This is a genomic window from Acinetobacter sp. 1294243, from assembly GCF_000588015.1.
Lineage (GTDB): Bacteria > Pseudomonadota > Gammaproteobacteria > Pseudomonadales > Moraxellaceae > Acinetobacter > Acinetobacter pittii.
This window is the reverse complement of record NZ_JFXG01000005.1, coordinates 57,672-115,342: the sequence shown is the minus strand read 5'-3', so window position 1 is coordinate 115,342 and position 57,671 is coordinate 57,672. Positions and strand designations below refer to the sequence as shown.

General features: G+C 39.9%; 55 protein-coding genes and 1 pseudogene (2 of these 56 cut by a window edge). 25 read left to right on the top strand and 31 right to left on the bottom strand.

Annotated features, from left to right (window positions below; all coding sequences use genetic code 11):
• The 7 genes from J655_RS12350 to J655_RS12320 all read left to right on the top strand — a co-directional run.
• Positions 1 to 288, top strand: partial view of a hypothetical protein gene (locus tag J655_RS12350; RefSeq protein WP_005079175.1) — the final stretch only. 471 nt of this gene lie to the left of the window's left edge; 288 of the gene's 759 nt are visible here — the last part of the coding sequence; its start codon lies beyond the left edge, outside the window; its stop codon occupies positions 286 to 288.
• 126 nt (positions 289 to 414) lie between these two features.
• Positions 415 to 996 carry an HdeD family acid-resistance protein gene (locus tag J655_RS12345; RefSeq protein ID WP_081403791.1) on the top strand — a complete coding sequence of 194 codons (582 nt, stop codon included), beginning with the start codon at positions 415 to 417 and terminating at the stop codon, positions 994 to 996.
• Positions 997 to 1,110: 114 nt separating this feature from the next.
• The gene (locus tag J655_RS12340; RefSeq protein ID WP_025465505.1) at positions 1,111 to 3,090 is read left to right on the top strand and encodes an ATP-dependent helicase; all 1,980 of its coding nucleotides are present in this window, start codon (positions 1,111 to 1,113) and stop codon (positions 3,088 to 3,090) included.
• A gap of 73 nt (positions 3,091 to 3,163) precedes the next feature.
• Positions 3,164 to 3,403 carry an RNA recognition motif domain-containing protein gene (locus tag J655_RS12335; RefSeq protein WP_002115113.1) on the top strand — a complete coding sequence of 80 codons (240 nt, stop codon included), beginning with the start codon at positions 3,164 to 3,166 and terminating at the stop codon, positions 3,401 to 3,403.
• Positions 3,404 to 3,412: 9 nt separating this feature from the next.
• Positions 3,413 to 3,775, top strand: coding sequence for an ASCH domain-containing protein (locus J655_RS12330; RefSeq protein WP_005079172.1), 363 nt, complete (start codon positions 3,413 to 3,415; stop codon positions 3,773 to 3,775).
• A gap of 80 nt (positions 3,776 to 3,855) precedes the next feature.
• Positions 3,856 to 4,359 (top strand): DUF6586 family protein, encoded by a 504-nt coding sequence (locus tag J655_RS12325; protein ID WP_005066079.1) that lies wholly within the window; start codon positions 3,856 to 3,858, stop codon positions 4,357 to 4,359.
• A 112-nt stretch (positions 4,360 to 4,471) separates the two neighbouring features.
• On the top strand, positions 4,472 to 4,750 hold the full coding sequence (locus J655_RS12320) for a hypothetical protein (protein ID WP_002114792.1): 279 nt from the start codon (positions 4,472 to 4,474) through the stop codon (positions 4,748 to 4,750).
• Between the two features lie 36 nt (positions 4,751 to 4,786).
• On the opposite strand, the gene J655_RS12315 is transcribed toward J655_RS12320, so the two are convergent.
• The 4 genes from J655_RS12315 to J655_RS12300 all read right to left on the bottom strand — a co-directional run bounded on the left by J655_RS12315 (position 4,787) and on the right by J655_RS12300 (position 8,664).
• Positions 4,787 to 6,496: a cation:proton antiporter gene (locus J655_RS12315; RefSeq protein WP_032052423.1), complete on the bottom strand. Its 1,710-nt coding sequence runs from the start codon at positions 6,494 to 6,496 to the stop codon at positions 4,787 to 4,789.
• 147 nt (positions 6,497 to 6,643) lie between these two features.
• Entirely contained in the window at positions 6,644 to 6,799 is a 156-nt protein-coding gene (rpmG, locus tag J655_RS12310; protein WP_001205031.1) for a 50S ribosomal protein L33, read from the bottom strand.
• Positions 6,800 to 6,811: 12 nt separating this feature from the next.
• Positions 6,812 to 7,048: a 50S ribosomal protein L28 gene (gene rpmB, locus J655_RS12305; protein ID WP_000048256.1), complete on the bottom strand. Its 237-nt coding sequence runs from the start codon at positions 7,046 to 7,048 to the stop codon at positions 6,812 to 6,814.
• Between the two features lie 167 nt (positions 7,049 to 7,215).
• Positions 7,216 to 8,664 carry a coniferyl aldehyde dehydrogenase gene (locus J655_RS12300; protein WP_005079169.1) on the bottom strand — a complete coding sequence of 483 codons (1,449 nt, stop codon included), beginning with the start codon at positions 8,662 to 8,664 and terminating at the stop codon, positions 7,216 to 7,218.
• Between the two features lie 112 nt (positions 8,665 to 8,776).
• Between J655_RS12300 and J655_RS12295 the strand changes: the two genes are divergently transcribed.
• From J655_RS12295 to J655_RS12275, 5 genes are all read left to right on the top strand, one after another.
• Positions 8,777 to 9,469, top strand: coding sequence for a TetR/AcrR family transcriptional regulator (locus J655_RS12295; RefSeq protein ID WP_005066087.1), 693 nt, complete (start codon positions 8,777 to 8,779; stop codon positions 9,467 to 9,469).
• Positions 9,470 to 9,543: 74 nt separating this feature from the next.
• Positions 9,544 to 10,407: a formyltetrahydrofolate deformylase gene (purU, locus tag J655_RS12290; RefSeq protein WP_005066088.1), complete on the top strand. Its 864-nt coding sequence runs from the start codon at positions 9,544 to 9,546 to the stop codon at positions 10,405 to 10,407.
• A gap of 380 nt (positions 10,408 to 10,787) precedes the next feature.
• Positions 10,788 to 11,537 carry an energy transducer TonB gene (locus J655_RS12285; protein WP_005079167.1) on the top strand — a complete coding sequence of 250 codons (750 nt, stop codon included), beginning with the start codon at positions 10,788 to 10,790 and terminating at the stop codon, positions 11,535 to 11,537.
• Positions 11,538 to 11,580: 43 nt separating this feature from the next.
• Positions 11,581 to 12,201, top strand: coding sequence for a MotA/TolQ/ExbB proton channel family protein (locus tag J655_RS12280; protein ID WP_001011664.1), 621 nt, complete (start codon positions 11,581 to 11,583; stop codon positions 12,199 to 12,201).
• Complete coding sequence (locus tag J655_RS12275) at positions 12,201 to 12,605, top strand: ExbD/TolR family protein (RefSeq protein ID WP_000885432.1); 405 nt, start codon at positions 12,201 to 12,203, stop codon at positions 12,603 to 12,605. The genes J655_RS12280 and J655_RS12275 overlap by 1 nt, the downstream gene beginning before the upstream one ends.
• 57 nt (positions 12,606 to 12,662) lie before the next feature.
• Here J655_RS12275 and msrA read toward each other — a convergent pair whose 3' ends face one another.
• The 7 genes and pseudogenes from msrA to lgt form a co-directional block, all read right to left on the bottom strand.
• A complete protein-coding gene (gene msrA / locus J655_RS12270; protein WP_004794799.1) occupies positions 12,663 to 13,187 on the bottom strand; it encodes a peptide-methionine (S)-S-oxide reductase MsrA in 525 nt (174 codons plus the stop codon).
• A 100-nt stretch (positions 13,188 to 13,287) separates the two neighbouring features.
• Positions 13,288 to 14,343: a DUF4105 domain-containing protein gene (locus tag J655_RS12265; protein ID WP_005079166.1), complete on the bottom strand. Its 1,056-nt coding sequence runs from the start codon at positions 14,341 to 14,343 to the stop codon at positions 13,288 to 13,290.
• Positions 14,344 to 14,357: 14 nt separating this feature from the next.
• Complete coding sequence (locus tag J655_RS12260) at positions 14,358 to 14,867, bottom strand: dihydrofolate reductase (protein ID WP_002114723.1); 510 nt, start codon at positions 14,865 to 14,867, stop codon at positions 14,358 to 14,360.
• Between the two features lie 44 nt (positions 14,868 to 14,911).
• Positions 14,912 to 15,754, bottom strand: a complete 843-nt coding sequence (thyA, locus tag J655_RS12255; protein ID WP_017482022.1) for a thymidylate synthase — start codon at positions 15,752 to 15,754, stop codon at positions 14,912 to 14,914.
• A gap of 146 nt (positions 15,755 to 15,900) precedes the next feature.
• Positions 15,901 to 16,288, bottom strand: a pseudogene (locus J655_RS12250) (hypothetical protein); the annotation flags it as partial.
• 9 nt (positions 16,289 to 16,297) lie between these two features.
• Positions 16,298 to 16,657, bottom strand: coding sequence for a hypothetical protein (locus J655_RS12245; RefSeq protein ID WP_002115133.1), 360 nt, complete (start codon positions 16,655 to 16,657; stop codon positions 16,298 to 16,300).
• An 80-nt stretch (positions 16,658 to 16,737) separates the two neighbouring features.
• On the bottom strand, positions 16,738 to 17,556 hold the full coding sequence (gene lgt, locus J655_RS12240) for a prolipoprotein diacylglyceryl transferase (RefSeq protein WP_005066098.1): 819 nt from the start codon (positions 17,554 to 17,556) through the stop codon (positions 16,738 to 16,740).
• A gap of 93 nt (positions 17,557 to 17,649) precedes the next feature.
• On the opposite strand from lgt, the gene J655_RS12235 reads away from it, so the two are divergent.
• Complete coding sequence (locus J655_RS12235; protein ID WP_005066100.1) at positions 17,650 to 18,429, top strand: NRDE family protein; 780 nt, start codon at positions 17,650 to 17,652, stop codon at positions 18,427 to 18,429.
• A gap of 47 nt (positions 18,430 to 18,476) precedes the next feature.
• On the opposite strand, the gene J655_RS12230 is transcribed toward J655_RS12235, so the two are convergent.
• From J655_RS12230 to J655_RS12210, 5 genes are all read right to left on the bottom strand, one after another.
• Positions 18,477 to 20,810, bottom strand: a complete 2,334-nt coding sequence (locus J655_RS12230) for a PhoX family protein (protein ID WP_032052422.1) — start codon at positions 20,808 to 20,810, stop codon at positions 18,477 to 18,479.
• Positions 20,811 to 21,015: 205 nt separating this feature from the next.
• Positions 21,016 to 22,968 (bottom strand): PhoX family protein, encoded by a 1,953-nt coding sequence (locus J655_RS12225; RefSeq protein ID WP_017398797.1) that lies wholly within the window; start codon positions 22,966 to 22,968, stop codon positions 21,016 to 21,018.
• Positions 22,969 to 23,143: 175 nt separating this feature from the next.
• Positions 23,144 to 23,914 (bottom strand): twin-arginine translocase subunit TatC, encoded by a 771-nt coding sequence (gene tatC / locus J655_RS12220; protein WP_032005632.1) that lies wholly within the window; start codon positions 23,912 to 23,914, stop codon positions 23,144 to 23,146.
• Positions 23,911 to 24,348, bottom strand: a complete 438-nt coding sequence (gene tatB / locus J655_RS12215) for a Sec-independent protein translocase protein TatB (RefSeq protein WP_032005629.1) — start codon at positions 24,346 to 24,348, stop codon at positions 23,911 to 23,913. Before tatB ends, tatC begins: the two co-directional genes overlap by 4 nt.
• 12 nt (positions 24,349 to 24,360) lie before the next feature.
• Entirely contained in the window at positions 24,361 to 24,579 is a 219-nt protein-coding gene (locus J655_RS12210; RefSeq protein WP_002114991.1) for a Sec-independent protein translocase subunit TatA, read from the bottom strand.
• Positions 24,580 to 24,831: 252 nt separating this feature from the next.
• Between J655_RS12210 and J655_RS12205 the strand changes: the two genes are divergently transcribed.
• Complete coding sequence (locus tag J655_RS12205; RefSeq protein ID WP_032005627.1) at positions 24,832 to 25,707, top strand: AEC family transporter; 876 nt, start codon at positions 24,832 to 24,834, stop codon at positions 25,705 to 25,707.
• Between the two features lie 194 nt (positions 25,708 to 25,901).
• On the opposite strand, the gene rdgB is transcribed toward J655_RS12205, so the two are convergent.
• The 7 genes from rdgB to J655_RS12170 all read right to left on the bottom strand — a co-directional run bounded on the left by rdgB (position 25,902) and on the right by J655_RS12170 (position 34,361).
• Positions 25,902 to 26,528 carry an RdgB/HAM1 family non-canonical purine NTP pyrophosphatase gene (rdgB, locus tag J655_RS12200; protein WP_032005626.1) on the bottom strand — a complete coding sequence of 209 codons (627 nt, stop codon included), beginning with the start codon at positions 26,526 to 26,528 and terminating at the stop codon, positions 25,902 to 25,904.
• 174 nt (positions 26,529 to 26,702) lie between these two features.
• Positions 26,703 to 27,290: a tetratricopeptide repeat protein gene (locus tag J655_RS12195; RefSeq protein WP_005804213.1), complete on the bottom strand. Its 588-nt coding sequence runs from the start codon at positions 27,288 to 27,290 to the stop codon at positions 26,703 to 26,705.
• Positions 27,287 to 27,880 carry a methionine biosynthesis protein MetW gene (gene metW / locus J655_RS12190; protein WP_001217230.1) on the bottom strand — a complete coding sequence of 198 codons (594 nt, stop codon included), beginning with the start codon at positions 27,878 to 27,880 and terminating at the stop codon, positions 27,287 to 27,289. The genes J655_RS12195 and metW overlap by 4 nt, the downstream gene beginning before the upstream one ends.
• Positions 27,880 to 29,040: a homoserine O-succinyltransferase MetX gene (gene metX / locus J655_RS12185; RefSeq protein WP_032005624.1), complete on the bottom strand. Its 1,161-nt coding sequence runs from the start codon at positions 29,038 to 29,040 to the stop codon at positions 27,880 to 27,882. The genes metW and metX overlap by 1 nt, the downstream gene beginning before the upstream one ends.
• An 83-nt stretch (positions 29,041 to 29,123) precedes the next feature.
• Entirely contained in the window at positions 29,124 to 30,821 is a 1,698-nt protein-coding gene (gene leuA / locus J655_RS12180; protein WP_032005622.1) for a 2-isopropylmalate synthase, read from the bottom strand.
• A gap of 460 nt (positions 30,822 to 31,281) precedes the next feature.
• Entirely contained in the window at positions 31,282 to 31,965 is a 684-nt protein-coding gene (locus J655_RS12175) for a Fe2+-dependent dioxygenase (protein WP_017398803.1), read from the bottom strand.
• Between the two features lie 107 nt (positions 31,966 to 32,072).
• On the bottom strand, positions 32,073 to 34,361 hold the full coding sequence (locus J655_RS12170) for a TonB-dependent receptor (protein ID WP_032005620.1): 2,289 nt from the start codon (positions 34,359 to 34,361) through the stop codon (positions 32,073 to 32,075).
• A gap of 414 nt (positions 34,362 to 34,775) precedes the next feature.
• On the opposite strand from J655_RS12170, the gene tig reads away from it, so the two are divergent.
• From tig to J655_RS12150, 4 genes are all read left to right on the top strand, one after another.
• Positions 34,776 to 36,110: a trigger factor gene (gene tig / locus J655_RS12165; RefSeq protein WP_002114878.1), complete on the top strand. Its 1,335-nt coding sequence runs from the start codon at positions 34,776 to 34,778 to the stop codon at positions 36,108 to 36,110.
• 193 nt (positions 36,111 to 36,303) lie between these two features.
• Complete coding sequence (gene clpP / locus J655_RS12160; protein ID WP_002114870.1) at positions 36,304 to 36,909, top strand: ATP-dependent Clp endopeptidase proteolytic subunit ClpP; 606 nt, start codon at positions 36,304 to 36,306, stop codon at positions 36,907 to 36,909.
• A gap of 105 nt (positions 36,910 to 37,014) precedes the next feature.
• Positions 37,015 to 38,328 (top strand): ATP-dependent Clp protease ATP-binding subunit ClpX, encoded by a 1,314-nt coding sequence (gene clpX, locus J655_RS12155; protein WP_002114726.1) that lies wholly within the window; start codon positions 37,015 to 37,017, stop codon positions 38,326 to 38,328.
• Between the two features lie 152 nt (positions 38,329 to 38,480).
• Positions 38,481 to 39,197: a DUF2846 domain-containing protein gene (locus J655_RS12150; protein ID WP_002115030.1), complete on the top strand. Its 717-nt coding sequence runs from the start codon at positions 38,481 to 38,483 to the stop codon at positions 39,195 to 39,197.
• Between the two features lie 24 nt (positions 39,198 to 39,221).
• Here the strand turns inward: J655_RS12150 and J655_RS12145 are convergent, their stop codons facing one another.
• The 5 genes from J655_RS12145 to J655_RS24530 form a co-directional block, all read right to left on the bottom strand.
• Positions 39,222 to 39,776 (bottom strand): DUF2059 domain-containing protein, encoded by a 555-nt coding sequence (locus J655_RS12145; RefSeq protein WP_032005613.1) that lies wholly within the window; start codon positions 39,774 to 39,776, stop codon positions 39,222 to 39,224.
• 142 nt (positions 39,777 to 39,918) lie between these two features.
• A complete protein-coding gene (locus J655_RS12140; RefSeq protein WP_002115045.1) occupies positions 39,919 to 41,445 on the bottom strand; it encodes a fumarate hydratase in 1,527 nt (508 codons plus the stop codon).
• 227 nt (positions 41,446 to 41,672) lie between these two features.
• On the bottom strand, positions 41,673 to 43,817 hold the full coding sequence (gene pta / locus J655_RS12135) for a phosphate acetyltransferase (RefSeq protein WP_032005611.1): 2,145 nt from the start codon (positions 43,815 to 43,817) through the stop codon (positions 41,673 to 41,675).
• A gap of 45 nt (positions 43,818 to 43,862) precedes the next feature.
• On the bottom strand, positions 43,863 to 45,065 hold the full coding sequence (locus tag J655_RS12130) for an acetate/propionate family kinase (protein ID WP_032005610.1): 1,203 nt from the start codon (positions 45,063 to 45,065) through the stop codon (positions 43,863 to 43,865).
• Entirely contained in the window at positions 45,047 to 45,166 is a 120-nt protein-coding gene (locus J655_RS24530; protein ID WP_014208326.1) for a hypothetical protein, read from the bottom strand. Before J655_RS24530 ends, J655_RS12130 begins: the two co-directional genes overlap by 19 nt.
• Positions 45,167 to 45,825: 659 nt before the next feature.
• Between J655_RS24530 and edd the strand changes: the two genes are divergently transcribed.
• From edd to J655_RS12105, 5 genes are all read left to right on the top strand, one after another.
• Complete coding sequence (edd, locus tag J655_RS12125; protein ID WP_017398805.1) at positions 45,826 to 47,679, top strand: phosphogluconate dehydratase; 1,854 nt, start codon at positions 45,826 to 45,828, stop codon at positions 47,677 to 47,679.
• A gap of 20 nt (positions 47,680 to 47,699) precedes the next feature.
• Positions 47,700 to 48,329: a bifunctional 4-hydroxy-2-oxoglutarate aldolase/2-dehydro-3-deoxy-phosphogluconate aldolase gene (gene eda, locus J655_RS12120; RefSeq protein WP_032005608.1), complete on the top strand. Its 630-nt coding sequence runs from the start codon at positions 47,700 to 47,702 to the stop codon at positions 48,327 to 48,329.
• 185 nt (positions 48,330 to 48,514) lie between these two features.
• Positions 48,515 to 49,873, top strand: coding sequence for a gluconate:H+ symporter (locus J655_RS12115; protein WP_002115035.1), 1,359 nt, complete (start codon positions 48,515 to 48,517; stop codon positions 49,871 to 49,873).
• 17 nt (positions 49,874 to 49,890) lie between these two features.
• Positions 49,891 to 50,403 carry a gluconokinase gene (locus tag J655_RS12110; RefSeq protein ID WP_032005606.1) on the top strand — a complete coding sequence of 171 codons (513 nt, stop codon included), beginning with the start codon at positions 49,891 to 49,893 and terminating at the stop codon, positions 50,401 to 50,403.
• A gap of 167 nt (positions 50,404 to 50,570) precedes the next feature.
• Entirely contained in the window at positions 50,571 to 52,199 is a 1,629-nt protein-coding gene (locus tag J655_RS12105; protein ID WP_032052421.1) for an NADP-dependent glyceraldehyde-3-phosphate dehydrogenase, read from the top strand.
• A gap of 68 nt (positions 52,200 to 52,267) precedes the next feature.
• Here J655_RS12105 and J655_RS12100 read toward each other — a convergent pair whose 3' ends face one another.
• Positions 52,268 to 53,533, bottom strand: a complete 1,266-nt coding sequence (locus tag J655_RS12100) for a glutamate-5-semialdehyde dehydrogenase (protein WP_032005603.1) — start codon at positions 53,531 to 53,533, stop codon at positions 52,268 to 52,270.
• Positions 53,534 to 53,832: 299 nt separating this feature from the next.
• Between J655_RS12100 and J655_RS12095 the strand changes: the two genes are divergently transcribed.
• Complete coding sequence (locus J655_RS12095) at positions 53,833 to 55,146, top strand: alpha/beta fold hydrolase (RefSeq protein ID WP_032005602.1); 1,314 nt, start codon at positions 53,833 to 53,835, stop codon at positions 55,144 to 55,146.
• A 56-nt stretch (positions 55,147 to 55,202) separates the two neighbouring features.
• Here J655_RS12095 and J655_RS12090 read toward each other — a convergent pair whose 3' ends face one another.
• Positions 55,203 to 56,045 carry a class I SAM-dependent methyltransferase gene (locus J655_RS12090; protein WP_032005601.1) on the bottom strand — a complete coding sequence of 281 codons (843 nt, stop codon included), beginning with the start codon at positions 56,043 to 56,045 and terminating at the stop codon, positions 55,203 to 55,205.
• A 373-nt stretch (positions 56,046 to 56,418) separates the two neighbouring features.
• Positions 56,419 to 57,438 carry a beta-N-acetylhexosaminidase gene (nagZ, locus tag J655_RS12085; protein ID WP_032005600.1) on the bottom strand — a complete coding sequence of 340 codons (1,020 nt, stop codon included), beginning with the start codon at positions 57,436 to 57,438 and terminating at the stop codon, positions 56,419 to 56,421.
• A 192-nt stretch (positions 57,439 to 57,630) separates the two neighbouring features.
• On the opposite strand from nagZ, the gene J655_RS12080 reads away from it, so the two are divergent.
• Positions 57,631 to 57,671, top strand: the 5' end (the start) of a protein-coding gene (locus J655_RS12080; RefSeq protein WP_032005599.1) for a carboxy terminal-processing peptidase. It continues 2,143 nt past the right edge of the window; 41 of the gene's 2,184 nt are visible here — the first part of the coding sequence; it begins with the start codon at positions 57,631 to 57,633; the stop codon falls past the right edge of the window.

Genomic DNA, 57,671 nt, shown 5'->3' with positions numbered 1-57,671 from the left:
GTGAATTTATTTGCGACCAACACACAAGCTTCCCAAAATCAGGTCGTGATTGTTCATGAGCTATTACATGGCTTTGGGGCACAAGACAAATATGATTTAAAAACTGGTCAACCGCTTTATCCTCTAGGTTATGCGTACCCTGAAAAAGAGCCTTTATATCCGCAGACTGACGCTGAAATCATGGGTGGTCGAACACCATTATCCGAGCAGAGCAGTAAAATGCCGAATGGTTTACATGAAACAATAATAGGTTTACCTACAGCTCAAGAAATTGGTTGGGTGAAATAAAATTGTGGATAAATACTGCTTTATCCACATTAATTGATAAGAAACGATGCAGATTTTATACAGACAAAAAATGTGAAGTACATCACTATTATTGGGTAGGTGAAATTCTAATACCTGATAATAAGAGTGGCCATGATGAAAACTGTCGGTAATGATTTGGTACGTAATCAGTTACATGCTGATCGTAAGTGGTATTTGATATTAGGCTTTGTGCTTATTGGCTTTGGTCTGATTTTGTTTAGTTCATTACCATTTGCGACCTTTTCTGTCGTTTTTTTATTTGGAATACTCATGATGGTCGGAGGTGTTTTACATCTTGTTGCGGCTATTAGTGTTTTAAAAGGCGCAAGCCGATGGTTATGGGCACTGTTTGGTGTACTTTATTTAATAGCTGGTTATTACGCTTTTTCTACTCCTGTAAAAACAGCGGTAGTTTTAACAAGCTTACTATCGATTGCACTTATCATCGCTGGGACTATACGTACAATAAACGCAATTTTACTTAAGCCAATTACGGGCTGGGGTTGGACTTTATTCTCCGGATTATTAACACTCGCTACAGGTATTTTAATTTTGGTTTCTAAAGACTCACCTTTTTGGGTGTTAGGAATGTTCCTTGCTATTGATATCCTATTTCAAGGAATTAATTTTCTAGGTTTGGCTTCTGCGATTAAGCACCTACCATCTAGTTCAAAAACAATATCTTAAATAAGAAAATTGAATCAAAGAGCACTTTAGGTGCTCTTTTTGTTTTTAGGGCGAGCAGACGCATCTATGGTTGGGTCTGTTAAACTATGTCTTGGTGTTTTAGCGATATGTGTTATGAGTCTTGCAAAATTAATTAATGAACTAAATGCTCAGCAAAAAAAAGCAGCCACGACATCTGCGCAGAACTGTTTAGTTTTGGCGGGTGCTGGTTGTGGCAAGACAAAGACAATTGTTGCACGTGCCGCCTATTTAATTGATCAAGGCTTACCAGCGAATCAAATCCAGATTTTAACTTTTACTCGACGTGCTGCGAGTGAGATTGTTGCAAGGGTAGAGCAGCATGTAGGAGCACAGGCAAAGGGCCTAAGAGCTTCGACTTTTCATACTTTTTGTATGTATTTACTGCGCCGTAATCCACAAGCTTTTGGCTTAAATCAATTTAGTATTATTGATCGCGATGATCAGTTACTGATGTTCCGTTTATTAAGAGGTAAAGACAAAGATAATGTTTTACCTAAAGCGGCAGAGCTGTGTGATTTATATTCCTATGCAAGAAATACTCAAACCAAGCTTTCTGAAGCACTGCTTAAGCAACTTCCAGAAGCCTATGAGCACAAGGCACAAATTGCTGAGTTGATGAAAACTTATGAGCAACGTAAAAGAGAGCGTAATTTTTTAGATTACGACGATATCTTGTCGATTGTGGCTGTTCATTTACAAAACTCAGAAGCGTTGATCAATTGGGTAGCGGGCTTTTGTCAGGCATTGCTAGTTGATGAAATGCAAGATACAAACCCTTTGCAATGGGCTTTGTTACAGCCCTTAATTGGTAAAGTGAAGTTATTTTGTGTGGGTGATGATGCGCAGTCCATTTATGGCTTTCGTGGTGCAGACTTTGAAAATATTCATTCTTTTAAAGAACGAATACCCGATGCAGAAGTACTTACACTGGCTTTAAATTATCGCTCGACCCAAGAAATTCTAGATTTATCAAATTGGTTGTTGGCACATAGCCCAATCGATTATCAAAAACAGCTACAAGCGCATCGTGGCCAAGGGCAAAAGCCACAGCTACATTTGTTTGGTAATGAGTTTGAAGAAGCAAACTGGATCGCACAAGATTTAATAACACGCCATCAGCAAGGTGCAAACTGGCATGACCACATGGTGTTAGTCCGTTCTGGCTATAGTGCCCGATATCTAGAAGGGGCTTTTATTGCTGCTGAAATACCTTATCGTTTTATTGGCGGGGTAAAGCTTCTTGAGTCGGCCCATGTAAAGGATGTGCTCAGTCTCTTACGTATTGTGAGTAACCCTCACGATGATTTGGCTTGGATGCGCTTTTTAACCTTATGGGATGGGATTGGCGATGTTGGAGCGAGTAAGTTAGCCCAAGAACTGATGGGAATTGTTGATGTCGAGGAGCGCTGTCAGCGACTTGAACGCCATGGCAAGGTACCACTACAAGCGATTTTAATTTTAAAACAGCTAGATGTATTACAGCAGCATGTTGAGGTAAGTATTGGCTTGGCTCTTGATGCTTTAGGTGAACAGCTAGAGCAAAATTATAAAACTAAAGATTGGTCGCGTCGTTTAAAAGACTTTGATTTGGTTAAGCAACTTGCACGAAAGCATGCGTCGTTAGGTGAATTCCTTGAGGAATATGTACTTGAGCCGATTTCAGTTTCTGAAATTGAAAAAGCTGCTGATCAAGATTTAGTAACTTTAATTACGATTCATTCAGCTAAGGGTGCCGAACAGAAAGTTTGTTATGTACCTCACGTATCGCCAAATCAATATCCTTATGCAAGGGCTCAGGGTGATTTTGATGATGTTGAGGAAGAACGCCGTGTGCTATATGTTGCCTTAACGCGTGCTGAAAATGAATTAATTTTGACGAAGCAAAACCTTAATACGTGGTCGCAAGACACTTATGATGAGCAAGGTCGTAAAGTTGAGAGTTATTTCTTAAATGATCTGCCTGCACACTTGGTTCAAGCAAAAATTCATAGGCAAGTACCTCAGCAATTTACTAAAAAACAATGGAACAGATCTCCTGCAGTAAATTTAGGTTTTGGTATCGATCTGGACTAAACTACTGTATAAGACGCTGTGATTACTTAAATGTATATTGGCCCTCCCTTTTATTGCCAATTAAGGTTAGAAAATGAAAATATTAGTTCGTAATTTAGATCGTGCTGTAAGTGAAGCTGAAGTTTTAGAGTTGTTTAAGGCATATGGTAAAGTTGATACATGTGTTCTGGTGACTGATAAAGACACAGGTAAATCGAAAGGCTTTGGTTTTGTTGAAATGCCGAATCCACGTGAAGCGATTAAGGCAATTAAAGGCTTAAATACGCTTAAAGTTAAAGGCTATGGAATTCGAGTTAAAGCAGCCGAAGAATAAGTTTTTCTGATGAAAAGACAATTTTTAGCTCTCTCGATTGTAACGCCCAATGGTATTCGTATTGCTGAAGGTATCAAAACACTTGAAGTGCGTTCATGGGTGCCTACGCAGTTACCAGTGAAAGATCTATTAATTGTCGAAAACCAGAACTTTCTGATTAAAGATACTGATGAAGAGGAAGGAGTTGCTGTCGCTTTAGTTGATGTCGACTCTATTCACCCTTGGCGAAATGACGAGGTCAATTTAGCCTGTGCATCTGCTTGGAGTGAAGGCTATTTTGCTTGGGTCTTAAGTAATGTTCGTCCTATAAAACAGCCAGTGAAAATTTTAGCTAAACGTAAAATTTATCAAGTTGAGCTGGATTTACCATAAATAACGTTGATTTTATCAATGGAGTCGTTAAGCTAAGAATAGCTATTGCAATGGCGATTTTAGAACAGGAAAGTTTAGTTATGTCACGTGTTGCTCGTTATCATGCCGATCGTACCAATCAGAAGCTCTATTTTGCACGTCTAGCGTGTCAACAGGCAGAGCAGACCGATCATGTGCAGCAGGTACAAGCTTACCGTGAAGCAGCTGTATTTCATTTACATGGCGCAATGTTAGCGTTCTTACAAGAATTGGTACGTTATTACCGTTTAAATGATTTGCAACCCACCTTAAAATCTATAGAGGAACATATGGCGGCAAAAGGGCAGGTTTCTCCTGAAGTGTCCGTTTTGCAGCAATTGGCAAAAGATGGTTTTGTTGCAGAGTTAAAACGAGCTTATCGTATGTGCCAATACGCCCCAGAACCAAAAGAACCGACTCCGGAAGAAGAGACTTCTTCTAACCTCATTATTAAAGTGACACAAGGGCCTCAGTCTTGGTTGCCAGATGTTAAAATCTTGCGTGAATGGCATCGAGAATTAAGTCATTTAATTGATGGTTTTCGTAACGAAATGGTCGAGTTCTAAAATTAAACTGCCTAGATGCTTGAAATTTAGACTAGGTGTGCCTATATAAATAAGACAAGAGATGCAAAGTGCAAGGGTGCTTTGCCACCATGTTGAAACATGGAGGAAGTATATGTCTATACAGCAATTGAAAGAGTTATTTGGAAATCAAGAAGCAGTGTTGGAATTAGTTCAACTCGAAGGTGGTGAACTCGCCTTGCGTAATGCAGGTTCTGAGAATGAACCCTTGGTTAAAATTCAATTTAGCGATGAAGTCAAAGCAATCTTGGGTGAGCAGACTCCAGTTGTTGCTCAGCATATGATTCAGGCTGCATTGTTTGGACTGTTGGAAAAGCAGGTAAACGAGTGGCAGGCTGAGGTATTAGACGAACAGCCTAAATTCTTGAGTTAAAAAAAGCGTACTCTTGAGTACGCTTTTTATATGGAGTTAATGAACCGTTGACTGATGAGCAAGCTCGATCTGATTTAAGATGTGGTGGCTCATATTCTTTGCCATTTCTTCTTTTGCATAGAACACCTCTCCAATATTTTCGTCACGGATAACCGCTGCTTCTTCTTTGCTTTCCGCGCAAATTAATACCTGAATTTGTGGGTTTAATTGCTTGGCAATCGCCACAATACGGTGAATATCTAAAATATCCATAGGTGAGATTACTAAGAGTCGTGCATGCATGATATGTGCTTGAATTAAAACACTCGGTTCAGTAGCAACACCACTCACAGCAGCAATATTTGCATTACGTAGTTTTTCTACGATTTCACGATTCTCTTCTGCAATAACGACTTTAATATTCTCATTAATTAAATTTTCAGTAATACGTCTTCCCACACCGCCATATCCCACAATCACAACCTGATCACGTAAGTAAGCTTGATCAACTTCATCGGGTAACATTGCTAATGGGTCACCACTACGTTCAAGCAGTAGAGCTAAGTGAGAGCGTTCACGAATCCAGCGTTGTACAGGCTCAATGGCTGAGAAGATGAAAGAGTTAAGCGTAATTGAAAATAAAGCGCCAGCTAGAATTAAATTCTGAGCTTCTAAGCTTAATAGGCCTAAAGAAACACCGAGTGTCGCCAAAATAAATGAAAACTCACCAATCTGTGCAAGGCTTGCCCCGACTGTTAAAGCTGTATTGATTGGATAGCGGAAGAATAAAACCAGTGCCATTGCAGCAAGAGTCTTACCCACCATAATAATCGCGATAACAGCTAAAATATGGAGCGGACTCTCCACAAGAATATGTGGATCAAACAGCATACCCACAGAAACGAAAAATAAAATCGAGAAAATTTCACGTAGAGGAAGAGTTTCTTCTTCTGCACGATGGCTAAAGTCTGATTCTTTAACGACCATACCCGCAAAGAATGCGCCTAAAGCCATTGAAACCCCAAAGATGGCATAAGAGCCGTAAGCAATCGAAACAGCAGCAGCGACGACAGTCAGCGTAAATAGCTCTCTTGACCCTAACCGAGCAACGAATTGAATAATAATAGGTACAACACGCTTGCCTACAATAAGCATAAAGGCAATAAAGCCAATCACTTTTAATAAAGTTATTCCAAGGGTTAACCAGATATTTCCGTCTGCACCTGCTGGTGCTTTTCCACCGAGTAAAACAGCTGTAGCCGGAAGAAGTACTAAAACCAGTACCATCACTAAGTCTTCGACTAACAGCCAACCCACAGCAATTTTGCCGTTAACTGAGTCTAAAAGACCTCGGTCTCCTAATGCTTTTAATAATACAACCGTGCTCGCACACGATAGACTTAAGCCAAAAACGAGTGCAGACCCGAAACTCCATCCCCATAGCATTGAAACGCCAATACCAAGTAAGGTTGCAACAGCGATCTGTAAAATTGCGCCAGGCAAGGCAATACGACGAACTAGTAATAAGTCTTTTAATGAAAAGTGCATCCCTACACCAAACATCAGGAACATGACCCCGAGTTCTGCAAGCTGGTTGGCAAGGTGGATATCTGCTTCTATACCCGGTGTATTTGGGCTAATAATAATTCCGGCAATTAAATAGCCGATAAGAGGGGGGAGTCGTAATCGGGCTGCAATATAGCCAAAAATGAGGGCAACGCCGAAACCAACAGCAAGTAAAATAATTAAATCTACGTCATGCGGCACTAAAAACTCCTTTTACGTGAGTTAGGCTAAAAACAAGCATAAAAAATGCCAAGGCGGAATGTAGAGAAAGTTTAACAAAAAGGTGGGTATAAAAAAAATGCAAAAAAAAACGACTTCATAAAGAAGTCGTTTTTTTCGAGGCTAAAATTATTTGATTTTAGCTTCTTTGAAAATCACGTGTTGACGGATTTTTGGATCAAATTTTTTGATTTCCATTTTTTCCGGCATAGTACGTTTGTTTTTAGTCGTGGTATAGAAGTAACCTGTACCAGCTGAAGAAACGAGGCGAATCTTATCACGCATTGCTCAGACTCCTTAGATCTTTTGACCTTGAGCACGAAGGTCTGCAACAACCTTTTCGATACCCAATTTGTCAATAATACGCATACCTTTAGTGGTTAAACGAAGACGTACAAAACGTTTTTCGCTTTCTAACCAGAAACGGTGGTGGTGCAGGTTCGGCTCGAACCGGCGCTTGGTTTTGTTGTTGGCGTGTGAGACGTTGTTACCAACGACTGGACGCTTGCCGGTAACTTGGCAAACCTTAGACATGGTGTAACTCCATTGATTCAGCCAACAGCAAATCTGTGGCCAGTCATACTAAATGTAAACGGATGAATTCATTCAAGGGGCGTTTTATACCAAAAATACGATTAAAAGACAAGCGAAATTGGTAAAAACGAGGCATGATTTAGTATAACAGATCATGCCTTGATCAGTTAGCGCAACAAGGTTTTCGAAATGAAACGATGAATCGGCTTATTGAACGGTGGAAGAATGTATTTAAGGCTATAAAGTTTTGGATTTGACATCACCGAACGCTCATGAGAAAGGCTAAAAAAGCCCTCTGGTCCGTGATATTTACCCATACCTGATGCGCCAATTCCGCCAAACGGTAAATCATCTTGTGCAACATGGGTAATCACCATGTTAATTCCGAAATGCCCTGAATGGGTGTGTTGTGCAATATAGTCAGCACGCGCTTGATCATAGTCAAAATAATACATCGCTAGAGGACGTGGACGACTATTAATGAATTCGATGACTTCTTCTATTTGGTCATATTCTAAAATCGGTAGAATAGGCCCGAAGATTTCATTTTGCATAATATCCATTGCGGTCGTCACACCAGTGACTAAAGTTGGCGCAATTTTACGGACATCATCTAAAATTTCATTTTGCGGATTAATTTCAACAATACGTGCACCTTGATCACGGGCATTTTCAAGATAACCCTGAATGCGGTTGTACTGTTTATCATTAATAATAGAAGTGTAGTCTTGGTTGTTTCGGAAATGAGGGTACATTCCAGCTACAATCAATTTAAAGTTTTCGATGAACTCGGCAGTTTTGCCTCGTGGTAAGAAAATATGATCCGGCGCAACACAAGTTTGTCCTGCATTCCATAATTTACCTACAGCAATACGCTGGGCAACATCTTTCATGTCCATAGATGCATGCACAAGAGCAGGAGATTTTCCGCCTAACTCGAGAATTACTGGAACTAGGTTTTGAGCTGCGGCTGCCATCACTGTTTTACCAACAGAAGTTGAGCCTGTGAAAATCATTTTGTCAAAAGGCAAATGACTAAACGCATCTGAAATAATGCCACCACCATTTACCACAGCAACTAATTCTTGTGGAAATGCTTCTGCCAATGCACTTTCAAGGACACGTCCAAAGTTTGGTGAGGCGCTAGAAATTTTGATCATGGCATGGTTGCCTGCAGCTAGTGCACAGATCAGAGGTCCAACTGAAAGTAATAATGGGTAATTCCATGGTGTAATAATACCAATCACACCCATAGGCTGATATTGTACCCAACCTTTTGCTGGCTGATGTAATACACTGATGTGGCGTTTTGATGGTTTCATCCATGCAGTCAGATGTTTACTGTAATACTTGATTTGTTCCAAACTCGTGAGTAGTTCACCAATTTTTGTTTCCATAACTGCACGATTGCCATAATCAAGGTTAATTGCTTCGGCAATCTGATCTTGATATTTTACCAAGACTCTTTTAAGACGAGCTAAACGATCAATACGCTCTTTAGCAGTGGGTACCGGATGACGTAAATAAGCGAGCTTTTGTTGTTCAAGCAAATCATGTAAATGCTTAACATCATAAGGAAGCTGAGTCTCTGGATTTGTTTTTGTTTGACTGTTCATCGGTACTTACCAAATATACTGATATACTTATTTTTTAGAGTAAATACTCTAAATAGTCAAGTCGGTTTATGTGTTTAAGTCTTAACCATGTGAATTATTAAAGGTTATTAAAATGTCTCTACCTAAAGCTCTGAAGACAAAAGACCGGATTTTACAAATCAGTTTGCAGCTTTTTAACGAGCGAGGTGAACGGTCGGTTACAACCAATCATATTGCTGCGGAGTTAGGTATTAGTCCTGGAAACTTGTATTACCATTTCCGGAATAAGCATGAAATTATTAAAGAATTAATGTACCAATATCAGGTTGAGACTTTGGACATGCTTTCTTTACCTGAAGACAGACCACTAACGACCAATGATAAAATTAACTATTTTCAAGTATTAAGTGGTCAACTCTGGAGTTACCGTTTTATACATCGTGATGTCTATCATTTAGTTGAAAGTAACGAAGACTTTAAAAAGATTTATCCGCGTTTTGCGGGGCAGGTCATGCAGCAAGGGCAAAAAATTTATCAAGCCTTTGTCGATGCTGGTCTTATGAAAATGACGCCATCTGAAATTGAAGCGCTCATTATTAACTTATGGATTGTATTAACAAACTGGACAAACTTTTTATATATGTCTGGTCACATTAGTGACAATAACCACTTAGAAGAAAAATGGGTTTGGCAGGCATTACGTCAAATGGTTTTCCTTGAAGGTCCTTATCTTATGGGGGAAAGCCGAGCAACTTACGAGCAGTTGCTTGATTCACTGGGGCCTTCTGATCTATTCGCCAGCTTGTCGTCGTTAAAAGATGAATAGTTGTACTTGCCTATTTAGAGCGCTAGAATACTCGGCTTATTAAAAATTTGACTCAATTAAGTGATATTAACCAAATGAATATGACCACTGCCAATACAGCCCGTTTACTGATTACTTGTGAAGACAAGCCTGGGATCGTACAGGCTGTATCGAGCTTTTTGTACCACCAAGGTGCAAACATTACCGCGCTTGACCAATATGCGACGGAAGCTCAGGGTGGACGTTATTTCATGCGTGTTGAGTTTGAACTTGATCATTTACAGTCACGTAAAGATGCATTAATTCAAACATTTGCTGCCAACGTTGCTGAGCGTTATGGCATGCAATGGCGTCTTGCTTTCGTAAATGAAATTAAAAAGGTTGGTATTTTAGTTTCTAAAGTCGACCATGCTTTACTTGAGTTATTGTGGCGTCATGCACGTGGGTCGTTACCTTGTGAAATTACACACGTGATTTCTAACCACGAAGATTTACGTGAATCTGTTGAGAACTTCGGTATTCCATTTACTGTAATTAAAGTAACTAAAGACAATAAAGCTGAAGCTTATGCACAAATTGATGAAATGATGCAGGGCAATGACTTATTAGTTCTTGCACGCTACATGCAGATTTTAAGCGAAGATTTTGTTGCGAAATGGGAAATGAAAATCATTAATATCCACCATTCTTTCTTGCCAGCTTTCGTGGGTGCCAACCCATATAAACAAGCTTATGAAAAAGGTGTAAAGTTGATCGGTGCGACAGCTCACTATGTGACGGCTGATCTAGACCAAGGTCCAATTATTGAGCAAGACGTTGAGCGTGTAAGCCATGACTATAATGTTGAGCAACTTCGTGAGCTAGGTGAAGATGTTGAGCGTAATGTATTGGCTCGAGCAGTAAAATGGCATTTAGAAGACCGTATTATTGTTGATGGTAATAAGACGGTTGTTTTTTAAATAACGTTTATTTTAAAAAAGCACGCTTCATGCGTGTTTTTTTATATCAAAAAAAATATTGAAATGATATAACATAACAAAATTGAATGAATTTATGGTAGGATTCGATCTCTTCATAGTGAAATTAGCCTAACTATATAAGTTAGATTAAACATTTTGTGAACAAGAGATATGCGTTCATGTAACTATGAGAAAACAAAAGCAAAGACACTCAACTGATACAAATTAGTGATATTGAGCAAATGTTTTTCTCAAAAAATAGTTGCAAATGAAAACACTTCTCATTTATTATTGTGGCACTTTATTGTTCTATCCGATGTTTGAAATCGTTTCTACAAATAGAAATCTGAAATCATCATCCATTAGGTAATTAGATTCTTATGAGTCAATCTTCCGCAGCCTTAAACTCTCCCAATCCGATGAAAAAGAAAGTCATCACGGCACTAATTGCGGTTGCAATTGGTCATATCGGGGTCTTATGGGCGGTCAGCCATATTAAGCCTGCTGAATTAAAGCCAATCGAGAAGAAGCCTTTACAGGTACGTTTCGTAAAAATTCAAGAGCAACCAAAACCACTACCTCCTAAGCCAAAGGAACAGCCTAAAAAGCCGGAACCTAAGAAAGAGGTAAAAGAAGTTAAAGTTGTTGAAAAACCTGTGACACCACCTAAAAAAGTGGAAAAAATTCAACAGGTGAAAAAAGCTGAAACACCAAAAGAAACAGTAAAGACAGAACCTAAAGTTGAAACCAAAGTGGTAACGACAACTGTTACTGAAAAAGTTATCGAAAAACCAAAACCAGTGGTACAAGAAGCGCCTAAAGCTCAACCTGCCCCAGATCCATCACCGAAACGCGTTTCAATTGGTGGTTCGGGTGTACAGTGGAGCCGCTCGCCACGTTTAACTGTTTCTTCAAAGGATTTACAAGGCGAAGCACGCTCTGTCATGGTACTCATTGAAGCCGATGAAAAAGGCAAAATTATTAATGTACGAGTGACTAGAAGTAGTGGTATTTCAAGTCTAGATGACAAAGTAGTCCGTGCTGTTCGCGGTGCGAAATTTAAACCTTATATGGAAAATGGTGTTGCTTATCCAATTAAAGCAGAGCAACCCTTTGATTTAACCCCTTAAATGAATTTGAGTCCCAACGGCTAACCTTAATCAGGAGTTCAATATGAACTTTTCAATCTATTGGCAACATGCAGATGCAGTGAGTAAAACCCTGTATTTCATCTTATTGGCAATGTCGATTGCTACCTGGACAGTTTTCATCTTACGTTTGATGGGGACTCGCCAGCTAAAACAACAAGCTTATGCTCAACTTTCTCAGGCTATCACTTCGCTAAAAGCAAAGTTACAACCGTTGAGTTTTGAACAGCGTAAAGCGGTTGCAGAGCAGGCATTACTTCGTCAGATTTCTGCTGAAAAAGCCAATGCTGATAAAGGTATTTCTGTTTTAGGAACAATTGCTTCAATTGCACCATTCGTAGGTTTGTTTGGTACTGTTTGGGGTATTTTCCATGCACTTGTTGCGGTAGGTAAAAGCGGACAAGCAGGTTTGGCTCAAGTGGCTACACCAGTAGGTGAAGCACTTATTATGACTGGTCTTGGTCTTGCAGTTGCGATTCCAGCGGTATTGGCTTATAACATTTGTGTACGTGCAAACCGTGGTCTTGCTCACGACTTACAAGACCAAGCGCACAGCTTGTTAATTGACACGATGTTGCAGCAAGACTCAACTGTAAAGTCTGATGTTAAAACTGCACAGCAAAGTTACGTTGGAGGTCAAGCTTAATGGCTTTTCAATTGGGTGAAGACCACGATAGTGGCATGAATGAGATGAATCTCATTCCGCTAATCGACATTATGTTGGTGTTAATGATCATCTTTTTGGTCACAGCAACAGTTGCCAACCCATCGATTCCATTAACGCTTCCTAAAACAACTGCTGAAATTATTGATCCACCACCAAAAGCAATTACGATTAGTATCAATGCAAATGGTGAAGTGGCTTGGGATACTCAAGTAATTAGCCTAGATGAGCTTCAAAAACGTTTTCAAGAAGCAGGTCAAGGCGATGTTAAACCAACAGTTCAACTTCGTGCTGATAAAGAGTCGAAGTACGATACTGTTGCTCAGGTAATGTCTCGCGCCAGTGAAGCCGGACTGAGCGATATTGCCTTTGTAAGTGAAAACTAAAATTTAGTTTACTCAGTAAAAAAGCAACCAAACTGGTTGCTTTTTTATTGCTCTGATTTATTGATCTTTCATCAGATGCTGGAATTTACTATATAGCTTGAGCAGCTTTGGTGGAATCGCAAAGTTGCAATAACCTTGTGAAGGATTCTTTGCATAGTAATTCTGATGATATTCTTCTGCTGGATAGAATGTCGGAACAGGGGACAGCTCAGTCACAATATCAAGATCGTCATTTTTTAGAGTCTGAATCGTGTGTTCCGCTGCCTGCTTTTGCTCTTCATTATAATAGTAAATAACAGAGCGGTATTGTGTGCCGATATCATTACCTTGGCGATTTAAAGTCGTTGGATCATGAGTCGCAAAGAACACGTCGAGTAACTGGGAGTAAGTTACTTGCTCTTCATCAAAGTCGACTAAGATCACCTCAGCGTGCTGGGTGTCTCCTTGACATACTTGCTCGTAGGTAGGGTTAGTGGTGTGTCCACCTGCATAACCACTAGTTACTTTTTCTACACCGCGTATTTGTAAAAATACAGCTTCGACGCACCAAAAACAGCCGCCGCCAAATAATGCCTGTTGCATTGTTTTTCCCTCTATTTCCTGCCTATTACAATAGGGTTTATGTATTTAAAATACAAAGTAAAGCATGTATAAAAAAGTAAAGAAAAGTGCATTACTTATTTCATTTAGCTTTAGGTAAACCTTGTCGAACGATTTGAGAGAAGTGTTGACTACTCTGATCTGAAAGCTGTTCAAAATTTTCAGTACGTGGGTTGATATGCGCAATTTGATACCACTGTTTTAAACTGATATTTTGATTAAGTGCTTTAAGGTCATATAAATAATTAGGTAAGTAACCCGAAGCGATTAGACGATAATCTTTAGGAAGTTCATAGGGGTTAATCGCTTGAACCATATCAAAAATTAAAGTTGTACAGTTACTCGTAAGTGTGTTATACCACTCTGGCTTCTTGCGCAGCTCATCCGATTTCTTAAGATATTCTAAAAATAGCGCTTTTTGCTCGCTACGCGGCATATTGACTGGGAAATTATAAACCTGCTCTTTGCGGATGTTACTGCGCGTGTAGACAATATCTTTTTCATCAGAAGCAATTAAGCTCAGTTCATATTTTCTAAAAAAACCGCCAATTGCCGAAAACTCCTCAGTCTTTTCTTTACGAATCTCGATTGAGAAGACTAGTGGTTGTTGGTGTGCAAATTCGAAACTTACCAGTGTGTGAGCAATTTGTGGTCCCATCCAGTAAGAAGTAATGATATTTACTCCATTTAACTGGTTGAGGTCAAAAGTGCGGGTTTCCCATCGCACATCATAGGTTCCGTCAGGATGCCAGTTGAAGTTACGAACATTGTGCAAAGTGATCACATCACCGTGCTTTTCGTAACTCAGTATATTGGCAACTTCAGGGTTCCAGTCTCGATCTTGACGTGCAGTAATCGAAAAATACCAAACAAGAGAGCAGGCAAACGCTAAAAGATAAATCAGGATATCGGTACGGCGGCTAATAATATGACCTTCAACATATAAGCCAGCCATGCTGAGTGCAAAAGCAATCCATATGCCAATGAGTATGCGGCTGCCTAACCAGCCAAAAGGTTGTTGAACCCAAAGCGCTACGCATACCCAAATGCTAGAGAACACAATAAACAGCGTGAATAAACTATGTAATAGCCCAAAAAGTAGAGCAGTAATAAATTCACGTGTTCCGATATTGTGCATAGGCATCCATAAAATTATTTTTTATAAGTGGCAAACTCGAATGAAGTTCCTGATTTTTCATCAACATGCTGTTCACTTGCGGTTTTATGAAACTCACTTGGTATTGTTGGATAATGTGCATCACCTTGCACATCTAAGTCAACATGAGTAAGTTCAAGACGGTCTGCAATCGATAAGGTTTGCTTGAATATCTCGCCCCCACCAATGATGAATAAAGCTTGTTTTTCGGTATTCTTTACATCTTCTAAAGCTGCGTTTAAAGCATCTTCAATTGAATATGCAACTTTAACACCGTCAAATTGCCAGTTAATGTCACGGGTAATTACCCAGTTCACACGGTTTGGTAGAGCACGGCCCATAGACTCAAGTGTTTTACGGCCCATCACGACCACACCGCCTTGTGTGATTTCTTTAAAATGTTTTAAGTCGGCAGAAATATGCCATGGCAACGCATTGCCTTTACCAATACAGTGGTTTTTGTCCATTGCCACAACGTGGACAACTTCTACATTTTGCCATGCCATAATCTTATTCTCTAAACCGTAATCTAATGAAATTTAAGCCTTTGTTATACTGCAACTGGTGCTTTAATTGCCGGATGTGACTCGTAACCTACAATCTCGATATCTTCAAATTTGAAATCAAATAAGTCAGTTATTTCTGGATTTAGTTTCAATTGGCATAACGGTAAAGGCTCACGTGTCAATTGAAGTTTAGCTTGTTCAAAATGGTTGGCATAAAGATGTGTATCACCACCAGTCCAGACAAAATCACCTACACCTAAACCGCACACTTGAGCAATCATATGGGTGAGTAGAGCATAACTCGCAATATTAAAAGGCACGCCTAAGAACACGTCAGCACTACGTTGATAAAGCTGGCATGACAACTTGTTGTCTTGTACGAAAAACTGGAAGAGCGTATGGCAAGGCGGTAAGGCAACTTGTCCAGCTTCATTTGGGTTCCAGCCAGAAACAATTAAACGGCGTGAATTTGGATTGGTTTTAATTTCATTAATTAACCATTTAATCTGGTCAAAACCATCTTGGTTATAAGAGCCGTCTGCATTTTTAGTTGCGCCGAAATTACGCCATTGATGACCATAGACTGGTCCAAGTTCATGCTCTGGACGGCCAAAGCGAGCAGTTTGTTCTGCTGTTGCCCATTCGTCCCAAATTGAAACTTTATTGTCTTTTAGGTATTGGACGTTAGTGTCGCCTTTTAAAAACCAAAGCAACTCAATCACAATCGAGCGGAAGTGAACTTTTTTGGTAGTGAGTAAAGGAAAACCTTTAGAGAGATCAAAACGCATTTGATGACCAAATACAGAACGGGTTCCTGTGCCTGTACGGTCGCCTTTGTCACCGCCATTATCAAGGATATGTTGTAGTAGGTCTAAATATGCACGCATAACACTCTCGAGTTCGGATTAATTCCATAATATAGAAAGGGGGAGATAGCTCAGAAGATAAATAATTACTCAATAGAGCTGCTTCATCATGAACCACTGAAGATGATACCTGTTGTAGCTCAAGATGAAAATCTAAAATTAGTTCTAAGATATTTTTGCTGAATGTGTTTAGTTAAATCTTTTAGCACGATTTTGATAAATCGAAACAAGAAAAAAGCCAACCAGTACAAAGCCTAAAGCTTGTATGAGATGAATCCATTTATGCTGAAAAGGGAGCAAATACATCAAAATAATAATGATCAAAATAGGATAGATTTTGATTAAAACTCCCAAGCTTGATTTGCCTGATGTGTTGTTTGAAAGTTTGGTATTCAAGTAATGCTCAATATGTAAACCAAATCCGAAAATAAGGCTGAGTATTGTATAAATAGGAGGTAAGGGCTGAACTTGATTAGCAGCATAAACTGCAACACAAACAACGATAATGAAGATAAGTTTGATGTGACGTGGTGCGTTGTACCAATAAGCCAACATATATTGAGCCTATTTATTAAAAAGTGATTGAGGTGAAAAAATAAAAGCTGCAAGCGCCATAAAAGCGATTCCTTGAACACCCCAGATCAGCAAGTTCGGCATTGTTTTAACAAAAATAAGTGCAAATAAAAGAGCGATAGGTATCCACGTCAGCAGGCGATAAAGTAGGCCAGTTGGATTTTTTTGAGCAAAATGCAATTTAAAATAGCGACAGATTAAAAAAATAACCCCAGTCCCTGTAAACATTAGAATGGTATCTAAAGGCAGTGGTTGATACTGATATAACCCAATACAGATCAAAAGTGTAATAATTAAAATTACTAATTTTTTAAATGTCGGGACTTGAGTGTTAAACCAGAATTCCAGCATGTCGTATCTTCATTTTTTGGAGAGTAAAAACTGTAGCATAAAAAAGAAAAGAGGAGCCGAAACTCCTCTGATTTATCATATTAACTGTTCTTTTGTGGGCCCCAGTCATAGATTTTCTTTTGGTAGGCATACCACATCATCCAAAGGCCAATTAATAGCATTGGAACGGTGAGGATCTGACCTTTAGTCATCCAGCCAAATAGAATAAAGCCTTGGTCGGCATCTGGTTGACGGAAGAATTCCATTACGAAGCGTGCAACACCGTAGCCCATTAAAAATAGGGCAGAAACCGCCATGCGTGGACGTGGTTTTGAACTAAACCACCACAAGACAATAAATAGGATTAAGCCTTCACAAATTGCTTGATAAATTTGTGATGGATGGCGTACCAGTTGTAATGGATCAGTTGGGAAGATCATACCGAATGGATAATTTGGGTCAGTTACTGCACGACCATATAACTCTCCACCAATGAAGTTACCAAAGCGACCAAACATTAAGCCAGTCGGTACACATGGGGCGATAAAGTCGAGGGTTTGGAACCATGTTTTTTGATATTTTTTACACCAAAATAACATCGCAATCATGACGCCTAAAAAGCCGCCGTGGAAACTCATACCACCTGTCCAGACTTGGAATAACCAAATCGGATTTTCAAGGAATTTATCAAACTCATAGAAAAGGACATAGCCGACACGACCGCCCAGAACGACACCTAAAGCACCGTAAAACACCAGATCGGAAACCATTTCTGATGTCCAGCCATCACGCTGTTTGGCACGGTAGGAAGCAAGCCCCCAAGCACATAAAAATGCCAATAAATACATGAGTCCATACCAATGGACTTGAAGAGGTCCTAGATGTATTGCGACCGGATCGATATTAGGATAGGTCAGCATTGCTGCTCCTTGATCTTACGTTTTGACAGATTGTAGCGGAATGATGTGAAAAATGTTGTACATTCAATGTGTAAAGATAGGGAATAAGAAAAGATGTGTATTGTGGCTTTAGCATGGCATGTTCTGGATGATATGCCCTTATGTCTTATGTCAAATCGGGATGAGTTCTACCATCGACCAACAGCTTTATTACATCAGTGGCAACATACACCGATTATTGCTGGGCAAGATTTACAGTCGGGTGGGACTTGGATGGGCGTTACACCTCAAGGCCGATGGGCTGTCTTGACCAATTTTAGGGATGGACGAGATCAGAAATCATATGAAACCTCTCGGGGGCATTTAGTTCAGGCTTTTTTAGAGTCAGATTTATTGCCGATTCGATTTGCTCAACAATTAGAACAGCAGCAACAGAACTTCGCTGGCTTTAACCTGTTTATGGGAAATGCTGATCAAGCGGTTTATATGAGTAACCGTGGTGAAGCCCCGCAAGTATTAGCAAATGGTGTTTATGTGGTTTCAAATGGTTTGATGTCTGAACATTGGGAAAAAACCAGACATTTAAGAACACGTTTTACGCAAGAGTTTTTGCCTATGCTTCAGCACCAGACGGAAGAGTTAACTTTGCAACATGCTGCATGGGATATTCTTGAAGATGAACGTAAGGTCACAACGGCATTATTACCCAATACGGGCATTCAGCCAGAAATGGAAGAGTTATTATCATCGACTTTTATTCAAAGCCCTGTGTATGGCACACGTTGTTCAAATTTTTTAAGAATGACCAATAACGAATGGCTTTGGTTGGAAAAGACCCAACAAGGCGAGCATGGTGGGCAAATTGTTCAGCAACAGGTTCTCTTAAATCGATGATAATAAAAATGCCGATCAATTGACCGGCATTTTTAATCATCTAAGAATTAACCCACGATCACACCGCCATCTTTACGGGTAATCACAACAGTTGCTGAGCGTGGACGCGCAGTTTTGTTGCTTGGATCTTTCTGGGTTGCTGGCCAGTTACTTTCTGGTGTCGAGTAACTTGCAGAATCTTCGCCAGGGTGTTGAACATTAATGAAAATTGCTTTGTAGTCAGGTGTCATCGCAATACCTGTAATCTCACATTGCTTAGGTCCCACCAAGAAACGGCGCAAAGTTGAGTCTGTAACTTTAGCACCGACTAAAGTTTGCTGACCATTTGAGGTAGTTGCAGGAGCACCATCTCCAATCTGGCCTGGTAGCGCAGCAAGCATCATACAGTTAGTGACATCAGTATATGCGCCATCATCTGTTTGAATCCAAAGTACGCCACGTGGGTCGAACCACATACCATCTGGAGATGACAAATCATTGTTGTCTGTTAAACCAGATAGGTTGATGTTTGAAGCCATAGATGCTTCTGCACCAAATAGGTAAATATCCCATTTGAAGGTTTCAGCAGTCGTTTTGTCATCAGTTTCTTTAAAACGGATAATATGACCGTTAACGTTACCCTTTTGCTCTTTAGTGCCGTTGTAGAGGTCTGTGTAGTTACGTGGGTTTGCAGCATCGGTCGCGTAATCTTTACCACGATTTGAGTTGTTGGTTAGGGTGACATAGACCTCGCCGTTTACTGGGTTGACCGTACACCATTCTGGGCGGTCCATTTTTGTAGCACCGACTGCATCGGCGGCTAAACGTGCAAATGTGACAACGTCAGCTTGAGATTTAAATGGGTAGGTCGTGTTGCTTTCATTTAAGCCATTTTTGCTATAAGCAAGTTCAATCCATTGACCTGAACCATCGTTATTAAACTTGGCAACATACAATTTACCTGCGTTCATGTATTTGTCGCCAACTGCATAACCGCCATTTATATCTTTAGCATCCCACACTGCGGTAGAGACGAATTTATAGATGTACTCACCGCGAGAATCATCGCCCATATAAAATGCTAATGGTTGACCTACAACGGCACGGCAAGCACTGTCTTCATGTGCAAAACGACCAAGTGAAGTACGTTTAACTGGGTTTTGACGTCTATCAAATGGATCAATCTCGACCATCCAGCCGAATGTATTTGGACCGTTACGGTAGTCTTGGGTAGCTTGTGCGGCTTTTACGTCGGCATTCCAGCGGTCATATAAGTCTTGTGACTCTACTTGACCAATTGCTGTTTCCCAGCCGTAGCGTGAACTTGCACCTAAATAAATTTGTCGTCCTTGTTCATCAACGTTAGGGATTAACTCACCATTTTTATCTTTTTCATAAATGATTTTGCCCTCGGTATCTTTTTTAGGGGCACCTTTCTCATCTTTCTCATAACGATAGAGCTCATCTTTTTTAACACCTAACCCATAACGCTTTAATGCAATTTTTTCTGCATCTGTACGTGCATATTCATCGCTACCTGAACGTTGGAAATAACCAATAAAGTTTTCTTCCGTGGTTAAGTATGTGCCCCAAGGTGTATAACCATTACCGCAGTTATTATGGGTACCGCGAGTTTTACGTGCATTAGGGGAGAAGCGAGTTGCGAGTAAGCCAGAACCAGCTGCTGCACCTTCAAAATCCATCTCTGTTGATGCTGTAATACGACGGTTAAAAGCAGAACTTTTATCAATTGTTACTTGTTGAGTTGTTGGGTCTTTTTTAATGTGAACAATAGAAACGCCATGCGCATTGGTTTCACGAATAACTTCATCTTCAGGACGACGTCCATCAACTCTTGTTGGACCTTTTGGGTGAAGGAAGGTCTGGTTGATATATTCGTGATTCATGACTAACAAACCTTCAGCTGAAACACTTTCGTCAAAGCGGTTTGTTGAAGTATTTAAGCCAAAATAATGCATACCATCATGGCAGTCGCCAGAGCGAAACTGGAAGCTTGGACCAGATGGAATATTATTGTCGTCCCAATCTCCAACTTTTGGATTGATTGAGTCACCTAAAGCATAGATAACATTCGCTTCATAACCTTCAGGTACAGTCACAATATCATTATGGTTTTTCGCAACTGCGGTAAAAGTTAATTTTTCTGGTTTTTTATTTGGGTCTACAGGTGTGGTTCCACCGTTGTTAGAACCTGAATCATCATCGCTATCATTACAGCCAGTTAAAGTAGAAGCTAAAGTCAATGCTACAGCACCACTTGCTGCTTTAGTAATTAAACTACGGCGACTGATGTGTTGTTCTAAAATGTCACGAAAGTGGATATTGTCAGAAGTATTATTATCCAATTCTTGGTCTTCATGATATGGCGTCAGCTCTGTCATGGGGAATTCCTAAGTAAATAAAGAGATTGTTCTAAAATTCTTCATGAGCTTAGTTTGTGAATGTGACGAGGCGTTGACGTTTTGATGATAAGTTAATGAAAAGTTCTGTAATTTTTCATTTAATTTTCATAAAAAGTAAAAGTTGAATGTAAAAATATTAAAGCTGACCTTAGCCAGCTTTAATATTTAGAGAGGTTATGAAAAATTATTTAGTTGTGACTGAAGGGGCAATTGGGTCTGCTGTAATATAGCCGACGTTAGCACTATAACCATTGTTGTAATTTTGGTTAATTAAGGCCTTAACATCCTCAGGTACACTACTACTATCGCCTGGATGTTGGAAGTTGCTCATGATGTAAGTCCAGCCATTGATTGAATCTACAGCATGTAAACCTGTTGACTCTGCACCTGCAGGTGTAGAAAGCAGTCGTGTTAACTCTTTGGTATCTACATTGTATGCCCACAAGAAGTTGTTCACGTGGTTACCTGAGTCTTCACCAATGAATAATGTACGTAAAGTTTCAGAGAACTTCAGATTGTCTGGGCTAGCAATTTTGTCTGGATTCGCTGTATTACCTAAACTATCTTTCGCAGCAAGATCTTCACCCATGAGTAGCATATATGAGTAAAGAGGAACCCACTCACTATTAATTGCGCTGCCTTCATTGTCTGTAAAGCTATTACCTAATTTGTGTGCAAGCACGCCACCAGCAGTAATCTTTTTAGAGAACGCGACATTATGTCCAGCGACATAACCTTTACCGCCAATGACCATTGAATCTTGAATATTAGCTAAAGCAGAGTAAGCAACTTTATCTTTAATATTTACGTTAGTGCCTTCCATCTTGGTGAATGCCATACTTGCACCTTTTAGTGCTGCATAACGATGTGTTTCCAAGAAAGCTGCTGCTTTTTCCATACCTGGTTTAAGTTTGACCCAAAGCTGTTTCTTTGCCAAAGTGATTTCAGTATAGCTCGCATCATTTGGATTGGTTGTTAAACTTTCCATGATGTCAGTTGACTTAATCCCACCAGCAACTAAATCCTCAATTTCTTTACTTGTCGCATGGCCAAGTTTGATCCATTGAATGCTAGCAGTTGAGGTTTCAGTTAGCGTATTGATGTATTTAGCAACGTATAGTGTCCCTGCCGATAAATCTTTTTCTTTATCTGCAACGAACATGAAGAAGCCACCGTTGGTGTAGTCATCTCCCATAAGTGCTGTACGGTTGTCTGGCATAACATGGATAAGTTCGTGAGAAATACGACCTAAACAATAGTGCTTTTTAATGCTACCAGTACCATCAAGGTTAACTGTTACTTCTGGCAAATGACCATAGTTATATGGGTTTGCTTTAGTTTCATCACCAAAGAAGTATTTACCAAGATATTTTGGATCTGTACCGCCAATACCTTGATTGAATGCATCTGGCTCATATTCTTCACTTGATAAGTGAGTGTTCCAAGGTGATAAGCTAGCACCGCAAGTAATCCATAAACCGTGTACTGGTGCAGTATCAACGTTGAAGTATTTTTTAAGTTCTAGGTGACCTGTTTTTTGGTCTTGATCTAAAGTCAAAATTGCGATTGGTGAAGGTAATTGACCGTAAGTATCACCGCCTGCTTGGTCTTTAGAGTTGTATTCAAATTGAACAACATGGAACACTGGGTTTGCTACGCCTTCAACTTTCGCACCTTCTAATTGAATTAGAGATGAACCATCTGGACAGTCTGAAAAGAATTGACGTTCTTTACCAGCAACTGACTTATCCATAATTGGATTGCCGTTAACATCAAAATAACCACCCGCGATAATCGTCCCACCACCAAGTTTTGGTACGCTATCACCAGTTTTAAAGAAAGGTTTATAAGCGAGTTGGTATTCAGTACTGGTTGAATTTTCCCAATCAATTTTTAATTTAGAATTCACTACAGTTGTTGCACGATCAGCTGCAGTTGTTGGCGCTGGCATTGCTGTGAATTTTGCATTTTTAAATTTGCTTGGTTGTGGTGTGGGAGTGACTACTGAGCTGTCATCACTATCATTACAACCTGCTAATGTTGCTGCCGTAGCCATCGCTCCTAATGGTAGAAAAGGAATCCCCGAAAACCATTTTAAAATTTCGCGACGCGTTGGTTGAGTAGAAGCAGTTGTCATAAGAAATCCGTAAATTTTGTGGGTATATTTGTTGAGTTGATTCTATGGACTGAAAATGACACTTTTCTTACATTTTTAAGTCACTTTGAAGACAGTTTATTGCTTTGTAGATTAAAAAGTGTTCTACATAAAAAAGCCTGAACTTGTAGGTTCAGGCTGTTCCTTAGAAATCATTTTATTCAGCAGGATGGGCTTTTCTTTTCTCAAGAATTTTACCAAAGAGCAATCCCAGCTCAAAAAGTAACCACATTGGAATTGCTAACATCACCATTGAAATTGCATCTGGTGGTGTAATAAACATCGCTACAAAAAAGCATCCAACAATAATAAAACGTCGCTTTTCAGCAAGGCTTTTTGTATTTACCACACCGATTAAAATAAGGAGGAGCGTCGCGATTGGAATTTCAAAAGTCAGTCCAAATACTAAAAATAACTTTAAGCAGAAGCTTAGGTAGCTATTAATATCCGTCATCGGTGCAACAGTTTCAGGCGATACACTAATAAAGAAATGTAAAATTGCCGGAAGAGTAATGTAATATGCAAAAGCAACGCCCGCATAAAACAAGACAATACTACCGATGAGTAATGGTAGTGCTAAATGACGTTCTTTTTGATAGAGTGCTGGACGAACAAATGACCAGATTTCATACAGAATAAATGGCATTGCCAGTACAAGCGCGACAAATAAATTGAGTTTAAAAGGCGCCATAAAGGTTGCAGTGACATCGGTTGCAATCATTGACGAGGAGGTCGGAAGTTGCAGCCTCAAAGGTTCAGATAGTAATTGGTAAGTATTATTTCTAAAAGGTAATAAGCAAAAAAATAAAAATAAGGTTACCCCGACAATCCTAAATAAATGACGTCGTAAAACGACCAAATGGCTCATGATTGGCATTTGGTCTAAATTTTCCTGATTATTTACAGTGGTTGAAGGCAGTTGGTTCATACGGCAATCTTCAATTTAACAGGTGATGTCTCTGAAATATCAGTTGATGATGCTAAAGGCATAAATTTTCTAATGTATGGGACTTTATAATGGCCTGATATAGGAAGACATATCCGAATAGGTTGGGGCACTGATTTGGTTATCTCAGCCTTATCTATATTTTCAGAAATATTCTGCTTTTGAATTTCTTCAAGCTGTTGTTGTACTTTACGTTCTAGTGCTTCAATGCGGTTGAGCTCTTCTTGCATTTCTTTTCGAAACTCAGAAAGACGCAACTCTTGATCAATCTCATTTTGCAAATTGGTAATATAACGTTTTAGACGAACATACCAACGACCAGCAAAGCGTGCAGCTTCTGGAAGTTTATCCGGACCTAAAACTAAAATTGCAATAATTGCAAAACAGAGTAGCTCTGTCATTCCTACATCAAGCATGGTCGGAAACCTTTAGCTTTTTACTGATGTGCTGTCAGGTGTTTTGACTTGGGCATCAATTGTACGTGGAGTATTAAGAGCAGTAGTCTCATCTTCTTCACGAACTGATTTTTTAAAGTCTTTTACTGCACCGCCTACGTCTTTACCGATATTTTTTAATTTCGACGTACCGAATAATAAAATAACGACAATTGCAAAAATAACGACATGCCAAATAGATAAACCGGCCATGATCTTATACCTCTTTTCAGTTTGCTTTATATCAACAGGTTGCCATGACAGGAATGTGACATTTATATGTCATTTTTAAGACAATGAATGACTGTCAAAACCTAAAAAGTTCATTTTATAAACTGAATATCTTCTTTTTTTATTTATACATAGTTTGAAAAGAGTCACTTAAATTACTTGAAATGGAGAGTACATTTCATTTTGAAAAGGTGTAGCATAGCAAGCTGGTTTTAATGAGCAAGAGGAGAGAGCGTGGCGCTACTACTGCCTGTATTGGCATTTATCACAGGACTTCTACTTGCTCAGACTTCCATTGCAGAAACCATAAAACCTATTCTTTCAGCTTGGCTTGCCCGCTTACTAATTCCGATTGTTATTATTTACAACATGGTATTTTATCAGCCAGGTAGTTTGAGTTTGATGCTGTTTAGCTTCGGTTCAGCATTTCTTATTTTCTTTGCCTATTTAGCTCTATTTAACGACAGATTGTTAGCGCTATGCGTGAGTTATACCAATATGGGGTGGCTTGGTTTTCCCTTTGCTATGGCTTTATTTGGCCCTGATGCTACGGCTCCTATTGTGGCTTTATATATTGGTATGTCTCTTTTTGGAAATGCATGGGCTGTTACGGCAGTCACCACTGCACCACAAAGTAAGCTCAACATATTAAAAAAGGTTTTAACTTCTCCACCGTGTATTTCAATATTTTGTGCACTTTTACTTAGGTCGTTAGGTGCTCAACATATCGAGCATCCTGCTATACATTGGGTATATGAAGTTGCCAAGTTTGTCATGACTTTTGCTGGTATGTGTGTGCTGGGAATGTGGCTACGCCGTACTCGCGTGCATTTAAAAGACTTAATTTACAGTACAAAAGCTCAAGCATTTAAAGTAGTGTGCGGATTTATTCTCTGTGGCTTAACTTATAGATTTTTACCCATTCCAAATATCAGCCAGCAAATTGGAGTGATGTTTTTAATGTTCTGTCTGCCGCCAGCTGCCAATATTGTAGCACTAGAAACACATTACCAAGGGACGGGAAGATCTGCGGCTTATATTGCTTCGGGGACGATTGTGAGTTGTGTGTGTATTGCGATTTATGCTGTGTTTTTACACTTGTTCGTTTAATCTTTATTTAATTCTAAGTTTCCTAAACTTGCTTGTGCGAAGGCGGTATGGATGCCGCCAGTTAGACTGTGGCACAAGGATGTGCCATCAGTCTAACAAAAGATTTTTGCTTACTTTTCATCTTTGAAAAGTAAGGGGTGCCTATACAAAGTTTAATATATTCTAACGCTGCATATTGTGGCCATGTGATCAACTTACTTCTGCAAGCTCTCTTTAAATAACTGCATCGCTTGCCCACGATGACTAATCTTATTCTTGTCTTCTTTAGACAATTCAGCGCTAGACACTTGTAGCTCAGGCAACCAGAACAATGGGTCATAACCAAAGCCATTTTCGCCACGTGCAGCTTCTAAAATTTCACCGTGCCAGATGCCTTGGAAAATTTGTGGTAAAGGATCTTTAGCATGCGTCACTAAAGCAAGTACGCATACAAACATACCTTCAATTACTTCACCATTTTTACGGTAGGGTAAAAGGTCATTTAATAATTTGGCATTGTTGGCTGCATCGTCACCATGTTCTCCAGCATAGCGTGCTGAATAAATACCAGGTGCGCCGCCTAAGACTGGTACACAAATACCAGAGTCGTCAGCCATAGCAGGTTTACCTGAAATTTTAGAGGCATGACGAGCTTTAATAATAGCATTTTCAATAAAGCTTAAGCCGTCTTCAATTGCATCAGGAATATTAAGGCGACCTTGAGGAATAATTTCTACTGGTAACTTAAGCTGTTCAAAAAGTTTTTCAAACTCTGCGACTTTACCTTTGTTATTGCTGGCAAGAACTAAACTGCCCTGATCAAACCAATGTGGGGTAGACATAATAAAACCAAACTTTATAGCTAATATCGAACGTGAGTTATGTTACGTGTTTTTTAAGAGGGGATATAGAGGGAAATAAATAGAATATAAAATGGGACAACCTAAACTAAAGCCACCTTGTAGAGCATACAAGGTGGCTTTAGTCGAGTAAGGTTTTTTACGGATGAACCGTTATTATTGCGCTTGAATCCATTTGTCCGCACGGTCACGCGCTGTACGGATTTGTTCTTGAGTTAAGTTCGCTGCTAGAGCAGTTTTCTTACCTTCAGATAGGCTAATCACTTTATTGTCGAGCATGCCATCACGAGTTGAAAGCTCATACCATTGGTAAGCACCAACGTAGTTTTTCTTTTGCTCTTCCATCATCGCGAGGTTGTAGCTTGCACGGTTATCGCCATTGCTTGCTGCTTTTTCAAAGTATTTACGAGCCATAGACTCATCTTTTTTAACACCAATACCGTCGGCATACATGCGGCCTACGTTTAATTGTGCTGGCGATAAACCTTGATCCGCTGCTGCTTTAAACCATGCGAAAGCCTGTTTGTCATCTTTTGCTACATCTTTACCATATTGATAATGTGTACCAAGATAAAACTGTGCGCCTGCTTGACCAGCTTTTGCTGCTTTCTGAAGATCGTTAATCCCCATTGTTGAAAAACGTGCAGCCTGACTCGCAACCGATTGTGGCTGGGCGATATAATCTGCATGAGCCTGCATACTTAGCAGTCCTGCAAATAGTGTGCTAAATAATGTCTTTTTCATAGTGCACTCACTCGATAAATAGCGACTTCACCAAACAAATTCGGAACATGTTTGCTTAACAGGCTTCCCTGCTGATTTCCATTGACGGCGAGTCGATTAATAATTTGTATCTGATTTTCAGCACATAGTGCTTCGAAATCTTTAAATGTACATAAATGAATGTTGGGGGTGTTATACCACATATATGGTAGAGCATCCGATACAGGCATCATTCCTTTTAATGCAAGAAAAGAGCGAGTCTTCCAATGCGCAAAGTTTGGAAAAGTAATAATTGCCTGTTTACCCACACGCACCATGTCTCTTAATAAAACATCGGGTGCATCTACGGCTTGCAAAGCTTGTGCCATAACCACATAGTCAAAGGACTGGTCTGCAAAGCGGCTTAAGCCGAGATTCAAATCTTGTTGAATAATATTTAACCCGCGACTGACGGCAATTGCAATCTTTTCTTGATCAATTTCTAAGCCATAAGCACGAATTTGATGCTTTTGGCTCATATGAGCGAGTAATTCACCGTCACCACACCCTAAATCGAGTACGCTTGAGCCGGGTTTAATCCACTTTTCTGCCAGTTGTTGATCAATACGCATTAGCTTGCCTCCAGTGATGTCGATTTTAAGTGTTCTTCACCGCCTAAGAAAGCGCGCATGGTTTTGACATACAGTGGAATAGGGAATAAGAACGAGTCATGGCCTTGTTCAGCATCAATGTCGAGATAACTTACTGGCTTATGATTGGTAATAAGCGCATCTACAATTTCTTGTGAGCGGCTTGGTGCAAAACGCCAGTCAGTTGTGAACGAGACAATAAGGAACTGGCATTTAGTTTTGCCCATTGCTTGAGTTAAAGAATGACCGTACTCACGAGATGGGTCAAAGTAATCTAAAGCTTTAGTCATGATGAGATAGGTATTGGCATCAAAGTTACGGCTGAACTGTTCACCTTGATAACGTAGATAGCTTTCGACCTGAAACTCGACATCAAAACCGTACATAAATTTGCCAGATTTTAAATCACGTCCAAATTTTTGTTTCATGGCTTCTTCTGAAAGATAGGTGATATGACCTACCATGCGAGCCAGAATTAGTCCGCGTTTCGGGTAACTATCATTTTCCAAATAACGGCCATGATGGAAATCTGGATCAGACAAGATTGACTGACGAGCAACCTCATTAAATGCAATATTCTGTGCTGAAAGCTTTGGTGCACTGGCAATAATCACACATTTTTGTAGGCGGTCAGGGTAGTCTACGGACCATTGTAGTGCTTGCATGCCTCCTAATGATCCACCGACCACTGCATACCAGACATCTACACCCAAACGGTCAGAAAGCATGGCTTGTGTTTTAACCCAGTCACGTACCGTTACTAATGGAAAATCAGGTCCATATGGGCGATTGTCATTTTCAGGATTTGGTGAGGTCGGGCCAGTTGAGCCATTACAGCCACCAATATTATTTAGCGAAACTACAAAAAACTTATTCGTATCAATTGCCTTACCCGGGCCAATACAGCTATCCCACCATCCAGCTTTTTTATCATCTTCGTGGTGATAACCCGCTGCATGATGATGTCCGGAAAGAGCGTGACAGATTAAAATTGCATTTGATTTATTAGCATTTAAAGTGCCGTAAGTTTCGACCATTAGTTCAAAACGTGGCAAAACACGATCACATTCAAGGTGTAATGGTTCTTCAAATTGGAACTTTTGCGGAGTGACTAACCCCACTGAATCAGCTGGAAAAGACACGGGAACATTTCGCCTTTTAAATCTTTCAGGAATAAAAAGAAAGGATACCAAGCTAGGTATCCTTTCCAAAGTCTTTTTTTTAATTAAACAGCGGCGGCAACAACCTGATCTGTACTTAAAACACCTTGATCAATCAAACGGTTGGTACACGCAATAATTGCTTCAATGGATGAGGTGACTGTATTGTCATGAACACCAGCACCAAATGAACCTTTACCTGTACCTTTTACTTGAAGCTCAATTAAGGTTAATGCTTTCGCATTTGCACCTGAACTAATACTACGTTCTTCATAGTTCAATACGTCAATTGGTAATTGAAGAGCATTTAAGAATGCAGAAATCGGTCCATTACCTTCACCACGAAGCTGTTGTGTTTCACCTTCGACATCTACATCAAGTTCGATAATTTGAGTGCCATTAATGTCAGATAACTTGTAGTGTTTGACTGTGTAATGATGATTCTTCACATCAACATAAGTGTCTTTAAATAAGGTCCAGATTTCTTTAGCATTAATTTCTGTACCGTTCTCATCAGCATATTGTTGAACAACCTGACTGAATTCGATTTGTAAACGACGTGGTAATACAACGTTGTAGTTTGATTCTAATAAATAAGCGATACCACCTTTACCAGACTGACTATTTACACGAATAACTGCGTCATAGTCGCGGCCCAAATCTTTCGGGTCGATTGGTAAGTAAGGCATATCCCAGATTTCTTCGTTTTTCTGGTACTCGAAGCCTTTTTTGATCGCATCCTGATGTGAACCAGAGAATGCAGTAAATACCAAGTCACCTGCATATGGATGACGAGGGTGTACAGGTAAACCAGTACATTCTTCAACTGTTGCAATCACTTCATTAATATTAGAAAAATCTAACTCTGGTGCTACACCTTGGGTATACATGTTCAATGCAATTGCTGCAACGTCAACGTTACCTGTACGTTCACCATTACCGAACACACAGCCTTCAACACGGTCAGCACCCGCCATAATGGCAAGTTCTGATGCAGCAATACCACAGCCGCGGTCATTGTGGCAGTGAACAGAAATGATCACACCATCACGACGTGCCAAATTACGATGCATCCATTCAATTTGGTCTGCATAAACATTTGGTGTAGAAACTTCTACAGTCGCAGGTAAGTTTAAAATCACTTTATGGTCAGGACGTGCATCCCAGATTTCTGTGACGGCATCACAGACATCTTTAGCCACTTCTAATTCAGTTGCAGAGAAGCATTCCGGGCTGTACTGAAAAATCCAGTCAGTTTGAGGATACTGTGCAGCATACTCTTTAACTTTTTGAGCAGCATTAATTGCTAACTGTTTTGCACCATTAACATCTACATTCAACACCTTTTGACGGAAGGTTGGAGAGTTCGAGTTATAAATATGCACAATTGCGCGTTTAGCACCTGCCAAAGACTCGAAAGTACGTTCAATTAAATGGTCACGTGCTTGAACCAAAACCTCAATGTATACGTCATCAGGAATATGATTTTCTTCAATCAACATGCGAGTAAAATCGAAGTCAATTTGAGACGCAGAAGGGAAACCGATTTCAATATGTTTAAAACCAATTTTTACAAGCATTTTGAACATTTTGAATTTTTGTTCCATGTTCATCGGTTCAAAAATTGCTTGGTTACCGTCACGTAAATCGGTACTCATCCAGATTGGCGCTTTTGTAATTTCTTTATTCGGCCATTGGCGATCTGGTAAATCCACACGTTGGTACATACGGCGGTATTTTTTGCTAGGGTCAGCCAACATCATGAGAAAACTCCTTGTCTCGTAGCGCGGTTGCTCTGGATATATTTAAAAGGCAACGTCTCTACTTAATATATGGTATCTAATTCAGAAAAATTAAAGGTAATTTTGAAGTGCTGCTTTAAAAAGCAGACAAAATTTTTATACGCGCGCTTGGCGCAGCATCAGGAGTTGCAGATGATGTCTTGCTTGAGTAGGCTGGGCAAACAAGTAATTCGTTTTCATCTCTAGACCGTAGAATAATAAGTTTGATGGTTTGCGGGGGGAATCTTGATATTTAGATATATCACATCTAAACAATGATTACACCTTGTGCAAAATTCTTATCATAATTTTAGTTAAATAATTTAGAAAATAATTTTCTAATTTTGCGCTGTTTTATTTTTTATGGAAAATTATTTTCATATTCTTGCCTTTTTAAGGAAAAAAAGTTTATTAAGAATTAAAAAGGCAAAAATAAATATAGTTACAGCTCTGACCACATTCGAATTAAATTATGATAAATGTTGGTGAGCTTCATGACTTCTGGGTAGTTATCGCCGTGTGATTTGCGTAGTTCTCGAATGCTCTCATCAAGATTAAATAAGAGATGGCGTTTACTATCGTCTCGGACCAAACTTTGTACCCAGAAAAAAGAAGCAAAACGAGTACCTGAGGTAATGCTACTGACTTCGTGCAGGCTAGTAGACGGGTAGAGCACGACATCACCTGCTGGTAATTTAACTTCGTGATAACCATAAGTGTCTTCAATCACTAGGTCACCACCTTCATATTCATCGGGTTCACTTAAAAATAATGTACAAGATAAATCAGTGCGGAGCTGCTCAGAAGTTCCACGGATAAGGCGAATTGAGTTGTCTACATGGAAACCGAAGCTTTCATGTTCATCATAACGATTAAAAAGCGGTGGAATAATTTTGTGGGGTAGGGCAGCAGCCTGAAACACTGGATTTTGCCAAATTGCTTTGATGACAAGATCACTTAAATGATGAGTAAGCGGGTCTTGTTCTGAGAGTTGCTGATTTCTTTTCACAGAAGCAGACAAGGTACCGGCAGTCACTTTCCCACCTACCCAATTGGCGTCTTTCATGAGCTTACGAAACTCGGCAACTTGCTCTTTGCTTAAAACATTCGGGATATGATGAATCACAGCAAACACCTTTTAATATAAATACTTCATTTGTAAAAATAGCCTCATGACGAGGCTATTTTATATGAACTTTAATTAATTCCATAAATAAATTATGGAATTTAACCTTAGTACTTAAAGTTAATCGCTAAGACAGCATTACGACCATTGCCTTCAAATGCGTAGTGAGCTGCATGTGCACTAGTGAAATAACGCTTATCAGAAATATTATTAATATTAAGCTGTAAGTTTACATTCTTGTTCACGTCGTATTTAGCCATAGCATTGTAAATGGTATAAGTTGGCAAATATTTAGGTGCAGTTGTGTTCACAAAAACTTGATCACGATATTCAACACCAGCGCCTAAAGTCAATTGAGGCATTACTCTGTAAGTAGACCATAAGGTAGCACTGTTTTTCGCTACAAATGGTAATGGTTTACCTTCTTGAGCAACCGCATTATATGCAGCTTCAGTAATTTCACTATCTAAATAGCTATAGCCTGTAGAAACATCCCATTTGTCGGTAATTTTCCCGTTCAAACTAATTTCGAATCCATCAACTTTACTTTTACCAGCATTGGCTGTCGTGTTCGGATCAATTTGGATACGTGTATTTTGCTTTTCAGTACGGAAAACTGCTGCTGTTAAATTAGCACGGTTATTAAACAGGTCCCATTTAGTTCCTAACTCAAAAGTACGAGCTTCTTCTGGTTTTAGATCATTTGCACTCGCACTTGCAGCACCTGAGTCGCTAATAGAATCTGAACCTGTATCACCTTCAGCGAGCACACCTACTGGGTTTGCTGACGTAGCATAGCTTAAATAAATACTACCATCTTCTGTTGGTTTAAAAACTAAACCAGCTTGGTAAGAGAAGTAATCTGTATCGCTTTCTAATTTATCACCAGCTTTATGAGGAGTACGTCCACTTACGTCCTTATTATATTTTTTCTCAGTTTCAAATTTATCCCAACGAACACCTAAGTTAAGTAACCATTGTGGATTAAATTCGATACTATCTAAAGCATACACGCCTACATTATGACTACGAGTGGTCGATTGTGCTGTGATAGATCCACGCTTATCTGTGAAGGCACCATTTCCAGGATTATTTAAACTCGTACACCAGCCATTTGCCACAGCAGCAGCTGAAGTACAGTTTTGAATATTGCTGTCTAAAATGGTCGATGTGGTTTCACCAGCAGCATTAGTAAAAGTATGTACACCCTGATCAGTTTCTTGGAAGCTCCACTCGGTACCAACATTAAAAGAATGCTTTAGGCTACCTGTGTTGAATTTACCTCTTAAAGAAAGCTGATCGCTATAAGCATCGCTATCTAAGATACGGCTTAACGCACGGCGAGCGATTGTGCCTCTGTAAATATTACCCTTAGAGTCATCAGCATTCGTATAAACATAATCAGATTTGGATTTGTTGTAGGTTGCTATATTAGACAAGGTAAGATTTTCATTAAAATCATGTTCTAGCTTAAACGTACCAATGTGGTTTTCGCGTTTGTCGAAATCACGCGCTTTCCAGCCATAGTAGGTTCCAGCTTTTACATCAACAGGCTTGCCGTCACCAGGAGTTACAATAACTCCAACAGGAGGTTTCGTTGGGTTTGCATTGTTAAACGGAATACCTGCATCAGGTTCATCGTTACTACGTAAATAGTAGTAGCTTAGTGTTCCACGAGTTGCCGTATCTAAACCAAATGCAAGACTTGAGGCAATACCGGCACGGGCATATTCTGCACCGTTACTTTGACCAGCTTTTTCATTTTCGTGACCCATAATAACAACACGACCAGCAACTCCGTTGCCAAAGTCTTTGTTGGCATCAAGTTGTATATGACGATAGTTGTCAGTACCACCTTGAACGCTACCTTGGTAAACGTCACCTTCATGAGCTACTTTAGGGATTAAGTTAATGCTTCCACCTACGCTACCGCCACCACCAAGGGCAGAAGAAGAGCCTTTAATAACTTCAACTTGTTCAATGGCAAACATGTCGCGGTTTTGGGAAGTCGTATTACGAACGCCATCGACATAGATAGAAGATTGACCGCTATAACCACGAATGTAAGGCATATCTGTAAACGGTGTGCCGCCTTCACCAGCACCTAATGTAATACCAGGTTCATAGCGTAATGCTTCGAGTAGGGTATTAGAGTTTGTATCTTTAATTAATTTTTGAGAAAGAATAGAGACTGATTTTGGTGTGTCTTTGAGAGGAGCTACGAATTTAGAGTTTGCAGACTGATCTACTTTTAAAGATTCTTCTTGAGTCGCTTTAGTATGAATTGTTGGTAATTGGGAAACTGCTTCTTGCGCCATGGCTGTTGTTGCAATCATTGATAGCGATGAAGCTATTGCAGAAGAAACAATTTTTTTACGTGTTCTAATCAAAGACATAACTTCAAGACTCTAAAACTAAAAGGTTATGCGAATAATAATAATTCTTATTTATATGTACAGTTTGTGTTAATTGGATTTGCCAATTGAATTATGAAGAGAAAATGAATAATTGAATGGTAAATTGTACTTTTATATGGCTAATCTACTGATTATTAGTAATTGTTTATTAAAGCGATTAAATTCAAAGTTTAATTGTAATTTTAGATTTATAAAGAATAACTAAAAAATTAGTTTTACTTAAGTACTTATGAAAAATATTTAAAGAATCATAAAATTACTGTGAAATTTACTAGAATAATGTCCTTCACTTACATGAAGTGATCGGTTAATTTTGTATATCTTGAAAGTTGTCATATAATACAGCACTTTTTTAAAAACTGTTCCTACTAACTAATTTTTATCGAGGAAGCCATGCAAGTAACGACTGAAGCGGTTTCGGGCGTTGCCCGTCGTTTAAATGTGTCTGTACCGACGAGCCGTATTAACGAGCAATTTGAAGCTCGTTTGAAGCGCACTGCCAAAACTGTGAAGATCAACGGCTTCCGTCCAGGTAAAGTACCTGAAAACGTTGTTCGTCGCGAATACGGTGCAAGCATTTATCAAGAAGTTGTAAATGACATCATTCGTGATAGCGTTTTTGAAGCAATTCAACAAGAAAAAATCAATGCGGTAGGTATGCCGAACATTGAGAAAGTTGAACATAAAGAAGACGCTTTAGTTTTTGAAGCAACTGTAGAAGTTTATCCAGAAGTTGAAGTAAAAGCATTTGACGGCTTAGAAGTTGAACGTAAATCAGCTGAAATTAAAGACGCTGACGTTGACGCTATGATCGAAAACTTGCAAAAACAACGTCAAACTTGGGCTGTAACCAAGGGTATGGCGAAAAAAGACATGCAAGTGACTTTTGACTTTGAAGGCACTATCGATGGTGAGAAGTTTGAAGGCGGTTCTGCTGAAGACTTTAAACTTGTGTTAGGTTCAGGTCGTATGATTCCTGGCTTTGAAGACGGCATCATTGGTATGAAAGCTGGTGAAGAGAAAGTAATTGATGTTACTTTCCCAGAAGACTACCAAGCTGAAAACTTGGCTGGTAAAGCAGCTCAGTTCAAAATCACTGTGAAGCAAGTTGAAAAATCAAAACTTCCAGAAATTGATGCTGAATTCTTGAAAATCTTCGGTGTAACTGAAGAAGAAGGCGTTGAGAAATTAAAAGCTGACGTTCGTAAGAATATGGAACGTGAAGTTCGCAATGGTTTACGTAACCAAGTTAAACAAGCTGCTTTTGATGCACTTGTTGCTGCGAACGAAGTTGAAGTTCCAACTGCAATGGTTGCGCAAGAAATTGACCGCCAACGTCAACAAATGGTTCAACAGTTCACTCAACAATTTGGTGGTGCAGGCGCGCAATCTTTTGACAAGAGCATGCTTCCTGACGAATTGTTCAAAGAACAAGCAGAGCGTTCTGTTAAGCTTGGCGTATTGGTAAGCAAAGTTTTAGCTGATGCTAAACTTGAAGTTGACCAAGCTCGCGTTGATGCTTACATTGACGACATGGCTTCTTCTTACGAAGATCCAACTGAAGTGATTGAATACTTCAAAAATGATGCTCAACAACGTGCTCAAATCGAAGCAGTTGTATTAGAAGATCAAGTTGTTGATCACATCTTAGCTGGTGCTAAAGTGACTGATAAAGCTGTATCTTATGATGACTTATTGAAAGAACAACAAGCTCGCCGTATGGGCTAATCTTTTAAGAAGTCAGAAAAAGGCGCCTGAGGCGCCTTTTTTGTTTTTCTTTATGTGGTCAATTAGAGTGCGGCATTAAGTACTTAGGTATAAATAATATAATATTTCAGTGCGAACCTTTTGCAATTTGAGAAATTATCCCGCATATTGTTGCCATAGGTTAAGTCACAAAAAATTTAGGAATAAATAACGTATGTATGTTCCAACAATTGAAAATGCTTTAGTTCCTGTTGTGGTTGAACAATCTTCTCGCGGCGAACGTTCTTTTGATATTTATTCACGACTTTTACGTGAGCGCGTCATTTTTTTGACAGGTGAAGTTGAAGATAACATGGCAAATCTGATTGTTGCCCAAATGTTGTTTTTAGAAGCTGAAAATCCTGATAAAGATATCCACCTTTATATCAACTCTCCAGGTGGATCTGTGACAGCGGGCATGGCCATTTATGACACAATGCAGTTTATTAAGCCTGATGTCGTGACATATTGTATGGGTCAAGCTGCTTCAATGGGTGCATTTTTATTAAATGCGGGCGCCAAAGGCAAACGCTATTGTTTAGAAAATGCCCGTGTCATGATTCATCAACCATTGGGTGGTTTCCGTGGTCAAGCATCGGATATTGAAATCCATGCGCGTGAAATTCTCTTTATTAAAGAACGTTTGAACCGCTTAATGGCAGAGCACAGTGGTCAAGACTATGAAACCGTTGCTCGTGATACTGACCGCGATAACTTTATGACAGCCCAAGCTGCTAAAGAATATGGTCTGGTTGATCAGGTGTTAAGTAAGCGTCCATAAGGACCTTCTTATATAAATAACTTGAGATGTTGAAAAAGATCTCCATTTAGTTATTTATGCAGTGCATCTTGCCCTAATATTTAAGATTCTATTTGTGGAGTGAATATGTCCGAACATCCTCAAGGACAAAAACATTGTTCATTTTGCGGTAAAACGCAGTCTGAAGTCGGGAAACTGATTGCGGGTGAGGACGCATATATTTGTAATGAATGTGTGGATGTCTGCTTAGACCTTGTACAAACCAGCCAACAGGTTGAAGCAGGTGACTGGGCGAGCAAGGCATTGCCAAAACCACATGAAATACGTGCTGCGCTTGATCAATATGTTATTGGTCAAGATCTTGCCAAAAAGACACTCTCTGTTGCAGTTTATAACCATTATAAACGCTTGAAAGTTGGTCATAATGGCCATGTGTCTAAAGAAGTAGAAATTGCTAAAAGTAACATTCTACTGATTGGACCTACTGGTTCAGGTAAAACTTTACTTGCACAAACATTGGCTCGCCTTTTAGATGTTCCATTTGCGATGGCAGATGCAACAACATTAACCGAAGCGGGTTATGTGGGTGAAGATGTTGAAAATATTGTGCAAAAGCTTTTGCAAAAAGCAGACTACGATGTAGAGAAAGCTCAGAAGGGCATTATCTATATTGATGAAATTGATAAGATTACTCGTAAATCTGAAAATCCATCAATTACGCGTGATGTGTCTGGTGAAGGTGTACAACAAGCATTATTAAAAATGATTGAAGGTACAGTTGCTTCGATTCCACCTCAAGGTGGTCGTAAGCATCCACAGCAAGAGTTTATCCAAATTGACACCTCAAATATCTTATTTATTTGTGGTGGTGCATTTTCTGGTTTGGAAAAAATTGTACAACAGCGTCAAGAGAAAGGCGGTATTGGTTTTACAGCTGACGTTAAAAACAAAGATGAAACCAAAAAGCTTGCTGAATTGTTCCGTCAGGTTGAGCCAACTGACTTAGTGAAATTTGGTTTAATTCCAGAATTCATTGGTCGTTTACCAGTGATTGCGACACTTGAAGAGCTAGACGAAGAAGCTTTAATGCAAATTTTGACTGAGCCAAAAAATGCATTAACTCGCCAGTATCAATATCTTTTCACTATGGAAAATGTTGATCTAATCTTTGAAGACTCTGCATTGCGTGCTGTTGCTAAAAAAGCGCTTGAACGTAATACAGGAGCGCGTGGTCTACGTTCTATTATGGAAAACGTACTGCTTGAAACTATGTATGATTTACCAAGTCGTACAGATGTTGGAACAGTCATTATTAATGAAGCAGTTATTAATGGTGAAGCAGAACCTGTTTATCAGGCTGAACGTCAGCCTAAAGAAGCTGCAACGCATGAAAGTGTTGCTAAGGCAGATTTAAAGGTTATTGATTCGAAGTCTGCATAGATTTCATTCATCTAAAAAGCATGAATCGCGTTAGTGATTCATGCTTTTTTTGTTTTCAATTTATATGGGTAGTGTTAATCTTAAAAATACAAAATACGCATAGTTTTGCGGTGTAAAAAATAAATCAAAAACAAAACGCTTTGAGGGATGCCATGCGTTATTTAATCGTATCTTTGTGCTGTGCCGGACTATTTGTGGGCTGTCAAAGTTCATCTCATTTAGAAAAAAATCCGAGTGAATTGACCGCGACTCTACCTAAAGTTGATGTTGAAAAAGAACCTGGTTTATTAGATCAATATCATTTAGGCGGTTTTACTGTAGGAGGGTGGGTCAACCAAAAATTGGGTCAGACTTTTGCTCCAATTAAACCACAAAATGAACAGGCAGCTGTAGTTTATCTATATCGACCAGACACAAAATGGAATCGTCAGGAAATCGCAGCGATTAATCTCTTTGTGAATGGTAAGCGCATTCCGAGTCTATTACATAATCATTATTACTGGATTGAGTTGCCAGCAGGAACATATCGCCTTTCTGCGAGTCGCCCTTTACTTGGTATCCATTTTCAAGAACCAAAATATATTGATATCACTGTTGAGGCGGGAACGTCTTATTATTTGAAATATGATGAAGAAAATAAAATGGACCGAAGTGAACATACTGGTCCATTTATGTTAATGCAAGACAATATTGGACGTAGAGAGATAGCATTTACCGAGTTGAAATCTTCTAGCTATAATTTTGTGGCTGAAGATGCTTCAGGAAAGATCCGTCATAAACCACAAGAATTAAAGCCAGCCAAATATGATGAAAAATCAGATGTACATCTGATTAAACCATTTAAATTATGGAATCCTTTAACTTGGTAATAGCCTAAAAAAGATAAAGAAAAGTTAAGACTTTTCTTTATCTTTCATCAACGGTGCAAGAATTTTAAGCATCTCTTCTTGCATATGATCTCGTGCTTTAGGGTCATTAAATGTTTGCTGTCCCAACTCCATCATATATTCTGAAATTTGCCCCATAATCTGTACGTTTTTGCGCGTAATTGATTGGCCTTCTGGGGTTTTTAAAAATTTCAGATTAGCCTGAATTTCCTCTTCAGTATAAGTCTTAAGATAAATATCCTGTAAGGCTTGGGCGGTTTTTGGATTGCTAATGAGCTGATTGCTCGAATCTTTTAGGAGTAAACCTAACTTCTTCGCGGCCTCTTTTTCTTTTGGACCTAAAGTTTTGATACCCGTGATATTACTAACGATCTGTGCTGCCTGTTGATCATAATAAGGTGTTAATTCATTAATTGATTCTTTAAGCAGGTAATCAATTTGGCTCATTTGCATGAGTTCTTTAACTGAACTTAATTTGGCAGGAGAGGCAAATAAGCTTGTGGTAATACAGCTTAGGCAGAGGCTGATTGAGAGATTTTTAAGAATAGGGCGAATAGTCATGAAATGACCTATATTCAATATTTGGCGAGAGGGTGCTTTCATTAATAGCACAGATTGACGAAGTAATTGTTACAATTCTTTTCAGATTTTAAAATAAAAAAAGAATGCATAAAAAAAGCACCGAATTCGGTGCTTTTCTTGATTAGCCAGCTGCTGCATCGACTACTGGAATTTTTCCAATTTTCGCTTGCCAGATTTTTGGAGCTACTGCGTGAATTGAAGTACCGTTTACATCAACTGCAACAGAAACAGGCATATCTTCAACTACGAATTTGTAGATGGCTTCCATACCTAAGTCTGCAAACGCAACAACTTCAGCTTCGCGAACAGCTTTAGATACGAGGTAAGCCGCACCACCAACTGCCATTAAGTAAGTTGCTTTGTTGTCTTTGATTGCTTCAATTGCTGTAGGACCACGGTCAGCTTTACCGATCATACCGAATAGACCAGTATGCTCTAATACTTTACGTGTGAATTTATCCATACGTGTTGCAGTTGTAGGACCAGCAGGACCAACGACTTCATCACCCACTGGATCAACAGGGCCAACGTAGTAAATAAACTTACCTTTAAGATCAACTGGTAATTCTTCACCATTGTCGATCATTTCAACCATACGTTTGTGCGCAGCATCACGACCTGTGTACATTGTTCCGCTAAGAAGTAATGTGTCACCTGGTTTCCAAGAATCCATTTCTTCTTGAGTAATGGTATCAAGGTTTACACGTTTAGACTGTGAAGAGTCCCAAGTTACAGATGGGTAGTCTTCAAGTTTTGGTGCTTGAATATGAGCTACACCTGTACCATCAAGCTGGAAGTGAGCATGACGAGTAGCAGCACAGTTAGGAATCATACCTACTGGTTTACCAGCAGCGTGACATGGGTAATCTTTAATCTTAATATCAAGAACAGTCGTTAAACCGCCAAGACCTTGTGCACCAATACCAAGTGCATTTACTTTTTCAAAGATTTCGATACGAAGTTCTTCGATTTTGTTCTCTGGTCCACGACGAAGTAATTCGTCCATGTTGATTTCTTCCATGAGCGCTTCTTTAGCAAGCATCATGGCTTTTTCAGCAGTACCACCAATACCAATACCGAGCATGCCAGGAGGACACCAGCCTGCACCCATAGTTGGAACAGTTTTAAGTACCCAGTCAACAATTGAGTCAGATGGGTTAAGCATCGCAAGTTTAGATTTGTTTTCTGAACCGCCACCTTTAGCAGCAACAGTAATATCTACTTTGTTACCCGGAACGAGTTTGTAGTGAATTACAGCAGGGGTATTATCTTTTGTATTTTTACGACCAAATGCAGGGTCAGCAAGTACAGAAGCACGAAGAACGTTGCTGTTTTCAAGGTAACCTTGGCGAACACCTTCATTTACTGCATCGTCTAAGCTCATCGTTAAATCAAATTTAACATCTAAGCCCACTTCAAGGAAAACGTTAACAATACCAGTATCTTGGCAAATTGGACGATGACCTTCCGCACACATGCGAGAGTTAATTAGAATCTGTGCAATTGCATCCTTTGCGGCTTTGTTTTCTTCGCGATCATAAGCACGGCTCATCGCTTGGATAAAGTCTTGCGGGTGATAGTACGAAATAAACTGTAGGGCGTCCTTGATCGATGTAATCAAGTCATCTTGTTTGATAATCGTTGTCATACCAGAAAATCTCTTGAGCGGGCTGTTAGCTAGCGGGCTAAATTATATGACAAAAAGACAGTGTTGTGGGAGATTGGTTGATCTTTTGACCGAAAGTCGCATAAGAACATATTGATGTGATTTAAAAGAGACAAATCAGAAAATTATTTATTTTTGAATGACTAAAATAAAAAAGCCATTTGAGCGAATATCAAATGGCGAGAGGTAGTAAAGGTTAATTATATTAATTATTTGGCAGCGGCTTGCTGTTCTGCCTGAATTGCCGTTAATGCAATGGTAAAGACGATGTCATCTACCAATGCTCCACGAGACAAGTCATTGACTGGTTTGTTGAGGCCTTGCAGCATTGGTCCAACGCTCACAACATTTGCAGCACGCTGTACTGCTTTATATGTCGTATTACCCGTATTTAAATCTGGGAAGATAAATACATTCGCACGGCCAGCAACGCGTGAGTCTGGTGCTTTTTGACGACCCACACTTTCAACTGAAGCTGCATCGTATTGAAGTGGACCATCAATCAGTAAATCAGGACGACGTTGCTGAGCAATTTGAGTTGCTTGCTGTACTTTTTCAACATCAGCACCTGTTCCAGAAGTACCAGTTGAGTAGCTGATCATGGCAATACGCGGATCAATTCCAAAAGCTTTTGCAGAGTCAGCAGACTGAATTGCAATTTCAGCAAGTTGTTCTGCTGTCGGGTCTGGATTAATCGCACAGTCGCCATATACATAAACTTCATCTGGTAAAAGCATAAAGAATATTGATGAAACCAGTGAATAATCAGGGGCTGTCTTGATGAGCTGGAATGCTGGGCGGACCGTATTTGCTGTGGTGTGTACTGCACCTGAAACTAAGCCATCGACTTGATCTAAGGCTAACATCATGGTACCAAGCACAACAGTATCTTGAAGCTGTTCTTTCGCTTGCAGCTCGTTGAGTTTGCCTTTACGTAGCTCAACCATTGGTGCAACGTATTGATCACGAATACTATCAGGGTCAACAATTGCCAATTCAGCAGGTAATTCAATACCACGTGCTTTGGCAACATCGTGCACAGCATCTGGTTTAGCTAACAAAATACAGTCAGCAATACCACGTGCCTGACAAATTGCCGCAGCTTGAATGGTGCGTGGTTCATCACCTTCAGGTAGCACAATCCGTTTTTTAGCTGCAATTGATTTTTGCACCAGTTCATGACGGAAAGCCGATGGCGACAGGCGAGGGGTAGCGGCATTATTGCTATGCTGCTTAAGCCATTCAACATCAATATGACTTGAAACAAATCGAGTCACTTGCTCAGCTCGTTCGGTATCGTCTGTTGGAATTTCATTGCCAAAATTAGATAAACGCTGAGCAGTTTCAAGTGTGTTTAAACGGGTATGTAAAATCGGTAACCCTTGTTTAATTGCACTTTGACAAAAGTCTAAAAGCTCTGGTGCTGGCGCTTCTCTTTCGGTAAGAACTAAACCTGCAAGAGGAATACCATTGCTGGTTGCCAAACTACTTGCAAGTAAAACGTCGGTACGCTCAGATGCGCTAATAATTAATTCGCCTGCAATGAACTTATTCAATTCATATTCAATGCTTGAAGCAATTAAACTCGAATGCAAAATACGACGTGTTTTAGCTTCACCTTGATGTACCCATTGCCCATCAATGACATTTGCAATATCAAGTGTTCTTGGTACGCTTAACGTGTTGCTAAATGGAACCAGCCCAATAATCGGTAAATCACTAGAACCAAAATAACGATTATATTTTTGCAGTTCAGTCGTAAATTTTGCGATTTCTTCAGTGGGACGTAACGATGGATCAAACGCAACAGGAATTTGTGCTGTTTCTTCGGTTAATCCACGGGTACGCATAAAGAGTACACCAGCAGTACGATTTGATGTTGCTCCACCAAACTGGCGTAAATGAGCATCTACCTTTTCTGCTGCTTTTTTCGGGTTTTGAATATCTGCTGTACTGACCAGCACGACTTCTGCATCAAGCGCTTGTGCAAGACTTGCGTTAAGTTCACTGGCGAAGTGATCTTGTCCGTTAGGTAATAAGCCTTCCACAATAATGACATCATGGTCTGCTGCAACACTACGATGAAGGCTAACCGCTTCTTCAAGTAATTCATCTACTTCCCCAGCGGCAATAAGCTGAGTTAATTTTTCATGCGAAATAGATTGAACAGTTTTACTTTGAAATAAATGACCAAATAATGAAGTGGTTCGGTCAAGATGCTCTTGGTCTTCTTGAGAAAATGGTTTTAAAAAGCCTGCTTTAATTCCGTTGCAATCAAGTGCGTAAATCATGCCTAAGCAGGCAGAGGTTAAGCCAACCCCTTCGCCTGTAGGAATCAATAAAATTGTATTCATATAAACCTATAAATAAACGAATATCGAGTTTTCGCTAAGCTCTAATTAAGCAAGGCTTGCTACAGATGCTGTATTTTCTGCCGCTTCAACAACTTGACGAGTTTCTTTGGCAATACGGCCTTCTTCGTCTGTAGGAATGACCCAAATTTGTGGACCATTTCCGTTGTCGATTCGCCCTTCAGTGCCACGTTTTAGGTTGTTGTTTTGATCTTTATCAAGCTGCAAACCAAAATGAGGTAAATAAGCTAAGGTTTTTTCACGAATATAGGCTGAGTTCTCGCCAATACCACCTGTGAAGATTAAGCCGTCCAGAGTCGGTAAACCACAGCTTAATGCAGCAAGTGATTTTGCAAGGCGATAGCTAAACACTTCAATTGCAAGGCAAGCATCTTCATTACCATTTTCAGCAGCTTCAATCACTGTACGCATGTCGTTAGACAGTTGAGATAAACCTAGTAAGCCACTTTCGTTATTTAAAACTTTATCAATTTTAGCCAAGTCCCAACCGAGATTTTTCGCAAGGAAGCTATGTAAGCTTGGATCAACGTCACCACTACGTGTTCCCATCACTACACCTTCAAGTGGAGTAAGACCCATGGAGGTATCAACACTTTGTCCATTCCACACTGCGCAAGTTGAACTGCCATTTCCTAGATGCGCTGTTAACCATCCACCTTTTTTCAGGTTACCTGCCAGCTCACTCGCTTTGTCAGACACATAGGCGTGGCTTGTACCATGGAAGCCATAACGGCGGACGTTGTGGTCAGTATATAAAAACTTAGGAATTGCATAACGGTATGCATGCGGTGGCATGGTTTGATGGAATGCAGTGTCGAATACGGCAACTTGAGGTAATTCAGGAAATAGACGTACGGTTGCGTCAATACCAATTAAATGTGCTGGGTTATGAAGTGGGGCTAAAGGTGTCGCAGCACGAATACGTTCAATAATTTCAGGAGTGAGTAATTCTGCTTTGGTTAAACTACCCCCGTGTACAACACGATGTCCGATTGCTTGCGGTTTGTAGTTGGCAAGACGTGCAAGTAAAGTTTCTAAAGCTTTGGCATGGTCAGCATAAGGGATTGAAAGTTCAAGTGGTTCACCACCTACTGTAATTCCCTTAATACGAGCATCAGCTGCCCCCAAGTTTTCTGCTAAACCGTAAATACGATCTTCACGACGCTCTGAAACCAGTGCGTATTTAATAGATGAAGAGCCGCAATTGATAACTAATACTGATGTAGCCACGTTGAAATACCCAAGTCCTGATTTAAAATAGTTTTCCTAACTTCCTGTTCAAGATGTATTATTTTTCGATACAGATTGAACGGGTTGTCATGTTTTAACATGTGTTGTTTTTCTGTCCAAGATAGACTTTAGCCCATTAGACTTAAGCACTATCGACCATCAAATTATTTGTAACTAACATTTATCCAGTATAAAGCTTAACCACTGTATTCCTTGTTTTTTTATACGTGTAGAAACGAGTTTTTTGTATATATTTATGAAAGGTAAATTTCTATTTAATGTATTTTTCAAATATTTGGTATAAATTTTTTAAAAAAAAAGGAGTGGTGTTATTTTAATCAAACTATAGGGGAGTATTACAAATAATATACGTAAATGAAATTAAATTTTAATCGTTTATATATAGGTTAAAATATATAAATCATAAACATTTTTAATATAAAACTTAGTATAAAAAAGTCGGTATAAATACATTTATAAGAATATTTTATTGCTTTGATATTATGAGAATTTTCTCATAGTTGTTAGAGGCTAATATACCAATAAATATAGCCAAAAATAAAAACAGCTTCTTGTTTAAAACTTAAACATAATTTGTATTTAATACCCATGCTCCGGTATCACCGTAAAATTTACTAGGGCTTGCATGTCGCTTTTTGCCTTAATAATATTGTTCCTTCCCCTTATCAAATGATGATGAAATATATCATTTGGTCTATTTTTATGTTCCGGCTTATCCGGTTGTACAGGAGCGTCCAGCATGGACTTGCCGAATCCAGTATTGGCAAAAGTGACCGAGCGTGTAATCGCACGTAGTCAAAAAACTCGTTCTGCATATTTACAACGTATTGAACATGCACAAGGCAAATTTCCTGCTCGTGGAGCACTTTCATGTGCCAATCTGGCTCATGGTTTTGCCAGTATGGACGATAATGAAAAATTAATTATTAAAGTAGGCCGTGAACCAAATATTGGCATCGTATCTTCATACAACGAAATGCTGTCGGCTCACGCACCATATAAAACATTTCCAGATTTAATTAAAACAGCCGCTCGCGAAAATGGGGGAGTAGCACAATTTGCAGGTGGTGTTCCTGCGATGTGTGACGGTATTACCCAAGGTAATGCTGGCATGGAACTATCTTTGTTCTCTCGTGAAACCATTGCGATGAGTACAGCGATTGCATTGTCTCATAACATGTTTGACGCAGCTTTATGTCTTGGTGTTTGCGACAAGATTGTGCCGGGCTTGCTCATTGGTGCTTTGCAGTTTGGCTATTTACCTACTATTTTTGTGCCAGCTGGTCCAATGACCAGTGGTCTATCTAACGATGAGAAAGCCAAAATTCGTCAGCAATTTGCAACGGGTCAGGTTGGCCGAGATGCTTTGCTAGAAGCTGAGTCAGCTGCTTATCACGGACAAGGGACTTGTACTTTTTATGGTACAGCCAACAGTAATCAAATGCTGATGGAAGTAATGGGCTTACATTTGCCAAGTGCCGCATTTGTTCATCCTCATACACCATTACGTGATGCACTCACCGCAGAAGCGGCGATTCGTGTACTTGATTTAACAGTTGAGCGTGGAAACTACACGCCGATTGGTCATGTTGTCGATGAAAAAGCAATTATAAACGGTATTGTGGCATTACTCGCTACCGGTGGTTCAACCAACCATACTTTGCATTTGATTGCGATTGCTCGTGCCGCTGGAATCTTGATTGACTGGGATGACTTCGATGAGTTATCGGCTGTTGTTCCATTACTCGCAAAAATCTATCCAAATGGTAAGGCTGATGTAAACCATTTCCAAGCTGCGGGTGGGGTTGCTTTCCTCATCCGTAACTTACTTGAAGCTGGCTTGTTGCATAACGACGTAACGACTGTGGCTGGTAAAGGTTTACAGCATTACACCAAAGAACCAAAACTGATTGACGGTAAGCTCACTTGGGTTGACGGTGTGGTTCAAAGTCTTGATGACAAAGTTTTACGTAGCATTGATGCGCCGTTTCAACCAGATGGTGGCTTGCGCTTAATGCAAGGTCGCCTTGGCCGTGGTGTAATCAAGATTTCTGCTGTTGCGCCAGAACATCGTAAAGTTAAAGCTCCAGCAATTGTGTTTGATTCTCAAGAAGCAGTGCAAGCTGCATTTGATCGTGGTGAATTACACCGAGACTTTATTGCAGTTGTTCGTTTCCAAGGTGCGCGTGCTAACGGTATGCCTGAATTGCATCGTTTAACGCCTGTGTTGGGTGTTTTACAAGATCAAGGTTTCCACGTTGCTTTAGTCACTGATGGGCGTATGTCTGGCGCTTCAGGCAAAGTTCCTGCGGTGATTCATTTATCTCCAGAGGCCTTACTAAATGGGCCGATTGCTAAAGTTCAAACAGGCGATATGTTGGTTATTGATGCTGAGGCTGGCGTACTCGATGTTGAAATAGATGAACAGACTTGGCAGTCGCGTCCTGTTGCTCAGCCAGAACATCAGGCAGAAAACGAGGTTGGCTTTGGCCGTGAATTATTTGGTGTTTTCCGTGCTGCTGCTGCGCCAGCTGAACATGGAGCATCTGTATTTGGTGCATTGGTTGGTGAAAATTCACCAGAGCAGATTTGAATCAAAGGAACTGAAAAATAATGATTAAAATTGAAGATATCGTCAAATTAGGTCCAGTTATCCCTGTATTGGCATTTGATTCTGCTGAGCAAGGTGAAGATGTATCACGTGCTTTACATGCGGGTGGTGTGAAAGTTCTTGAGATTACATTGCGTACCGCTGCTGGTCTTGCTGCTATTGAGCGTGCTAGCCAATTGGCAGATGACATTGTGGTGGGGGTAGGTACGATTACCAAACCAGAACACTGTGCGCAAGCCAAAAAAGTAGGTGCTCAATTTGGTGTATCTCCTGGTTTAACTAAAGATTTGCATTTGGCTGCGCAAGATGCTGGCTTACCTCTATTGCCGGGTGTGATGACACCAAGTGACCTGATTCAAGCGATTGAATTGGGTTATGACATTGTGAAGTTCTTCCCAGCTCAACAGGCAGGTGGCGTTGAGATGCTAAAAGCATTTTATGGTCCATTTCCAAACTTGCGCTTTTGTCCGACTGGTGGAATTACGGCAGAGTCAGCGCCAGATTTCTTAAAGCAACCTAACGTGGTTTGTGTAGGTGGTTCATGGTTAACACCTAAAGCTACTGTAGCTGCACAAGACTGGGCTGAAATTACTCGCTTGGCACAAATTGCGAGTCAGTTGAGAACTTTGTAAATGTAGACAATATTTATAAAAAATGAAGTGCATTCTATGTGCTTTAAAGGCTGTATTGATGTGATCAGTTTGTACTGGTCACACCTAAATATAAAAATTTAATGTCTTAACAGTAGGAATTACTGTGGTTGAAGACCCTTGTTTAGGCAGTGTGCCTAAATAATTATTCCAAGGAGAAGTGTCCCATGGAGACGGTTCAGGGTGGTATGTTACTGATCTACACTGTAATCGCGATTATTGCTTTAGTGGTCATGATCGCGAAGTTTAGAATTTATCCATTTTTAGTTCTTATTATTGTTTCACTCGGTTTAGCCTTGGCTGTTGGCATGCCAATGGGTGATATTGTTAAGTCTTATGAAGCCGGTACAGGTAAAACCTTAGGTCACCTTGCGATTGTAATCGCACTAGGAACAATGCTCGGTAAAATGATGGCTGAGTCTGGTGGCGCAGAGCGAATAGCAATTACTTTAATTAAGTGGTTTGGTGAGAAAAATATTCACTGGGCCATGATGTTTATTGCCCTTATTGTTGGTCTTCCCGTATTTTTCGAAGTAGGTTTCGTTCTACTCATTCCAATTGCATTCAACATTGCCAAGCGAACAGGCAAATCTTTACTGGTTGTTGGCTTGCCAATGGTTGCAGGTTTGTCGGTTGTGCATGGGTTAATTCCACCACATCCAGCGGCATTGTTGGCAGTACAGGCTTACCATGCTGATATTGGTAAAACGATTGCTTATAGTCTGATAGTGGGTGTGCCAACGGCTATCGTCGCTGGGCCACTGTATGCATTGTGGATCAACAAATACGTCAAATTGCCTGAGAATAACCCGTTAGCGAAGCAGTTTATTGAAGCAGATACGAATAGAACTCGTGAGCTACCAAGCTTTGGGATTACCTTATTCACAATTATGCTGCCTGTAGTATTAATGTTGGTTGGAAGCTGGGCTGATCTGTTCTTTGCACCACAGACTTTCGCAAATGATTTGCTACGTTTTATTGGTACTTCTGATATCGCATTACTCATTGCCGTACTGGTCAGCTTTATTACCTTTGGTACGATGCAGGGCTTTAACCGTGAACAAATTGAAAAATTCTGCGGTGGGTGTTTAGCTTCTATTGCTGGGATTATGTTGATTGTAGGTGCTGGTGGTGGTTTTGGCGGCATTTTGCGTGACACCGGTATTTCTAATGAGATTGTTTCTACAGCATTGAAGGCAAATTTATCACCGTTATTGTTAGGCTGGTTTGTTGCAGCACTGATTCGTTTGGCAACAGGATCGGCAACGGTGGCTATGGCTACAGCGTGTAGTATTGTCGCTCCAATTGCAGCTACGGCGGGTGTCGCAGTTAGGCCAGAACTTTTAGTACTTGCCACAGGTTCAGGTTCATTAGTTTTCTCACATGTAAATGACGCAGGATTCTGGTTAATCAAAGAATATTTCGGTATGACAGTAGGGCAGACACTCAAGACTTGGTCAGTATTAGAAACGATCATTTCAGTGTTGGGTTTATCTTTCACGCTACTGCTTAGCACTATTTTATAATTAAAGGTGAGTAATCCATGATTGTGATTGCAATGGGTGTCTGTGGAACAGGTAAAACCCTAATTGGTGAATTGTTATCAGAGCGTTTGGCTTGTGAGTTCCTTGATGGCGATACGCTTCATTCAGCTGCAAATAAAAGTAAGATGAGTCAAGGTATTCCCTTAACTGATGAAGACCGCTTGCCATGGTTACAGGCAATTCGTCAGGCCATTGAAACCAAACAAAGAGACGGTGAAACAGCTGTATTTACATGCTCATCTTTAAAGCGAATGTATCGCGATATTTTAAGAGGGCAGGATCAGAATGTTAAGTTTGTGTACCTAAAAGGCTCTTATGAGTTATTACAGCAAAGACTGGCAGAAAGATCTGGTCATTTTTTTGACCCAGCGTTGCTACAAACACAGCTAGATACGTTGGAAGAACCTGATATGAATGAAGCAATTGCTATTGATATTGCTCTCACACCAGAACAAATCATTGAGCAAGTCATTCAGAAGCTAGGAATGACTGATAATGTGTGTCGGGGGTAAATTCATCTAGAAAGATTATCAACGCTTTAAGTTATTCACCTTGTGATTTACGGTTCAAGCAAGGTGAATACGGATAATAATAGTGATATTGACCCGAAAAAGACCTGATTACAGTGGACAGTTCGGGGATATATAAAAGACATACGAATAATAAGGTATTAAGAAGAATGAATCAGTTAAATAATTTACAGCATAAATTCCCAGTAGAGGATAGTATTCCTGAAAGTGTGCGTCTGCCTTCTCAAATTCATCAGCGTGTCTCACTAGTGGATGGTGAGTTGAGGTTGGGGGCTGGTGCAACCAAGAAAACATTATCTCCAATCTGGATTCAGCAGCCTGACGGTAGCTTACAGCAAGTTGAACTTGGTAGTTATCCGGTCATGGGTGAAAAAGAAAGTGATGAAGCGTTAGAGGCCGCGGTACGAGCTTACAACAATGGTCGTGGCGAATGGCCAATGATGAAGGTTGGTGAGCGCATTGCCTGTATGCAAAATTTTATTCAGCGCATGGTGGAGCAGCGAGATCTGATCATTAAGCTGATCATGTGGGAAATTGGCAAAAGCTTGGCTGATTCAGAGAAAGAGTTTGACCGTACGATTACCTACATGCGTCAAACGATAGATGCCCTGAAAGATTTGGATAATGCCAACTCTCGCTTTGTCATGGCTGAAGGTACGATTGGTCAAATTCGTCGTACTCCATTAGGCGTAGTGTTGTGTATGGGACCATACAACTACCCACTGAATGAAACCTTTGCGACTCTGATCCCAGCCATGCTAATGGGTAATAACATCATTTTTAAACCACCTCAATTCGGGACCTTGTTGTTTGAACCGTTACTAGAAGCGTTCCGTGATTCATTTCCAAAAGGCGTGATCAATACCATTTATGCACCAGGTTCTCTAGTAGTACCCCATCTACTGGCATCTGGGCAAATTAATGTACTGGCACTGATTGGTTCTAGTAAAGTAGCTGATCATTTGAAGAAGCAACATCCTAAATCTCACCGTCTGCGTGCGATTTTGGGGCTGGATGCGAAGAATGCAGCTATTATTCTGCCGGATGCCGACTTGGATCTGACAGTGAAAGAGTGTCTGTTAGGTGCATTGTCGTTTAATGGTCAGCGTTGTACCGCGCTCAAAATGCTGATGGTACATCGCTCGATAGCCGATGAATTTGTTAACCGCTTAACGGCTGAGCTGGCCAAACTTAAAGTGGGGATGCCATGGGAAAAAGGTGTATTTATTACGCCATTACCAGGTATGCACCGTACGGCCTACATGACTGACGTCATTGAAGATGCCGTGGCTAAAGGGGCAAAAGTGGTTAATCTGGAAGGTGGTGAATTCTGCAAAACAATGTTCTATCCAGCCGTAGTTTATCCAGTGACTGAAGGTATGAGGCTGTATCGTGAAGAACAGTTCGGTCCAGTTGTGCCAGTTGCTGTTTATGATGACATTGAAACTGTCTTGGAATATGTTACTACTTCTGATCATGGTCAGCAGGTGAGTATTTTTGGTAGTGACCCTGAGCAAATTGGTCATTTAGTTGATCCGCTGGTTCATCAAGTCTGTCGTGTAAACATCAACTGTCAATGTCAGCGTGGCCCTGATGTGTTCCCCTTCGGTGGTCGTAAAGATTCTGCGGAAGGTACACTGTCTGTGCATGATGCGCTTCGTGCATTCTCGATCCGTTCCATGATTGCTGCTAAGCAGACAGATGATAGCAAAGGCATGTTGGCCTCAATGGTGTCGGAGCACTATTCTAAATTTGTGAATACTGACTTTATTTTCTAATTAATAACTTGAATAATAAAAAACGCCTGAAATTGATCAGGCGTTTTTATTTGAACTCATAGATTTAATTATTGGCGAATTTGTCCGTCACCTAACACAATCCATTTTTGTGAAGTTAAGCCTTCTAAACCAACTGGGCCGCGGGCATGGATTTTATCGGTGGAGATGCCAATTTCAGCGCCTAAACCATATTCGAAACCATCCGCAAAACGAGTTGAAGCATTGATTACGACTGAGCTTGAATCTACACGAGCCAAGAACTGACGAGCTAAAGTGTAGTTTTCAGTCACGATTGCATCGGTGTGATGTGAACCATATTTGTTGATATGGTCAATTGCTTCATCAATCCCGCTCACCACTTTAACAGCAAGAATTGGCCCTAAATATTCAGTATACCAATCTTCTTCTGTCGCAGGTTTTACAGAGGCACCTAAAATACGGCGTGTTTCTGGGCAACCACGTAATTCAACTTGTTTTTCAGCATACAGTTCGGCAATGCGTGGTAAGAAAACGTCTGCAATTTTTTCATCAACAAGCAGTGTTTCCATCGCATTACAAACACCGTAACGATGTGTTTTTGCATTTAATGTAATTGGTAAAGCTTTTTGCAAGTCGGCCTGTGCTTCAACAAATACATGGCAGTTACCATCAAGATGTTTAATGACAGGAATACGCGCTTCGTTAGTTACACGCTCAATTAAGCTTTTTCCACCACGTGGAACGATTACATCTACATATTCAGCCATGGTAATAAGATGACCAACTGCCGCGCGGTCAGAAGTGTTAATCACTTGAACTGAATCTTCAGGTAAGCCAGCAACTTTTAAGCCATGCTTAATCGCTTCAGCAATTGCTTTATTTGACTCGAGTGCTTCTGAACCACCACGTAAAATAATGGCGTTGCCCGATTTAATGGCTAAAGATGCAGCTTCAAGGGTTACGTTTGGACGTGATTCGTAAATCATCCCAACAACACCTAAAGGCACACGCATTTTACCAATTTGAATGCCTGTGGGGCGATATGCAAGATCCGTAATTTCCCCAATTGGATCGACAAGTGCAATCACATCTTTTAGACCTTGCAACATTCCTTTAAAACGTGCGGGCGTAAGTTCAAGACGATCAAGCAATGCGCTGTCGAGCTGATTGCTACGACCTTTATCCATGTCGATTTGATTCGCTGCCAAAATAGCTGCCTGATTATTTTCTAAAGCAGTATAAATAGCAGAGAGCGCATGATTTTTTAGTGAGGTAGAAGCACTTGTGAGGACACGAGAAGCCTCGCGTGCTTGTTGCCCAACTTTTTGCATATATTGTTCAATTGAATCTTGCATAGCATTTTTTAATCATTTACCAATGACTACGATAGTAGCAGTCAAATGCGGAACAATGAATGGCTTTTTTTCAAAAATGTGACCGCCATAAAAAAACATTTAAATATTTTGCAAACTATTAGCGGCTTAAACAAGATGAGCGGTCATTTCAGCGATTGCGTATATTTCAGACAATTGTTTAGAATGTTATTGTGCAATACAAACTAATACAAATTTTAAAGATTTGTGCATAAAAGATTACGTGTTCAAGAAGGAACTCTTGCAGCATAAAAAAATTACAGCAAGGAGGAAGCAAGGATATGAATTCCATTATTCAAATGGATTCGGAGATCAACCAAGCTTATGCCGGTTTTGGCTTTTTCGATATCTACCATAGAGATAGTTTTAAACAACCTGCTCGTACAACATGGATTGACGGTTGGAAAATTGAATATATGGCAATTGCCGATCCTAAAACGATCCACAAAACGCCGATTGTGATTGTTGGTGGTGCTTTCCAGAATTTTAATTCTTATAAATATTGTGTTGAACAATTGTTTGAAAGTGGTCCGGTTATTTTAATTGACTTACCTTCAATGGGTGCAAATCAGCAAATTACCAATCGCGACACAGGAGTGTCTGCTGGTACTTTAGAACTTCCTGATTTATCTGAAATGTTAGGACGTTGGTTAGATATCGTTGGAATACAAAAAGTTTCTGTAATGGGAATGTCTTTAGGGTCCGTGATTGCCTCTTGTTTTGCTCATCAGCGCCCAGATTTGATGGATCGTATGATCTTGATGGGAGTTATGCAAAAGACTCGTAAAAGTTGGCGAATGATTTTGGAAGAATCCCTCAAACTCATGCAAGAAAACCGTATGGAAGAGTTTGGGCAAGCTGTAATTTTGTATTTAGTTAATCATGCAAAATTAGATAAAACTCGTATGTCGCCAACCGCTAAAAAGTTATTTTTTAGACAAATGGCCGAGTTTACGGGGACTGAGCGAGAACGTTATGAAATTAACTGTAACCGCCTTTTGCGATTAACAGATGTACCTATTCCAGAGTGCAAAACGCTGGTAGCAGCAGGGCAGTACGATAGTTTTACTTTGCCTCATGAAAATGCGAACTTTGCGTTGCAATGTCCAGATATGGAATTTGCACTTATTGCAAACGCTGATCATGTACCGCAACTCCAACGTCGTAAAGAAACCATGAGTTTGTTCACTTCATTTTTGAAGGGTGAATCTATCCAAAATCTGGATGGCATTATTCCTATGACACGTGAACAAATGCAAAACATGGAACGCCGTGGTGAAGAGCGAGTTCGGGTCTTGCAACCGAATACTCAACTGAGCCACCGTGAATGTAAAACAGAAGTGCCAGTGACGATTGTTGACGTGACTTTCTTTGGGATGTATTTAAAAATGGATGATGTTTCGCAACTTGATTTTGTGAATGACCATCCACGCGATTTGGCACTTCATTTAGAAGATGAAGAAGGTAGTTTTGCGATTGAGTGCTTAATTTTTGAAAGTACAGCGCAGGGTATTCGAGCTTTATTTAAACATGGTAGTTTTGAGCTTGCTGATCGGTTAAGCCGTTTTATTGCGCGTCAAAAACAAGCAGCTTAATAATATATTTATAGATGGGAGCTCGTTTATTTCGAGCTTCCATTTTTTTATATTTATTATTTTATTTGAGAATGAATAATCCAGACTAAATCGCCTAAATGCTCTTCATGGTTATCTTGAGAAACTTGCCCAAAGAATATTTGTGGCTGTTCAATAGTAACTTGCCCAAACTCTGTATCTTTAAAAAAGTCTTTAACCTCTTGTGGACTTTTGAAATGAAAACTAAATGAACTGCGAGACATGAGTTTAAGTAACTTACTACTATTCCAGATAATACTAGCAAGTTTGTTTTTAACTGGTTCAGGGTAGAGGTCTGTTAAATAGTGAAACTTTTTAAAAGTAACACCATAGTGGCCAATCGATTGGATCAATTGTTTTAATAAATTTTTATCAAAATAATTAATTAAACCTTCACTAATCACAACCAGTGGGCGGTTCGGGTCAAATACTTCAAATGCTTGTGCAAAAGCTTCTGTAAATAAATCAACTGATAAGATTTCAGGTGCATTTTTTTCAATTTGCTGTAACGCATTTTGTTTGGTTTGTGCCATATCGGGCAAATCAAGCTCCCGATAGGTAATAGAAGGGTAATGTTGTCTAAACCACCAGCCACGTGGCGACAAGCCACATGCTATTTCAAGCACCTGTAAATCAGGATTTTCTTGAATGAGGTGTTCTAAATGGTGATCAAGCATGGTGTGGCGTTGTTTGAGCGTCGTACGCATGCTACCGCCCACATATTTCTCTGCCCATGATTCTATCGGGTGAACTAAATATGCCAATGATTTGCCTTTGGTTGTGGCAAGTGCTTCATGAGAGATTCCCATTTGATACCAGATATAACCCGTATAGTGGGCTGTAAAAGAGATATGGCGGTGTTTTGAAAGTTGTTGTGTCATTCGTCCTGAACTCGATTTATTGTTTTTGTGTGATCTTCATTATTTATAAAAATGAAGAATTTTTACTGCATTGATGTTGAATGAACCTGCATGACGGAGTCCTGTGAATTAGGTTAGCATTTTGGGATGAACTTTCAGTTGGAGTTACTTTTCTTTCGGGAAAAGTAACCAAAACCTGAGGTACGAAAAGCAAAGATTGATTATCTTTGCCGTACCGTAAAACGAAAGCTATGCTTGAGTAAAATACTACGCACTTCGTTTGTCTTGCGCAATGCGAAAGCGCTAACGCTTTTGCATTGCTCAGGTTGCGTATGACTTAACCGCGTATCAGATAGTGAATAGGTTTTTGTAGCTAATTAAAATTTTTACTAACTTAAATCGAATTTTTAAACTCTTCAATGGCTGTTTTGACAGCTTGCCACTCGTTTCCAAGCGATAAGGTTTCACCAATTTGAATTTGTGGAATTTGGCCGCGCATGCGTTCTAAACGCTCTTGGTTTGGTAGCTCTAAATCTGTAATACCTTCAAGTGCTGTACAGGCTGCACTTCGGTCATTACATACCAGCCCCATGTCACACCCAGCCGCTAGAGCAGCTTGAATACGAGCATCTGCGCCACCTGCTACACATGCAGCCTGCATGCTTAAGTCATCAGAGAAAAGTACACCAATAAAATTCAAACGCTTGCGTAGAACTTCTTGAATCCAGAAAGGTGAAAAACCTGCCGGATTTGGATCAACTTGATCATAAATCACATGTGCAGGCATGAGTGCATCTAGCTGAGGCATAAGCTTAATGAAGCTTTGCATATCGTGGTTATAAATTTCGTCATAGCTACGGCTGTCGATTGCAGCAGCAACATGAGAGTCGGCTTTCACAGAACCGTGGCCTGGGAAATGTTTGCCCGTATTTGCCATTCCAGCTTTTTTCATGCCTTGCATAAATGCGCCTGCGAGTGGGGCAATATCTTCAATATTTTTAGAGAAGCCACGGTCGCCAATCACGTCACTAATTGCATTAAGATCTAAAACTGGTGCAAAACTAAAATCGATGCCGACTGCAAGCACTTCGGTTGCCATGAGCCAACCGCATTGCTCAGCCAGCTCAAGTGCTTTTTGAGGTTGAGTTAAATATAACTCCCCAAAACGACCCATGGCTGGTAATAATGTAAAACCTGATCTTAGGCGCTGAACTCGGCCACCTTCTTGGTCAACAGCAATCAAAATATCTGGGCGAATTTGACGCATATGGTCGGTTAAAGCACGCACTTGTTGTGGAGATTCAATATTTCGTGCAAATAAAATCATGCCACCGACTTGCGGAGCGCGTAATAGTTCAATATCTTCTTGAGTAAGTTCTGTGCCGGCGATGTCCAGCATCAATGCGCCAATCATATTGGTTCCATTTGAATTTTGATTGAAAAACAATAAGCGAATTTTGCAATGTTTTGCTACATTTTGTCAGTACAGAATATGATAAAACTACACGGTATAAACAATTTAGTTGGTTAAGATTTTGAATCTGCTTAGTTCATATCGAAAACAGAGCGTGTAAGATAGGAACACCCAAGGAAGTATTAAAAATTTATGAAACTTCAAACTATAGCTTGTGCAGTAGCGATCGCGAC

Excerpts from the sequence above, each read along its gene's own strand:
- msrA (WP_004794799.1), bottom strand. The coding sequence starts at position 13,187 with ATGCAACAGGCATTATTTGGCGGCGGCTGTTTTTGGTGCGTCGAAGCT.
- J655_RS24530 (WP_014208326.1), bottom strand. The coding sequence starts at position 45,166 with ATGTTAAAACATGACAACCCGTTCAATCTGTATCGAAAAATAATACAT.
- J655_RS12105 (WP_032052421.1), top strand. The coding sequence starts at position 50,571 with ATGAATCAGTTAAATAATTTACAGCATAAATTCCCAGTAGAGGATAGT.
- metW (WP_001217230.1), bottom strand. The coding sequence starts at position 27,880 with ATGCGTATTGATCAACAACTGGCAGAAAAGTGGATTAAACCCGGCTCA.
- J655_RS12150 (WP_002115030.1), top strand. The coding sequence starts at position 38,481 with ATGCGTTATTTAATCGTATCTTTGTGCTGTGCCGGACTATTTGTGGGC.
- edd (WP_017398805.1), top strand. The coding sequence starts at position 45,826 with ATGGACTTGCCGAATCCAGTATTGGCAAAAGTGACCGAGCGTGTAATC.
- J655_RS12300 (WP_005079169.1), bottom strand. The coding sequence starts at position 8,664 with ATGAACAGTCAAACAAAAACAAATCCAGAGACTCAGCTTCCTTATGAT.
- J655_RS12100 (WP_032005603.1), bottom strand. The coding sequence starts at position 53,533 with ATGCAAGATTCAATTGAACAATATATGCAAAAAGTTGGGCAACAAGCA.
- thyA (WP_017482022.1), bottom strand. The coding sequence starts at position 15,754 with ATGCGTGCATATTTAGACCTACTACAACATATCCTTGATAATGGCGGT.
- J655_RS12275 (WP_000885432.1), top strand. The coding sequence starts at position 12,201 with ATGGCTTTTCAATTGGGTGAAGACCACGATAGTGGCATGAATGAGATG.
- J655_RS12265 (WP_005079166.1), bottom strand. The coding sequence starts at position 14,343 with ATGCACAATATCGGAACACGTGAATTTATTACTGCTCTACTTTTTGGG.
- purU (WP_005066088.1), top strand. The coding sequence starts at position 9,544 with ATGAATATGACCACTGCCAATACAGCCCGTTTACTGATTACTTGTGAA.
- pta (WP_032005611.1), bottom strand. The coding sequence starts at position 43,817 with ATGAATACAATTTTATTGATTCCTACAGGCGAAGGGGTTGGCTTAACC.
- J655_RS12330 (WP_005079172.1), top strand. The coding sequence starts at position 3,413 with ATGAAAAGACAATTTTTAGCTCTCTCGATTGTAACGCCCAATGGTATT.
- tig (WP_002114878.1), top strand. The coding sequence starts at position 34,776 with ATGCAAGTAACGACTGAAGCGGTTTCGGGCGTTGCCCGTCGTTTAAAT.
- J655_RS12170 (WP_032005620.1), bottom strand. The coding sequence starts at position 34,361 with ATGTCTTTGATTAGAACACGTAAAAAAATTGTTTCTTCTGCAATAGCT.
- eda (WP_032005608.1), top strand. The coding sequence starts at position 47,700 with ATGATTAAAATTGAAGATATCGTCAAATTAGGTCCAGTTATCCCTGTA.
- J655_RS12095 (WP_032005602.1), top strand. The coding sequence starts at position 53,833 with ATGAATTCCATTATTCAAATGGATTCGGAGATCAACCAAGCTTATGCC.
- rpmG (WP_001205031.1), bottom strand. The coding sequence starts at position 6,799 with ATGCGTGATAAGATTCGCCTCGTTTCTTCAGCTGGTACAGGTTACTTC.
- rpmB (WP_000048256.1), bottom strand. The coding sequence starts at position 7,048 with ATGTCTAAGGTTTGCCAAGTTACCGGCAAGCGTCCAGTCGTTGGTAAC.
- J655_RS12145 (WP_032005613.1), bottom strand. The coding sequence starts at position 39,776 with ATGACTATTCGCCCTATTCTTAAAAATCTCTCAATCAGCCTCTGCCTA.
- clpX (WP_002114726.1), top strand. The coding sequence starts at position 37,015 with ATGTCCGAACATCCTCAAGGACAAAAACATTGTTCATTTTGCGGTAAA.
- J655_RS12110 (WP_032005606.1), top strand. The coding sequence starts at position 49,891 with ATGATTGTGATTGCAATGGGTGTCTGTGGAACAGGTAAAACCCTAATT.
- J655_RS12320 (WP_002114792.1), top strand. The coding sequence starts at position 4,472 with ATGTCTATACAGCAATTGAAAGAGTTATTTGGAAATCAAGAAGCAGTG.
- leuA (WP_032005622.1), bottom strand. The coding sequence starts at position 30,821 with ATGATGTTGGCTGACCCTAGCAAAAAATACCGCCGTATGTACCAACGT.
- rdgB (WP_032005626.1), bottom strand. The coding sequence starts at position 26,528 with ATGTCTACCCCACATTGGTTTGATCAGGGCAGTTTAGTTCTTGCCAGC.
- J655_RS12090 (WP_032005601.1), bottom strand. The coding sequence starts at position 56,045 with ATGACACAACAACTTTCAAAACACCGCCATATCTCTTTTACAGCCCAC.
- J655_RS12335 (WP_002115113.1), top strand. The coding sequence starts at position 3,164 with ATGAAAATATTAGTTCGTAATTTAGATCGTGCTGTAAGTGAAGCTGAA.
- J655_RS12245 (WP_002115133.1), bottom strand. The coding sequence starts at position 16,657 with ATGCTGGAATTCTGGTTTAACACTCAAGTCCCGACATTTAAAAAATTA.
- J655_RS12340 (WP_025465505.1), top strand. The coding sequence starts at position 1,111 with ATGAGTCTTGCAAAATTAATTAATGAACTAAATGCTCAGCAAAAAAAA.
- J655_RS12225 (WP_017398797.1), bottom strand. The coding sequence starts at position 22,968 with ATGACAACTGCTTCTACTCAACCAACGCGTCGCGAAATTTTAAAATGG.
- J655_RS12140 (WP_002115045.1), bottom strand. The coding sequence starts at position 41,445 with ATGACAACGATTATCAAACAAGATGACTTGATTACATCGATCAAGGAC.
- J655_RS12280 (WP_001011664.1), top strand. The coding sequence starts at position 11,581 with ATGAACTTTTCAATCTATTGGCAACATGCAGATGCAGTGAGTAAAACC.
- J655_RS12325 (WP_005066079.1), top strand. The coding sequence starts at position 3,856 with ATGTCACGTGTTGCTCGTTATCATGCCGATCGTACCAATCAGAAGCTC.
- J655_RS12235 (WP_005066100.1), top strand. The coding sequence starts at position 17,650 with ATGTGTATTGTGGCTTTAGCATGGCATGTTCTGGATGATATGCCCTTA.
- J655_RS12285 (WP_005079167.1), top strand. The coding sequence starts at position 10,788 with ATGAGTCAATCTTCCGCAGCCTTAAACTCTCCCAATCCGATGAAAAAG.
- J655_RS12260 (WP_002114723.1), bottom strand. The coding sequence starts at position 14,867 with ATGGCATGGCAAAATGTAGAAGTTGTCCACGTTGTGGCAATGGACAAA.
- clpP (WP_002114870.1), top strand. The coding sequence starts at position 36,304 with ATGTATGTTCCAACAATTGAAAATGCTTTAGTTCCTGTTGTGGTTGAA.
- J655_RS12295 (WP_005066087.1), top strand. The coding sequence starts at position 8,777 with ATGTCTCTACCTAAAGCTCTGAAGACAAAAGACCGGATTTTACAAATC.
- J655_RS12195 (WP_005804213.1), bottom strand. The coding sequence starts at position 27,290 with ATGAAAAAGACATTATTTAGCACACTATTTGCAGGACTGCTAAGTATG.
- J655_RS12230 (WP_032052422.1), bottom strand. The coding sequence starts at position 20,810 with ATGACAGAGCTGACGCCATATCATGAAGACCAAGAATTGGATAATAAT.
- J655_RS12210 (WP_002114991.1), bottom strand. The coding sequence starts at position 24,579 with ATGGCCGGTTTATCTATTTGGCATGTCGTTATTTTTGCAATTGTCGTT.
- tatC (WP_032005632.1), bottom strand. The coding sequence starts at position 23,914 with ATGAACCAACTGCCTTCAACCACTGTAAATAATCAGGAAAATTTAGAC.
- tatB (WP_032005629.1), bottom strand. The coding sequence starts at position 24,348 with ATGCTTGATGTAGGAATGACAGAGCTACTCTGTTTTGCAATTATTGCA.
- nagZ (WP_032005600.1), bottom strand. The coding sequence starts at position 57,438 with ATGATTGGCGCATTGATGCTGGACATCGCCGGCACAGAACTTACTCAA.
- J655_RS12115 (WP_002115035.1), top strand. The coding sequence starts at position 48,515 with ATGGAGACGGTTCAGGGTGGTATGTTACTGATCTACACTGTAATCGCG.
- lgt (WP_005066098.1), bottom strand. The coding sequence starts at position 17,556 with ATGCTGACCTATCCTAATATCGATCCGGTCGCAATACATCTAGGACCT.